Source organism: Marinobacter sp., assembly GCF_034669625.1.
Lineage (GTDB): Bacteria > Pseudomonadota > Gammaproteobacteria > Pseudomonadales > Oleiphilaceae > Marinobacter.
Window position 1 is genome coordinate 1 of sequence record NZ_JAXMOY010000014.1, and the last position, 57,671, is coordinate 57,671.

A 57,671-nucleotide genomic window follows, 5' to 3' on the forward strand; every position below is an offset into this window, starting at 1 on the left:
AATTTGCGGGAACGAAAGGGCGAGAGCGCTGGCGCGCCGCGAAGTTCAAGCATGATATCAACCTGTATCGCGCGAAGAATCGGGGGACGTCTTTCTGAAAGGCGGCAATGATACTTGAAACTGGCGCGCGGATACAGGGTAAGGTGATGCCTTTCGACGGTGTATAATCGAACCGGTTTAGTAGACTGAGTCTTTGCGCCAATTGACCGCGGAGACGCAAGAAGACATCATCACATATGTGCATGGATTGCATGGGGCATCAAACAACAGGCAAGTGACTTAAGTCACGCAGTTTCCTGAACATTGAGCTTTGCGGAGCGCATGGATTTGTCACAGATCATCACAAAGTTTCACGGTAGTAGCGCTGCATTAGCGTTGACTCTGGCAGCCATTTTGGCCGCCAGCGGGTGCACTCAACCCAGCACTCTGCAAGAAGTAAAGAACGAAGGTGTATTGCACGTAATTACCCGTACAGCGCCTTCTGTCTATTACGAAGAAGAGGATGGTGCTACCGGGTACGACTACGAACTTGCGCGCAGATTTGCCGATGAATTGGGCGTTGAACTGAGAGTTCGGGTGGCGAAAGATAACTCCGAAATCCTCTCCGTTCTTAAGCGCAACTACGCTCATATAGGATTGGCCGGCCTGGTCAATCGCCCGGATTTTGCAGCCGAATTCCACCCGGTTGCAACCGGCATCAACGCTCAATCCATTGTGGTGTATCACCGCGAACACCCGGCACCAGACTCGATCGAAGACCTGTCTGGCCAGACCTTGCACTTATTGGCCGATAGCAATCACGAGCACGTCATCGACGTCGCCGCTGGCGACCTGAAGCCTGACACACGCATCCACCCCGGCTTGGACGCGGAGGGGTTACTAGATAAGGTAAACTCCGGCGAGCTGCCCTATGCCGTCATTGCATCGAATGAGCTCGACCTAAATCACGTTTTTTTCCCCATGGTTAAGGAAGCCTTTGCTCTGAACGAGCCACAAGAACTCGTATGGCTTTTCCCGCCACAACAGGATGAAACCCTTGCCGATGCAGCCCGGCTGTTTATGGAGCGTGCCAATGAGGACGGTTCTAAGGCTCAGCTGGAGGAACGGTTTTACGGGCATCTGGACCAACTGAATTACGTGGGTGCACGCACCTTCATGCATCATCTCGAAAACCGGCTGCCACGATACCAAGCTTTGTTTGAAAGTTATGCCAGAGACATCGACATGGACTGGCGACTTCTGGCCGCCATCGGTTATCAGGAATCCCACTGGAGGCCAAACGCAGTTTCCCCTACCGGCGTACGCGGCCTGATGATGCTAACCCGCACCACCGCAAAGTACATCGGCATCAATAACCGCCTGGACGCCGAGGAAAGCATAAAGGGGGGCGCCCGCTATTTCCGTATGGTGCATAAGCGCATTCCCGACCGCATCCCCGAACCCGACCGAACCTGGTTCGCATTGGCTTCTTATAATGTAGGGTATGGTCATCTGGAGGATGCCCGAAGACTGACCGAATCAGCCGGCCGGGATCCAGACCGCTGGATGGACGTGAAAGAATTCCTGCCTTTACTGGCAAAGAAAGAATGGTATTCAAAAACCCGCTTTGGTTATGCCAGAGGGCATGAACCGGTCCTCTATGTTCAGAATATTCGACGCTACTACGATGTGCTGGCAAGGATACCAGCGCTCGACGAAAATAAGCCCACACAACCAGAGCAGCCGCCAGCTCTGGACAACCCGAGCAACATAGCGGGAGCCGGTGCGTCTGAGACAACATTACCTAACGAAGGGGAAAGTCTCAGTGCGGCCCTGCCAGCCGAACTCAGCGTGATACCGCCAACGCTTTAAAATTCCTCGCCCGTCCAAAGTTGCTCGGAGCTGTCGATCTGTAGCGCTTTTTCCACCTGTGCCGACGAAAAACCGCGGCGTGCCAGAAACCTCGCCTGTCGAAGCTTTTCGGTCAAATCATCGCGCAAAGAATCAAGCCCGAAACGCTTTTCCCGCAACTCTGCCGCCGCCCGAGACCAATCAGCATCGGTTCTATCCGCAAGGCATTCGGGGCGAAAATAAACCCCTCTTTGTTGAAGCTCCGCCATAATGCGCACCGGGCCATAACCCGCGTCCATCCGCTGACGACTATAGACATCCGCGAATCGATGATCATCCAGCCAGCCTTCGCTTTCGTACTCATCAAGTACAAGGTCGATCACAGTTTGCTCGAGCTGCCTTTGCCGCAATTTCAGCGAAAGCTCCTGCCGACTATGTTCCCGCCGCGCCAATAAGCGTAATGCTACTGAACGGGCTTTATACTCCGGATCATCCTGTTTTGAATCTTTTCCCATGAAGCCCCTTCCCGCATACGCCAGCTAAACGCTAGACTAGCGCCCGATGTTACAACTATCCGGCATGCATCAACATGCTGATGGCCGGTGGTGAGCACTCTGCCGCCACCGCTGACTGGTTTCAATCCCGAAGGATACCTTTTATGGCTGCATTTATTCAGAAACTGTTCAAGTCCCGCAAGACCAAAGCGACCTCCAGTTCCAAACCTCAGGTGAAACCTGAAGCGCAACAGCCTGCCGAGGTAGACCAACGCAATGAGCTTCGGGAAGCTCAGCTACAGCAGCTGGCAAACAATCCAGAGCAATCGGCCTTGGCAAGACTCTCAGTAGAGGGGGTTACGGCTTCGATCAGACTCGACGCCGCAAAAGGTTTGCGGGACGAAGTTCTGCTCCAACACGTGCAAAAGAACTCGAAAGGCCGGGACAAAAGCGTTTATCAGACCGTTCGGCAGTCACTTCAACATTTACGTGAGCAGCAAGCCAACGAAGCGGCCACGCGCCAACGCATCAGTGACTTGGTAACACAGGCAAAAGACCAGGCCAGCAGTGAAAACACCAAACTGTTCAAAGCACGTCTGGAAGCACTGCAAGAACAATGGCAAGCAGTAAAAGGCGACGCAAGCTCAGAGCAAGCTCAACAATTTCTGGAAGCAGTGCATCAATGCCAGAACCGCTTGCAACAGATCGAACAAATCCAACAAGAAGAAGCTCGCCAGCAAGAACAGGCCCGCCAGCGCACAGAAACTCTTGAATTGCTCAAGAACACACTTGCCGATCTCAAACAGCAGGACGCTAACGACCTACCCTCACCTTCAGCCATCGACGCTCTGCAGAAAACACAAGAGAACCGTTGGCTCGAAGCGACCAGAGACACCGTCGTCGATAAAAACGAGCAAAAAACCTACGAGCAGCAGATGCAGACCCTTCGTAGCTGCTTAAATGCCGTCCGCTGGCTGGCACAGGAAAAAGAGGCACTCAGTGCGCTTGCACAAGCCGTTGAATCTGGTGAGACCACGGAAGAACACCGGATACAAGCTACCGAATTACTTCAGCAGTTCAAATGGCCTTCTGACTTTGCCCAGCCTGCCAGCCTCATACAGGTCCGCAAATTAACCGGCAAAAAACCAGCACCTAAGCCCAACGAAGGCCAGCGCGAGAAGCAGCAAGAAATTGCGAGCAAACTGAAAAACACACTGCCTGAATTGGAAGGCGCCCTCGAAGCTCGTCAATTCAAAGAGTCCAAACAGCTGTTCAAGACGGTTCAAAACCTCTTTCAGCAGATGGACCACGCCAATCGAAAGGGCCTGCAAGCGCGCATGCAATTGTTGACCGGCCAGTTCCGCGAACTGAGCGACTGGCAAGGCTTTGCAACCGAGCCCAAACAGATCGCCCTATGCGAGCAGATGGAGCACCTTGCCGAGCAGCCAATCGATCCGGAAGCCAAAGCGGAGCGGATCAAAGAACTGCAAGGCGAGTGGCGCAATCTGGGCGGTTCTTCAGACCGAACCCTTTGGACTCGCTTCAAAGCGGCCTCAGATCAAGCTTACGAACCATGCAAAGCGTACTTTGAAGCCAAGTCTGATTTGAAGCAGGCGAACCTCGATAAGCGGAAAGCCATCTGCAATGAACTGTCCAATTTCCTGGAAAATGCCGATTGGGCATCCATTGACTGGAAGGCGATCGAACGCATTTACCAGACCGCAAGACAGGAATGGAAAGAGGCTTGGCCCGTTGACTTCCGAAATAATCGATCGGTACAAAAGCCGTTTGATGAACTGATGAAGCGACTGGAGCAGCCTCTTGATGAAGAGCGCAAAAAGAACGAAGCCTTGAAGCAGTCGATTGTCGAGCGAGCTCAGACGTTGATTGACCATGAACCACTGCAAGAAGCGATGGAGCAAGCAAAATCCTTGCAAGCGGAATGGACCAACGTTGGCATTACCCGACACCGTGAAGACCGCAAAATGTGGCAAGCGTTCCGCAAAGCTTGCGATCAGATTTTTGCTCGCCGCGACGCTCAGCGCACCGAGCAGAAACAAGCCAGCCAATTGGCCGATCAAGCGGCACAAGAGGTATTGAACAAGTACCAGACGATAGACTCAGAAACAGACGATACGATTTTGAGCGAAGCGCGGGAGGCCATAGGACCACTGACCAACGAGCCCTTGTCACCAGCCATCAAAGAACAAGTACAGCAGCTAAAGCAGCAACTTAACCGTGTGGCAGAGGTTAGAAAGTTTCAGCAAACCGTAACCGACTGGCAAGCCTTGGTCAGCGACAAGGTTGCGCAGAAGCTCTCTGACGAAGCCATGCCTAAACACTGGCTTACCCTGGCCAAAGCCTCTGGCCCGATCAACGGCCGTGATTTGGCGATCCGAGCGGAGATACTGACAGGCACGCCAACGCCGGAACAAGACCAATCCCGACGCATGGAAATTCAGGTACAACGCCTCAGCGATGGCATGGGAAACACCGATAACGCTTCCCCGACTCAGGAGCTCGAGAAGCTGGTTGCACTGTGGTGCCTGCACCCAGAGGTTGAAAATACTTCACACGAGAATGCAGAACGCCTGAATCAGGCATTGACCAGTTTGGCACAAGCCGACTGATCACAGCCCCGGCAATCCCTGACTGGTTAAACCGGTCAGGGATTTTTTGTTTCCGCTATAGAACTCTTCCTGAGCAAATCAGCCAATGGGTTTGGCAGCCCCTGCCATTACTACCTGCACTTAATAACCGCTATGGTTAGAACACTGACGTCCCCCCAAAACAACGAACAAAGGAACGAGCATGTCCACCGAGGCGTATATCTTTGATGCAGTCCGCACCCCACGCGGGCGCGGCAAGAAAGACGGTTCACTGCACAGCGTCAAGCCCATCACATTACTGGGCACCGTGCTTGACGCGCTACAAGAGCGCAATCAACTGGATACCGCACAGGTAGATGACATCGTCATGGGCTGTGTGACCGCTGTTGGGGATCAAGGTGCCGATATTGCCAAAACAGCAGCTCTGGCTTCCGGATGGGATGAGAAAGTGGCCGGCGTAACCCTCAACCGCTTCTGTGCTTCAGGCCTTGAAGCCGTGAACCTGGCGGCCATGAAAGTACGTTCCGGCTGGGAAGACCTGGTTGTTGCCGGTGGCGTTGAAGCCATGTCTCGCGTTCCCATGGGCTCTGACGGCGGTGCCTGGGCAACGGATCCCGCAACCAACCTCGAAACCGGTTTCATGCCTCAGGGTATTGGCGCCGACCTCATTGCCACCCTTGAAGGCTTTACTCGGGCAGACGTGGATAACTTTGCGGTTCGCTCCCAACAAAAGGCTGCCAACGCTTGGAAGAAGGGCTACTTCGCAAAATCCATCGTTCCAGTGACGGACCAGAACGGCATCATGATTTTAGACCATGACGAATTCATCCGGAGCAACACTACGGTGGACTCACTGGCCGGCCTCAAGCCCTCGTTCCAGATGATGGGTGAAATGGGATTCAACAGCGTAGCACGCGAGAAGTACCACTACGTCGAGAAAATCAACCACGTCCACCATGCCGGCAACTCCTCAGGCATCGTAGATGGTGCTACTGCCCTCCTGATCGGCAGCGAAGCCAAAGGCAAAGCATTAGGCCTGAAGCCCCGCGCCCGCATCGTCGCAACGGCGGTCACCAGTACAGACCCGACCATCATGCTCACCGGCCCGGCGCCGGCATCCCTCAAAGCGCTGGAAAAAGCCGGCCTGACCGTAGACCAGATCGACCTGTTTGAAGTGAACGAAGCCTTCGCCTCTGTGGTGATGCGTTTCCAGAAAGAACTGTCCGTTCCGGACGAGAAAGTGAACGTCAACGGCGGTGCCATTGCCATGGGCCACCCACTGGGCGCTACCGGTGCGATGATTCTGGGCACTCTGCTCGATGAACTCGAGCGCCGTGAATTGCGCTACGGCCTCGCCACTCTGTGTGTCGGTGGCGGTATGGGCATTGCCACCATCATCGAGCGCGTTTGAACCCCACTTTCACGAATAAGGAACAGATCATGACAGCCATCAAGTACGACCTGGGTTCAGACCAGATCCTGACCCTCACCATCGACATGCCCGGCCAGTCCGCCAACACCATGAACGGTGATTTCCGCAAGGCCTTGACGGATACCGTCAATAAGATCAATGACGATCTGAGCAACATCAAGGGCATCATCATCGCCTCCGCTAAGAAGACCTTTTTCGCGGGTGGAGATCTGAACGAGTTACACCAGGTAACCCGGGAGCAGGCAGCGGAATTTGAAACAATGGTGGACGGACTGAAAGCCAACATGCGCTTTCTGGAGACGTGCGGCAAACCGGTGGTTGCCGCGATCAATGGCGCGGCCTTGGGCGGTGGTTTGGAGCTTGCCCTAGCCTGTCATCACCGCATTGCACTGGATAACAATGGCACTCAACTGGGCCTGCCAGAAGTCACCTTAGGTCTTCTGCCTGGCGGTGGCGCCACTCAGCGCCTGCCGCGTATGATTGGACTGGAAGCCGCCTTTCCGCTGCTAATGGAAGGTAAGAATCTGAATCCGAAGTCTGCCTTAAAAGCAGGCGTTATCGATGCACTCGCCAACTCCCCGGAAGAGCTCATCAACAAAGCGCGGGAGTTCATCGAAGCCAACCCCAAGTGCGAACAACCGTGGGACAAAAAAGGCTTCAAGATGCCCGGCGGAGCCCCAAGCCACCCCGCGATGGCGCAAAAGCTTGCCATTGCACCCGCGATGCTGCGAGAGAAAACCAAAGGCTGCTACCCTGCGCCAGAGCGGATTATGTCGGCCGCTGTGGAAGGTGCTCAGGTAGACTTCGATAACGGCAGCCTGATCGAAACCCGGTATTTCGCAGAATTGGTCACCGGCCAAGTCGCGAAAAACATGACAAACACCTTCTGGTTCCAGTTGAATGCCATCAAGGCCGGCGGCAGCCGTCCCCAAGGGGTCGACAAGGCGTCCTTCACGAAAGTCGGCGTCCTGGGTGCAGGCATGATGGGCGCTGGCATTGCGTACTCCACAGCAACCCGCGGCATCGACGTGGTACTGAAAGACGTGTCCATCGAAAATGCTGAAAAAGGCAAAAGCTATTCCGAAAAGCTGCTGTCTAAGAAAGTCCGTCGCGGCCGGATGACCGAAGCCGAAAAAGAGGCTGTCTTGAGCCGCATCACGGCGACCGCTTCAGCAGACGACCTGGAAAGCTGCGATCTCATCATCGAAGCCGTCTTCGAAGACAGCCGCCTGAAAGCCAAAGTTACTCAGGAAGCTGAGCCGAAAATGGCAGCCGGCGGTATCTTCGCCTCTAACACATCAACCATCCCTATCACCCAGCTGGCAGAAGCCTCCGCCAAGCCTGACCACTTCATCGGCCTGCACTTCTTCTCGCCGGTGGACAAAATGCAGCTTGTGGAAATTATTGTTGGCGAGAAAACCTCGGACGAAACTCTGGCCCGGGCCTTCGACTATGTGCAGCAAATCGGCAAGATCCCGATTGTTGTCAATGACAGCCGAGGATTCTTCACTTCCCGGGTATTTGGCACCTTCGTCAATGAAGGCATCAGTATGCTGGCTGAGGGCATTCATCCCTCCAGCATCGAAAACGCCGGCCTGCTTTCCGGCATGCCAGTAGGCCCGCTGGCGATATCCGATGAGGTCAGCCTGACCCTGATGCAACATATCCGGGCGCAAAGCAGGAAAGATACCGAGGCCGCCGGTGGAACGTGGCAACCACACCCCGCGGAAGCCGTTATCGACACCATGGTGAACACCCATAACCGCAAAGGAAAGGCGGCCGGTGCCGGTTTCTACGAGTATCCGGAGAAGGGCAAAAAACACCTGTGGCCCGAATTGGAGACTCTGCTTGTTAACCAAGAGAGCGCGCGCAGCGTACAACTTCAGAATCTGAAAGACCGCCTGTTGTTCATCCAGGCAATTGAAACCATCCGCTGTTTGGAAGAAGGCGTCTTGCGCACCGTCGCCGACGCCAACATTGGCAGCATTTTTGGCATTGGATACGCGCCATGGACCGGCGGCGCCATTCAGTTCGTAAACCAGTACGGTGTTCGCGACTTCACGGCGCGCGCCCAAGAACTGGCCGCGCAATACGGCGAGCGGTTCACGCCGCCCGCTCTACTACTGGAAAAAGCGGAGAAAAACGATACCTTCGCCTAACCCCCCTTCCGACCGGAGGTCACCCCTCCGGTCGCTCTCTCCGCTTTTCGTTCCACTGCCCGCATTCAACGCACTGTACTGCAACCTATATGGACATATTGTCACTAAGCTCTGCGCCTAGCCTATAGCAACGGATGTAGCAGTTGCCTACAATAAATTGACTAGTCACGGGTAATAACACTGCCAGCAGACTCGGCAGGCATAAAACAATTCAGTATCGCCAGGTGTGTTTATATGACCATTGCGGAAAGAGCCGTTACGCGTAATCACCGGTCCTCCCTTCTCAAAGTTGCTGGACTGAGTGCGGCGTTAGGCCTTGCTTTGCTTGTTCCCGGTTTGTCCGGCCTACATGCAAAGATTGAGGAACCAGCAAGCTATCAACCGGTTTCCCCGACCATTGATCAGGCACGGGCTAACATTCTTATCGCCCGCCAGCTGCAATTCACTCACTTCCGCGACCTCGGCATCAGCGATGAACTCTCCGGCGATGTTTTCGATGCCTACCTCAACTACCTCGACGGCCAGCGTATTTACCTCACACAACAAGACATTGACGCATTAAGTCAGGTGAAAGGCCGCTTGGGCTCAGCGCTCAAGACCGGACAACTGCAACCCGGTTTCGATATCTACAACCTGGTTCAGCAGCGAATTATCGAGCGCCTGAAGTTTGCTAAAGAGATGATCAGTGCCGGTGTATCCGAGCTGAATTTCAGCACTGACGAAAAAATCCGCGTTGATCGCTCGGAGGCGCCCTGGGAGACCGACAAAGCGGCTCTGGACCAGCTCTGGATCAAACGTATCAAGAACGCCGTCTTAGCGCAGCGTCTCAATGGCGCCGATGACGAAGCCATTGAGGAAACCTTGTTGCGCCGATACGAAGGCCAGCTCAAGCGTGTCTATCAGGCCCGCAGCGAAGACGCTTTCCAAGCCTATATGAATGCCTTTGCCGGCATGTGGGACCCGCACACCTCCTATTTTTCTCCGCGTACCTCGGAGAATTTTAACATCAACATGAGCCTCTCTCTGGAAGGTATCGGTGCGGTTCTCCAGTCAGACAATGAGTACACCAAAATCGTTCGGCTGGTTCCGGGTGGACCAGCGTCCAAACAAGGCCAGCTTCAGCCTGCAGACCGGATTGTCTCCGTGGCTCAGGAAGAAGAGAAGCCCGTGAACGTAATTGGCTGGCGCCTTGATGAAGTGGTCGATCTTATCCGCGGCCCGCGCAATTCCATCGTAACCCTGGAAGTCATCCCTGCGAACGCGTCGGATGAAACCATCACTCGCAGCATTGCCATCAGCCGCGACGAGGTAAAACTGGAAGAGCAAAGTGCCAGCAAAGACATCATTCAGCTAGACCGCAGCGGTGCCGCCTATAACATTGGCGTGATCACCATCCCGACCTTTTACGCTGACTTCCAGGCTATGCAAGCTGGCGATCCAAACTATAAGAGCACCACTCGAGATGTTCGCAAGTTGATTGACGAACTCAAGCAAGACGGTGTCGACGGCATAGTGATGGACCTGCGCAACAACGGTGGTGGCGCGTTGCACGAAGCCAACGACCTGGTCGGTCTCTTTATCGATAAAGGACCAACCGTGCAAATCCGCAACGCCAGCAACGAAGTGCAGGTACTGGACGATCGAGACCCGACCGTTGCTTACGACGGCCCACTGGTAGTGCTGGTGAACCGTATGAGCGCCTCCGCTTCCGAAATTTTCGCGGGCGCTATACAAGACTATGGCCGCGGCCTGGTGGTTGGCTCACAAACCTTCGGCAAAGGCACGGTGCAGGCAGTACGCCCTCTTAACCATGGTCAACTGAAGATCACCCAGTCCAAGTTCTACCGGGTTTCAGGCGGATCAACCCAGCACAAGGGTGTGATTCCCGACATCGAAATACCTTCCCGTATCGATAAATCGAGAATCGGCGAAGATGCGCTGGACCACGCCCTACCTTGGGACCAGATTGAGGCGGTCCCCCACACCCGCTATTTCGACTTCAGCGGCATTATTGATGAACTCCGCACACGGCACGACGACCGATTCAATACCAACCCGGAATTCAGCTTGCTGCAAAAGGAAATCGATTTCCTGAACCAACAGCGCCAGATTGACTATGTCAGCCTCAATATTGACGAACGAACAGAGCACCACAATCAAATTGAAAGCACCCGCCTGACCATCGCCAACGCGCGCAGGGAACTTCGCGGCGAAACCCCTTTCGAGGAGCTGGAAGACTTGGAGAAATGGCAGGATGAACAGGTGGCCGATCCGGACAACACGGACGACGAACTGGACTTCGTCATTCGTGAGGGTGGCCACATCATGGCGGACTTGCTCGAACTGGATCAGCGTATGGCCTCCATACTTGCGCCCACACAGTTTGCCGTAAAAACTGAGGTGCCATAGAGCCATGTCCGAAAAGGCGCCCTCGGGAGGTCAACGAGAGAACCTCAAAAAAGCTCAGGTCTTCCAAAGCATGCTGCTGGATGCTTTGCACGCCATGCGCTCCATGGAAGAAGCAGAAAGCATGGCGCCGGCAGCCGATGCCCGGGCCAAATCATCCGATCGGATTCTGGACCGCATTGTTGGCTTTACCGGCTCGGCGCTTAAGCTCGGGGCCCGCGCTACGGACACCTCGCTCAAAGTCGGGCGGGTGCTCGTCAACTCACAGGATCAACTCAGGGCGATGCTGGCCGCGGGCCAATCTCTCAAAGACATTCGGGAAGTAGCCGGACTAACGCTTTCGGAGATGAGCGAGGCACTGAACCTCAAAGACAAGTCGCTGCTGGAAGCCATCGAGAACGGCACCGCCACCCTTTCCTTCGAGCTGATATTGCGGTTTGCAGCTCTGGTTGCTCGAAACGACCCCATCCCCTTCATCATGCGCACCACGCGGAACTACAATCCGGAGGTTTGGCAGATCCTGAACGATTGGGGGATTGGCCGTATTCCGCTGCAGTTCGAGCGGGAGCGGGAGTTCATCAATATCTTCCGTCGTCATGACAACGCTCGAAACCTTTCGGATGAAGGTTTCAAGAAGGTGTTGGAATTCACCCGCAACAGTTTTGAGATGTCGATGCATTTCATCGAGCAGCAGGAAATGGAAATGGCGGAACTGAAAGCCGACCTTCAGTCCCGCAATCCCGACGACTCGGAACCCTCTTCAGGCAAATAACGCTTTCATACCCGCAAGGTCCGGCTTCAGCACAGCCCCTTTTTCGGTCACGATCGCATCGATCAAACTGGCCGGCGTTACATCGAATACCGGATTGAACACTTCCACTCCGGGTGGCGCCAGAGGAATCCCGCGAATTTCCCGGACCTCTGTTCCTTCACGCTCTTCAATCGGAATCTGGGCCCCCTCAAGCAAAGCCATATCCACCGTGCTGGAAGGCGCGACGACCATAAAGCCGACACCGTGGTAGCGGGCCAAAACAGCCAAACTGTAGGTACCGATCTTGTTCGCCACATCGCCGTTGGCGGTGATCCTGTCGGCGCCCACGATTACCCAGCTTACCTGGCCACTGGCAAGAATCGCCGCCGCGGCACTGTCAGCATTCAAGGTCACAGGAATATCATCCCGTTTAAGCTCCCAAGCGGTAAGGCGGCTGCCTTGAAGCCAGGGCCGGGTTTCATCCGCATACACTTTATCGAGCAGGTTACGCTCGTGCAGTCGGCGAATCACACCAAGGGCTGTGCCGTATCCACCCGTAGCCAGCGCCCCCGTATTGCAGTGGGTCAACACTCCAATCGCTTGTTCCGGACTCATCACGTCAAGCGCATGATCCGCCATCGCCAAATTAGCAGCGATATCTTCTTGATGAATCAAAACCGCTTCTGAAGCCAACCGCTCTACCGCCTCATCCAATTCTGCACAGTTCAGGAAGACCTTTTCCATACGCTGCAGCGCCCAGAACAAATTCACCGCCGTGGGCCGCGATTTTGCCAACTGGTCAATCGCCTGCCCTACTTCGACTTGCCAATTGTCGCAGCCACCAGCATGGCGAGCAGCCAAAGCGACGCCATAAGCCGCACTGATTCCGATAGCCGGTGCGCCACGAACCACCATATCGGTAATGCATTGGGCAACCGCGGACGCGCCATCTGCCGTAATCCAGTGCTCTTCGGTAGGCAACAGCCGCTGATCCAAAAGCTCCAAACTGTCGCCGTGCCAACGCACTGGTTGTGTACCCAAAATTCGTTGGTCTGTGGAATTTGCCATGGTCAGCTCCGCTTGCGGCCAAAAAATCGCAGTATAGCGTGTTACTTGCCTCTTTATACCTCTATTGGCACGACTGCCGGGGTAGTTCTGCCGGTGGTGGCTCGCTATACTTCTCCGTTGAATTCCCCGGCATACAGACTCTGTGCCCCCGACCCAACAAGGCAGGTTAATGACGGCAAACACTATCACCGCAGCCGACACCCGGATTAACGCCCGTTGGCTTATTCCCGTTGAACCATTTGGCGTTGTACTGGAACATCAGGCCGTTATCCTCCAAGGCAGCCGAATAGCGGCCGTATTGCCTCAGGCGGATGCAGACCAACGCTTCCGCACACGTGAAACCATTGATCTTACCAATCACGTGGTACTTCCCGGTCTGATCAATCTGCATGGTCACACAGCCATGTCCCTGTTTCGCGGCATGGCAGACGACCTGCCTCTGATGACCTGGTTAAACGACCACATCTGGCCGGCCGAAGGACAATTTGTTTGTGAGCAATTTGTCGTGGATGGCAGCCGACTTGCCATGGCCGAGATGCTGCGTACCGGTACCACCACCTTTTCCGATATGTACTTCTTCCCGGAAGCCACCGCTCAAGCTGCGCACGACATAGGCATGCGCGCGCAGGTGTGCTTCCCACTGATGGACATGCCCACCATGTGGGGTTCCGGCCCGGATGAGTACTTGGCAAAAGGTGCCAATCTGATTGCTCAATGGCGCAACGATGAATTCATCATGCCGGCTATAGGCCCCCATGCGCCCTACACGGTTTCAGACCAACCTTTAGCCGCTGCTGTAGAACTGTCCGAAAAAACCGGCGCGGCCATACAAATGCACCTGCATGAAACCGCGTTTGAGGTCGACGAAGCGTTAAAGGTATCCGGTAAACGGCCGATTGCCCGCATGGCCGACCTGGGCGTGCTGGGCAACAACAGCCAATATGTCCACATGACCCAGCTTAATGAAGCCGATCTGGCAACTCTGAACAAGATGGGTGGGCACATCGTTCATTGCCCTGAATCGAATTTAAAACTCGCCAGCGGACTGTGTCCGGTTCAAACACTGATCAACGCCGGCCTGAACGTCTCCATTGGCACTGATGGTGCAGCCAGCAACAACGACCTAGACTTATTTGGCGAATTGAAAACGGCTGCCATGCTAGCCAAAGTTGTAGCAGACGATGCCACTGCCCTCTCGGCTCATAAGGCTTTGGAAATGGCGACCCTGAACGGTGCCCGCGCCCTGGGCAGGGAACAGGAGTTGGGCTCTTTGGTGGCCGGCAAGCTGGCGGATCTGATCGCCGTCGACCTCAGTGACCCGTTTATCCAGCCCGTCTATGACCCGGCTTCGCATCTGGTTTACAGCAACCACGGCCGAGCCGTCAGCCACAGCTGGATTCACGGTGTGCCTCAACTGCAGGATGGCCGGTTAACCCGAATTGACGTCCCGGACCTGATGCTTCGCGTTCGTGATTGGCAAAAACATATTCTCAGTTAATTTTTCTCAGGGGCAAGCATGAGCAACCAAAACGTAGACCAGAACGAGATTGCCAAGTTTGAGGCGCTCGCCAGCCGCTGGTGGGACCCCACCAGTGAGTTCAAACCACTTCACGACATCAACCCCTTGCGCCTGAATTTCATTGACGAGCGGGTTTCTCTGGCCGGAAAACGAGTACTGGACGTCGGCTGCGGTGGCGGCTTGTTGTCCGAAGGCATGGCTCTTCGCGGCGCTCACGTCACCGGGATCGATATGGGTGAAGCGCCCCTGCAGGTCGCGAAATTGCACGGGCTGGAATCCGGCGTCAAAGTGGACTATCGCCAGACGACCATCGAAAATCTGGCCCAAGACCCGGAGCATGCGGGCCAATACGATGCCGTCACCTGCCTAGAAATGCTCGAGCATGTGCCAGATCCAGCTTCGGTCATTAGATCGTGCGCCGCTATGTTGCGCCCGGGTGGCCACTTATTTGTGTCAACCATCAACCGGAACCCGAAGTCGTTCCTGTTCGCCATTGTCGGCGCAGAATACATCATGAACATGCTCCCTAAGGGCACCCATGAGTGGAACAAATTCATCCGCCCTTCAGAAATGTCCGACTATCTGCGCCAAGCCGGTCTGGACATTCAGGAACTCACTGGCATGACCTACAACCCCATCACTAAGAGCTACAAGCTCGGTCGCGATGTGGATGTCAATTATCTGATGCATGCCAAGGATATCCGTGAAGACTGAAAACACCCCATCAGCGGTCCTGTTTGATCTGGATGGCACACTGATCGATACAGCGCCAGACTTCATCCGCTGCTTGAATCTGTTGCGCCAACAAAACCATCTGGAGCCGCTCCCGGCGGAATATATTCGTCGCTCGGTTTCCAACGGCGCCCGCGCCATGGTTCGGCTGGGGTTTAACCTGGAGCCTGAACACGACGGCTATCTTGATAAGCACACAGCCTTCCTCGACCTCTACGAAGCCGGAGTGGCAGATGAAACCACTCTGTTTAACGGCATGGACGAATTGCTGTTGGCTCTCGAGACCAAAGGTATTCCTTGGGGTATCGTCACCAATAAACCCGTGCGATTCGCTGCTCCGCTGATCAAAGCACTCGATTTGCAGGATCGCTGCGCGACACTGATCTGCCCCGATCACGTGACTGACCGCAAACCCCACCCCGAACCGATGTTTCTGGCCTGTAAAGAAATCAACGCTGCGCCAGAACGGGCCATTTACGTGGGAGACCACGTGCGTGACATCGAAGCCGGTCGCAACGCGGGCATGTACACCATTGCCGTAAGATACGGCTATATTGAAGAACCGGAAACAGTTGATCTGTGGCAAGCCGACGCCATCGCCGACACCGTCAGCGACCTGGCAAAGCTGTTACAATAACGCTCAAAATTTTTCACTTACCGGCCGCAACCTAGCCGGCATTTGCCAGATAACGGAGACAGGTTATGCATGATTACCAAGCACCCGCCGATCTTCTAAAAGACCGCATTATCATGGTAACCGGAGCCGGTAGCGGTATTGGCCGGGCGGCAGCAAAAGCCTACGCGGCCCACGGTGCCACCGTCATTCTGGTAGGGCGCACTCTGTCCAGACTGGAAGAAGTTTACGATGAAATCGAAGGCGCCGGGCACCCACAGCCTGCGCTGGTGCCGATGAACTTCGAAGGCGCCACCATGAAAGACTATGAAGAGCTGGCCATGACCATCGAAGAAAACTTCGGTCGGCTCGACGGTTTGCTGCACAACGCAGGCATTCTGGGCGCACGCAGCCCCGTGGAACTGTATGACCCCGAAACCTGGAACAAGGTCATGCAAGTCAACGCCACGGCACCTTTCATGCTTAGCCGAGCCATGATCCCCCTGCTGAGGCAATCGGATGCAGCATCCATGATCTTTACCTCCTCCGGTGTGGGCCGCCAAGCACGGGCCTACTGGGGAGCCTATGCAGTGTCCAAGTTCGCCATTGAAGGGCTTTCACAATTGTTGGCCGATGAGCTGGACGATGAGCGCAATAACGTTCGCGTAAACAGCCTGAACCCCGGTGCGACCCGCACAGGCATGCGAGTGCTCGCCTACCCGGCAGAAGATCCTCAGAAGAACCCGGCTCCAGAGCAGTTGATGCCGATCTACCTCTACCTGATGGGTAAAGACAGTCAAGGTGTGACTGGTCAACAAATCGATGCGCAGCCGAAGACATAATGGAACTGATTTTCTACACCACATCCAACTGTCATCTGTGCGAACTGGCGGAAGCGTTGCTGGTCAACACCCCGATGCCGGAACCCATTCCTGTGGATGTGGTCGATATCGCACAGTCCGAAGCCTTGGTTGAACGCTACGGCACTCGCATTCCGGTCCTGCGCAGACAAGACACTGGCGAAGAACTCGGCTGGCCGTTTACTCAGGCCCAGTTACTCACGTTTTTGCAATAAAGGATCCGCTAACATGTTGTTGATCATCTCCCCCGCCAAAACTCTGGACTACGAAAGCCCACTGGCCACGGAAACCTATTCCCAGCCGGAGTATCTGGACGATGCGTGCGAGCTGATCGATCAACTGAAGGAGCTGGAACCCCATCAGGTCAGCAATCTGATGGGCATTAGCGACAAGCTCGGCCAATTGAACGCTGACCGCTTCCGCAACTGGCACACCCCCTTCTCGCCCGAAAACGCACGCCAGGCTATTCTGGCTTTCAAGGGCGACGTGTACACAGGGTTGGATGCCGAAAGCTTCAACGAAGACGACTTCAGCTTCGCCCAAAAGCACTTGCGCATGCTGTCAGGCCTCTACGGATTGCTCAAACCTCTCGACCTAATGCAGCCGTACCGGCTTGAAATGGGGACCAAGTTCGAGAACCAGCGCGGCAAGGATCTCTATGCGTTCTGGGGTAACAAGCTGACCGAAGACCTGAACACCCTATTGGCGGAAGACGATCAGGTTTTGATCAATCTGGCCTCCAATGAATACTTCAAAAGCATTCAGAAGAAAAACCTCGAAGGCCGGCTGATCACCCCTCAGTTTAAAGACTTCAAAAATGGCAAATACAAGATCATCAGTTTTTATGCCAAAAAAGCACGCGGCCTGATGTGCCGTTACACCATTCAAAACCGCATCACCCAAGCGGAAGAGCTCAAAAGCTTTGATCTGGATGGCTACTACTTCAGTGAAGAACAATCCGATAAGAACAACTGGGTCTTCCTGCGGGATGAACAACGTTAATCACACACCCACTCGCACATTTCTGTTGATATCGGAGCAACCATGAACGAAGCAGTCTTTTCCCAGATCGCCATGGCGGTGCTGCTCACGGGCCTTATTGGCTGGATGGGTTTCATTGTTTGGGATCTCGCCAAAAAGTCACAGGCTGGAAAATTTGGCACCATCGCACTCTTTACGGTGTTGGGCGCCGGCGTTGTTGGTTTTATCGTCAAAACCGTACTGGTCGAGATCTTGCAGATCTGAACATGCCCTACCGGTAACTTTACGGCTGCCTCTCCGTAGCCGTATCATCGCATCCCTTTCTCGAATCGCCCCGAACAATACAGCAAGGACATAAAACCCATGTGGTTTCGCAACGCCCGAGTATTTCGTTTTACCAAACCGTTCGACATTACCGCCGAAGCCCTTGAAGAAAAGCTGCAAGCCGATGCGTTCAAGCCCTGCGGCCCGCAAGAGACGATGCGTCAGGGTTGGGTTCCACCACTTGGCAAGCACGGCGAACTGCTGGTGCACAGCGCCAACGGCTACCATCTGATTGCCCTGCGTAAAGAAGAAAAAATCCTACCCGGGCCTGTGGTTAAAGAAGCCGTAGAAGAACGCGCTGAAGCGATTGAGCTGGAGCAAAGCCGGAAGGTTCGCCGGAAAGAAAAAGACGAAATCAAAGAACAGGTGATGCTGGAAATGCTGCCCCAGGCGTTCTCCCGCAACCGCCGCTGCTACGCCTATCTGGCACCGCAAGACGGTGTTCTTGTGGTAGACGCCGGCTCAGCCAAGCAAGCCGAAGATTTCGCCTCAACCCTTCGAAAAACATTGGGGTCACTACCCGTGCGGCCACCAGTGGTTGAGCAGGCACCGGCCTTTACCTTTACCGGCTGGCTAAACGAAACCATCGATCTCCCAGCGACCATTGAACTGGGCAATGAGTGCGAGCTCAAAGACCCGTCCGAAGACGGCGGTGTTGTTCGTTGCAAAGGCCTGGACCTTAAAGCTGACGAGATCCGCAATCATCTCGAAACCGGCATGCAAGTCACCAAGCTTGCGGTAACTTGGGACAACAACGTGCATCTGGTTCTTGATGAAGAGCTGGGCATTCGCCGTTTGAAATTTGGTGAGACCCTGCAGGACCAACTGGACGATGTGGACGTTGACGATGCCGTGGCCAAGTTCGATGCAGCCTTTACCATCATGACGCTGGAACTGTCTCGCATGATTCCCGGTCTGCTGGAAGCCCTTGGTGGCGAAGATCGCTCCGCCATTGTCGAAGAATAAGCCGCAAGCCTCTGGAACTGGCGGGAGTTAGTGCTCCCGCTTTTTCAGCCGCTCTTTCTGCCAGTCTTTCTCTGGCTCATTCAGCACCAGCCTCAGATCCATAACCTCTTCCATGGGGTTGAACTTGATCTCAAACCCGAGATGTTCGGCGAGCTGGAGCATCGGTCGGTTTTCTGGCAACACGTTGCCAACCATTTCCATCGTGCCGCGGCCTCGGCAGTATTCAATCATCTTTTGCATAAGCGCGACCCCCAGCCCTTCGCCTTTCATTCGGTCATCGACCATGACGGCGAACTCGCTGCGGAGGTTATCGGCGTCGGTCCATATTCGCACTGTCCCGAGCGTTTCCTCATGCTTACTATTTTCTTTTTTGGCATTGGCAATAAAGACCATCTCCCGGTCGTAGTCGATCTGCACCATCTGAGCAACGTCTTCCCGGGAGAAGTGCTTACGATATTGGAAGAATCGGTATCGTATGGATTCCGGGGACTGGTATTCATGGAAGGTTCGATGTGCAGGCTCGTCCTGGGCCAGAACAGGGCGAAGAATTACCCGCCGACCAGACTTGGGTAACACAATCCACTCTTCAAGTTCCCGTGGATAAGCCTGAATAATCGGCCGACTCGGCTTGTCATCCAGATCAACCGCGATACTGACCGCCACAGCGCCCTGTTCATTGAACAACAGAGGCGAAATCTCCAAGCCCCGAATTTCGGGGATATCAATCACGATCTGCGACAGTTTCACCAATGTTTCCGATACCGCGCGTATGTCTTCTTGCGGCCGAAGACTGTGCTCCTTCAACAGTTTGTACATATAGGTCCGGCGCAATAACTCGCGGGCCAGCACCATGTTCAACGGAGGCAAAGCAATCTGGCGGTCGGTAGTAATATTGATCTGGGCACCGGCTGCACCGCACACCACCAAAGGACCAAACAGCTCGTCCCGAGTGATGCCCACACTGAATTCAATGCCGCCTACATGCTGGTAGGAGTGCTGCATACCAAAGCCCAAAAAGCCACTATTGGGAAAATGCTCTCTATACTCTTCAATCAAAAACCGGCAGCCATCAATAATGGCCTGCTCGCTGTTCAGGTTTTTAATGGTGCCTTTATACCGGCGCTGTGTCGGGGTCAGATCAAGGAAGGGGTAACAGACCTGCTCATGAACGATGGTCAGGTCAATTGGGCGGCGCTCGACCGCAAACATTTCCAGCACTTCCTCTACATCATCGCAGTAAACGGTTTCGATGGCATTCACGCCATAATCCCGAATTACCTGGCGCGCTTCGCGACTGGAAAGATGTTTACGGCCATCCCGAAGGGCTTTGGCGACTAGCGAACGCGTGTTAGCCCTGTCCGCGAAATGGTCCGTGAACGACTCCGGCGTTTCTTTCAAAAGTCGTTGTACCCGCTGATGCTTCACGTGCTGCATGAATGCAGTTACAGCTTTTTCCGGGTTGAAAAACGACGGCAAGCCTGCCCGATAAAACTCCTCGCGGGAATCCATCACCGTACTCTGACCCAACCAGCAGGTGAAAATATTCAGGCGCGTGCCTTTGGAGGCCTGCACCACTGCGTCGGCGATCTGGAGACTGTCCTGCACGAGTGTAGGCGCATACATCACCAACACGTTTGCTATGTTCGGGTCTTTAGCGAGGATCTTGACCGCTTTGCCATAGAGTTCAGGCGACGCATCGTAGTTCAAATCGATGGGGTTTTTCCGGGTCCAATAAGGCGGCAATAATTCCCCGAGCTCCTTAATCGTGGTATCCGACAACTCGGCTAATTCCCCGCCCAAATGTGATAGCCGGTCAACCGCCAACACCCCTGGGCCAACACCGTTCGCGATAATAGCCAGGGATTCGCGCCTTAAAGGGCGCATACGAGTCAGCGTTTCCAGCGCGTCGAACATCTGGCCCAAACCGTCGACCCGCAGCACGCCACCCCGCTGAAGCATCGCATCGTAGATGGGGTCGCTGTGAGTGACCCCGGCCGAAAGCTCGTGGGGAATCCATTCCGATTCCGGGACCCGTCCAGACTTGACCGCAATCACCGGTTTCGTGCGAGAAGCCACCCGAACCGCCGACATGAAGCGGCGAGGGTTCGGAATACTCTCAATATGCAACAAAATGGCTCGGGTTTGGCTGTCCTGGGCTAGATAATCGATCAGATCGTCATGATCGATATCCATGCCATCGCCTAGAGTCAGGAAGTAGGAAAAGCCTACACCTCGAGCAAACGCCCAATCCAGAACGGAACTGGCGATTGTGCCGGACTGTCCGATAAACGCCACTCGGCCCGGAATTGCCCCCATGTGCGCGTACGTCGCGTTCAAATGTCGAGCCGGAACCATCAAGCCAATCGTGTTTGGGCCCAACACCCGTATCCCGGTTTCTCTTGCCGCATCGCGCACCGAATACATTAGAGGCTGGCCGGTTTTACTGTGAGTACGAGACATACCACCGGTCATCACGATGGCGGTTCGTACGCCACTTTCGCCAAGCTTACGGATCATTTTTGGCACGGTATCAGGCGGGGTACACACGATGGCAAGATCGGGCGTAAAATCCAATTGCGACACTTTCGCGACACAAGGGACACCATGAACGTTGTCATAATCGTTCTGGTTAACGACCACCATACGGCTCGGGAAACCGCCACCCAGCAAGTTACGCAAAACCATGCCACCCAGATTGTCTGACCGCTCGGAAGCACCGATCACAGCAATGGATTCAGGATTGAACAAACTTTCCAAATAACGGGTACTCAAGAGAACTCTCCCTGATCCAGACGGTGGCAATGTAGATAAGAATCTCAATAAAACAGGTTACTTATCAATGTATACCTTATATTAGATCGGTATTTCCTGATGTAAATCGACTATCCTGCAGACTAACTGCCAATGATTTAGACGAAAGTAGCCCACATCTACCCAATATCCTTGTTAACATGCGAATAATAACAACCGGACTCAGGCTTAGACTCTCAGCATGACCACAGCATTCTTTTCCCACAATGATTGCCTGAAACACAATATGGGCCCGGATCATCCGGAGAGCCCAGAACGTATTGCAAGCATTCTGGCACATATTGCTGACACCGAGCTTCAGCAGACACTCGACTGGGTGCGGCCTGAAGAAATTACCCGGGATCAGTTACTCATGGTCCACCCCGAGTCTTATCTGAAGCAACTCGACTTGATGTCGCCCACTCGGGGCCGGGTGTTTACAGATCCGGATACCTCTCTCATGCCTGACACCCTCAGGGCCGCCAGATTGGCCGCTGGAGGAAATGTGCAAGCCGTTGATATGGTCATGAGCAGTCAGGTAACTAACGCTTTTATTTGCGCTAGGCCCCCGGGACATCATGCCGAACGCACCAAATCCATGGGCTTTTGTTTCTACAACAACATTGCTCTGGCGGCGTTAAGGGCTCTCAATTTCCATCAGCTAGAACGGGTTGCCATCATCGATTTTGATGTTCACCAAGGTAACGGAACCGTCGATATCGTTGGTGGTGACGAGCGCATTCTGATGTGTTCAAGCTTCCAGCACCCGCTGTATCCTCACAGTCATGTGCACCGTCAGCCTGACAACATCATCAATGCGCCGATTGAAGCAGACTGCTCATCGGCGGAATATCGCAAACGCGTGGAAGGAACTTGGCTGAAAAAGCTTCAAAACTTTCGTCCGCAATTGGTGCTGGTGTCCGCCGGCTTTGACGCACACAGACTGGACCCGATGGCGGAAATGAATCTGGAAACAGAGGATTATCGCTGGCTGACCGAAATGATCGTGAGTGTGGCCCATGACCATGCCAACGACCGAGTAATCTCAACGCTGGAAGGGGGATATCATCTGAGGGCGTTAGGTGAAAGCGTGACCACTCACCTCGAGGTATTGAACGCCGTTTATTAAGCTGACTCCAGGTCAGCCAGAAAACGTGCCTCCGCTTCCGTTTGCCTGCTGAAACTCAGGGCGCTCACCCTGCCGTTGCAAACGAATCGTAACCCTGCGGTTATCCCGATGGCGACGCGATACCGGGAACTGATCTCCATGACTGCGGACAATCAGCAAATCTTCATCAAGGCCTCCGGCCTTCAAATACTCCGCAACGACTGTCGCGCGTTCTTCTGACAGTGCCCGGTTATCGATCCGACTACCAATACTGTCCGAATGGCCATCCACCAGAATACGTTCTATCGTGGAATCCGCCAGCACATAGGTCACGATGTTATCCAACAGCGCCCTATCGTCCTCAGAAAGCGCCGCACCACCGCTGGAAAAAGGGACGCGAGAGCGGCGAATTTGATCATAGTTCACCGGCAACAGACCCGAAACACACTGCAGGTACCCGGAATATGGGGCCGAAAAATTCACATTCGAAAGCGAGACTCTCACCGCGCCCTGACCATATCGGGATACACGTGTCAGGGTTGGTTGCATGCCCTGCAGCAAGCCCTGAGCCATGATGCTCGCCTCTTTGCTACCAACGCTTACGGAGCGCTGGCCGTCAGATACACTCACGGCACCAACCGGCCTCGGTGCTACGCCTGGACGCCAGACAGGCGCCTCGACCACCAATTGCCCACGACCAGGTTTCATCCGTGCGACCGTGGATTCAAGATAGAACGCAAGGTCCTCTCCTGCTCGATGACTAAAAACCGCTCGCCCAAACCCGGGCACTTCATGCACCAATGAGCATTCGAACACCGACTCCGAAAGATACCAACGGCTATTTTCGATGCCGGCTCCATAACTGGATGCCGCAGCCGGGGAGGCAAACGTCCACACCAGAAGCACGCCAGCAAAGGTAGCGACTCCTTTTTTCGTAGACCTGCGCTTTAACATCACCATAGAGACGCCCCAACACCCGTTAACTCATTTACTTACTGAGTATCGGCAAGCTTGGACAATACTTGAGCCATAGAAACACATTCAGATCGAAAAACATTCGTGACGGCCTTCTGATATAATTCGCAAAACTTTTAGAGCTGCCTGGCGAATCTCTCATGACCAAACAACTGACCATCACCCGCCCGGACGACTGGCATTTGCACGTCCGCGATGGCGATGTATTGAACAGTGTTGTACCGGCGACGGCCGCTTGTTTCGGCCGCGCCATCATCATGCCGAACTTAGTGCCACCGGTGACCGATGCGGCCGCCGCAACGGCCTATCGGGAACGGATTCTAGCCGCCGCAAAGGGCACAAACTTTGAGCCATTGATGGTGCTCTACCTCACAGAGAGCATCACACCGGAAACGATCCACGAAGCGAAAGCGGCGGGGGTTGTAGCAGCAAAACTCTACCCTGCTGGCGCCACCACGAACTCAGCTTCGGGTGTCAGCGATATCCGCAACATCTATCCCGTGCTAGAAGCCATGGCCGAATGCGGCATGCTGTTATTGGTACACGGCGAAGTCACCGACGCTGACATTGATATTTTCGATCGGGAAAAGGTGTTTCTGGAGCGCGTACTGGCTCCGACATTAGAGGCCTTCCCGACACTGAAAGTGGTTCTGGAGCACATTACCACTGCAGACTCCGCCGAGTTTGTGCGTCGTCATACCGGTGACAATCTTGCCGCAACGCTGACGCCGCAACATTTGATGTATAACCGCAATCACATGCTGGTTGGCGGCATTCGCCCGCACTTATACTGTTTGCCCATCCTTAAGCGCAACAAACATCAGGAAGCCCTGCGTGAAGCTGTTGCCAGCGGTGATCCCCGGTTCTTCCTGGGCACCGATTCAGCCCCACACGCCCGGGACAAAAAAGAGGCTGCCTGCGGCTGCGCCGGCTGCTATTCCGCCTACGGCGCCATCGGACTGTATGCCGAAATTTTTGAAGAGCTGGGCATTCTGGACAAGCTGGAAGCCTTCACCAGCTTCAATGGTGCGGACTTCTACGGCTTACCAAGGAACACCGACACCATTACTCTGGTGCGCGAACCTTGGACCATGCCCGAAAAGCTGCCCCTGGCAGACGGAACCATCGTGCCATTAAAATCTGGTGAAACCGTTCACTGGCGTATGGCCTGATCACCTTTTAACTTACAACACGAACATTGGAGTTCGCGTGTCTGACGAAAACAAACCGCTTCACCCTATGTCTCAGCGTTTCCGCGGCTTTCTACCCGTCGTGGTCGATGTCGAAACCGCAGGCTTCAACCCCGAAAGAGACGCTCTGCTGGAAATCGCAGCCGTAATGCTGACCATGGATGAAGACGGCAAGCTACACCGTGGCGAGACCCACCTGCAGCAAATCGACCCATTCGAAGGCGCCAATCTCGAGCAGTCCGCATTGGATTTCACCGGCATAGACCCTTGGGACCCCGAGCGAGAAGCGGTTCCTGAGCGCGAAGGCATGAGTGAGATTTTCTCCCCGATCCGCAAAGCGGTCAAAGCCTTCGACTGCAAGCGAGCCGTACTGGTTGGCCATAACGCGACCTTCGACCACAACTTTGTCTTCGCCGCCGCCATGCGCGCCGACATCAAGCGTAACCCCTTCCACCCGTTCTCAACGTTTGATACCGCTACCCTTGCGGGACTGGCCTACGGCCATACCGTACTGGCGCAAGCGTGCAAACTGGCCGGGATTCCGTTTGATAACAAAGAAGCTCACTCCGCCGCTTACGACGCCGAGAAAACCGCGGATCTGTTCTGTGGCATCGTGAATCGTTGGCAAGAATTGGGAGGCTTCCCGCCACCCCCGGTAGCAAGTACCGACGAGTAAGCGCGAAAGAACTTCTCTAAAGCCAACAAAAAACCCGCACAAGGCGGGTTTTTTGTTGCACAGCGATTCACCTTACCAGTGAATGCCGCGCATGATGGCTGCGAACGCAACCTGCTCGGAAGACACCTTAGGCTTCTCGGTCGTCTTGCTACCGGCAGCGGAAGGTGAATCCGGGAACATCCGGTAACCGGTGTTCATAATGATTTCACCCATCTTCGGTGTCAGAGAATGCAGTACCGAAGCAAACACACCCAAACGAGTAGCAATACGCTTTGGCCGATACACAATGGCATCGGCCACCATTTGTGCTGCTTCTTCCGGCGTCAGCGTAGGCACGGAATCGTAGATCTTGGTCGGCGCAATCATCGGCGTCTTCACCAACGGCATGTTGATGGTAGTGAACGTCACGTTACGATCCGACCACTCCGCCGCCGCACAGCGGCTGAACGCATCCAGCGCCGACTTGGACGCTACGTAGGCCGAGAACCGAGGTGCGTTAGTCAGCACACCGATAGAAGAAATGTTCACCACGTGGCCACCGCGACGCTCCAACATAGCAGGCGCAAAGCCCATGATCAGACGCACAGAACCGAAATAGTTCAGCTGCATAGTGCGTTCGAAATCGTGGAAACGGTCAAACGCCAATGACAACGAGCGGCGAATGGAGCGACCGGCGTTGTTCACCAGCACATCCACATGCCCATGATTGTCCAAGACCGTTTTAACGAAACGGTCGCAGTCTTCCATATCGGAGAAGTCACACTGGTACGCGTGGATGTTGCCACCTTTGGCCTCAAGCTGGGCCGCCACTTCGTCCAACGTCTCTTTGGTTCGTGCACCAATAACCAGGATAGCGCCAGCTTCGGCAAGCTTCTCGGCCGTCGCCAGACCAATACCGGAGGTTGCGCCGGTCACCACACAAACCTTGCCTTCAACTGTACCTTTCAGGGTACGGTCTTTGAACAGGTCTGGATCGAGGTTACGCTCCCAGAAATCCCATATCACGGCCGCATAGCTTGGTAGGCGCGGAACTTCGATGCCAGAGCCTTTCAGCACCCGATCCAGTTCACGGGTATCAAAGCGGGTCGGATAATTAATGAAAGACATAACAGACGACGGGATGCCCAAATCATCCAGAAGCGCACCGGTAATCCGTTTTACCGGTGGCAGGTTTTTCACACTCTGACGAATGAACGGAGGAATAAACCCAAACATCCGCGAATCGATGCGCATACCCATGCGCGGTGCATGGCCTGCTTCTGAGAAGATGTTAAGAATCTCGCCCACTTTATAAGGATCTGAATCCACCAAGTGGAAGCAGTTACCGTCTTCACCGTCCAAATGCGCGATGTGATCCATGGCGTTCACCACGAAATCCACCGGAACGATGTTCAGTCGGCCACCTTCCAAACCAATAGTTGGAACCCACTGTGGCAGCGCATGACGAATCTTCTGGATCATTTTAAAGAAGTAGTAAGGCCCGTCGATCTTATCTATTTCGCCGGTTTTCGAATGGCCAATCACCATGCCCGGGCGGTAGATACGGAACGGTACTTTGCACTCTTCCCGCACCACCTTCTCGGATTCATGCTTGGTGCGCAGATACGGGTGATCGAGCTTTTCAGCTTCCTCGAACATATCCTCCCGGAAGATGCCTTTGAATAGGCCAGCAGCTGCAATAGACGATACGTGATGGAAATGTTTAGCGCCCATCGCTTCAGCGGCCTGGACCGCGGCACGGGTGCCTTCAATATTGGTTGCGGCCTGAGCTTCTTCGTCTGCCCCCATGTCGTATACAGCGGCAAGGTGGAAGAAATGATCAATGTTTCCTTCCAAAGCTTCCATGGCGGCGCCATCGATACCTAAACTGTTTTTGGTCAGATCGCCAACAACGGCTTTGATACGGCTATCGTCCACACCCAATCGCTCGCGAAGCTCCACCAGCTTGCCCTGGGACTGCGCCCTTACCAGGACATGCACCGTACCACCACGGGCCAATAGCTTTTCCACCAAAAAACGACCGATAAAACCGGTGCCACCTGTAAGGAAATAATTCATAGAAGATCCGTCCTACGTGTTACTTATTTGTTGTCATATCGCCACACCATAAAACTACGACTTTAGTCGTAGCTTTATGGTGTGCACGCATTCTACTTAATTGCTACTTGCATGTATCGAACTTTATTAGAGCTTTTGCTCTTTAAGCCATTGTTTTTATTAGAGCCTTTACTCTAAGTCGAGAACAAAAACCGACTGAATCACGCCTAATAATCCGACACACTGCACTTGAGGTTAGCACATGAATTCGAAGCTGACTGACAGGAAACCGCAAATTACTGCATAGCAATGCAACCATCCTCTGGCAATGCCATAATCGGGAACTTCCGACGCCTTTTGGCGTCTCAGACAGTCACTCATTCACACCAGGGTTTACCAGACCAACCATGCCGAAAGACAATCCAAACACCGAACGCTATATCGCCATTGCCCGTGCCTGTTTGAAAGCGATTAACGACACCGCCGCCGACAAAGGCTCAAGAGAAGAGAAAATCGAGGCCGTCTATAAAGCCATCGACAAAGCGTTTCAGAAAGAATTTTCCGACTACCGCCAGTCTGTTGCCATTATGGCCACTGTGCTCGAGCGCATCGCTTCTGGCGAACTGGATGCAGACCAAGCGGCCAATCTAGCCAAGAAGACCTTGTCCCAGCAGCCAGACAATACCGGCTCCGGACAGATGCACTAAATCTCTTTACAAGCGAATCCCGATTAGATGAGGCCCCATGACCGTTAAACGCCCCTTGTTCCGACGTTTGTATCGATTGCCACCAATGTTGCTTTTACTGGCCAGCTTGTTGCCTAGCGCGTACATTCATGCAGAAACCGAGCCCAGCAAAAGCCCCAATGACCCGAATAGCTATCGATACCTGGAACTGAATAACGGTCTGCGCGTTATCTTGGTCTCGGATGCAACGGCGGATAAAGCCGCTGCTTCTCTCAACGTAGCGGTAGGCAGTGGAAACGATCCAAGTGATCGTGAAGGCATGGCTCATTTTCTTGAGCACATGCTGTTTTTGGGCACCGAAAAATACCCCGATGGTGGTGAGTATCAACAGTTCATTCGCAGCCACGGCGGTAGCCACAATGCTTTCACCGCGTTCGAAAACACCAACTATTTCTTCGACGTAGAAAGTGAATTCCTGGAAGCCGCACTGGATCGTTTTGCCCAGCAGTTTTCGCACCCGCTCTTTACACCCGAGCTGGTGGATCGTGAACGTAACGCCGTTCATTCCGAATTCAGCGCCAAGCTTAAAGAAGATGGGCGGCGTTTGCTGTCAGTCAGAAAAGCAACAGGCAATCCGAATCACGCCTTCAGCAAATTCGCTGTTGGTAATCTGACCACGCTTGAGAATACCGAAGAGAATCCTCTGCGACCGGATCTGATCCAATTCTGGGAACAAAATTATTCAGCCAACGTCATGTCGTTAGCCGTGTATGGGCCACAGTCTCTGGATGAACTTGAGCGAATCGTTCAACACCGTTTCAACGCCATAGCGAACCGCAATCTGGACGTAGTTAAACACCCCGAGCCCCTGTACAGCCCAGAACAGCTGCCCGAACGCATTACCGCTGAAACGTTGAAAGACAGCAGGAGCCTCTCGCTTTCGTTCCCTATTCCGTCGCAACGGGCCAACTACGCCACAAAACCGGCCTCCTACGTAGCCAACCTGCTGGGCCATGAAGGCCAGGGCAGCCTGTTCGATGTACTCAAACGCGCGGGCCTGGTGGAAACCCTGTCAGCCGGACTGGGCATGGACACGGGCACGCACGCAACGCTTAACATCAGCATGTCCCTCACCCGCGAGGGGTTGAAGCAGCAAGATGAGATCATCGCTCTGGTGTTCCGTTATATTGACGTCATCAAAGCCGACGGTATCAAGGAAGAGCGTTTTGAAGAAATGGAGCGGCTCGCCGTTATCGACTTCCGCTTTCATGAACGTGGCGAACCGATGCGCGAAGCCATGCGTTTGTCCAGCTTGCTGCGGGATTACCCGGCAGAAGACATTTTAAGCGCCCCCTATCTCATCGAACGATATGCCCCCGAGCAATATCGGGCGATTCTGGAACGGCTGACACCCGATAATCTGGTCGCTCTGGTTTCCGCGCCAGACCTCAATCTGCAAGATCCGCAAGTGACCGAGTGGTACGAAACACCTTGGCAGCGAGCGCCCTTCGAACTTACACCATCGATGAATCGGGAGCTGACTGAACAGCTGTCTTTGCCTCCAGCCAACCCCTTTGTCCCGGAGAACCTGGACTTGGTTACCGGCGATAGCATGTCCCACCCCGTTTTGCTGAGTGGATCTGACGAGATGCGCGTCTGGTACGCCCGCGACACCCAGTTCAACACCCCAAAAGCCAACGTCTTTATTAGTTTGCGCAGCCCTATTGCCCGAGCTTCCGCTCGCAATACCGTGCTGACGCAATTACTGGTGGATGCCATCAAAACCAATCTCAACGCCTGGGCCTACTCCGCGAGGCTCGCGGGCCTCAATTACAGTGTCTACCCTCACCTTCGCGGCATTACCATTCGAGTGGGCGGGTACGACGACAAGCTCCACGAATTGCTCAACCGCATTTTGCTGGAATTTTCCGACCCAATGATCACTGAACGACGATTCAAGATTGCGCGCCAGCGCCTGATTGACGGTCTGGAAAACAAATCGAAAAACCGTCCGGTTCAGCAAACGTCCGAATTTATACAAACCGCATTGCTGAACGGTACTTTCCCCGTGAGCGAGAAACTTGCTGCGGCCAAAGACATAACCCTCGACGAACTGACCCGCTTTGGCGCCAACTTCACGGAGGCCTTGGACCCAGTGATGCTGGCCCACGGCAACCTGACCGAAGCCACGGCCTTAAATCTGGCCAAGCAGGTTCAGGCAATTGTGCTCAAAAACAGTGAGCGAGTAGACGTAGAACGGTCCAAAATCAGGCAGTTACCCGACGGACAAACAGATGCGATTCTCAACGTCGAGCATCCAGACACCGGATACACGCTCTACCTTCAGGGCAAAGACCGTTCTTTTGCAGAGCGTGCCCGCTATCGGCTACTCGCACAGATCATCAGCAGCCCTTTCTATGAAGAACTGAGAACCACGAAACAGCTTGGCTACATCGTCTACGCCACCGCTTTCGAAATTCTGGAGACCCCTGCGCTCGGTTTGGTTGTGCAGTCCCCCGAAGCCAGCGGCAAAGCAATAGACGAAGCCGTCGCCCAGTTTGCAGACAGCTTCAAAACCCAACTGGCTGAGCTCACACCCGAACAACTTATCCGTGAAAAACAGGCCGTGATCAGCAAAATGATGGCCCGAGACCGGCAACTCGGTGATGTGTCTGGCCGCTACTGGCAGGAGATCGACCGGGAGAACGACGAGTTCAACAGCCGTGAAGCACTGGCGGCAGCAATTCGTGAGGTCTCGCTAGAAGCGCTTAAGCAATCCTTTGAAGAGGCAATGATCGAACGGCAGCGGGCATTTAAGGTGCTGACGGGCCAAGGAGAAAGCAATCAACAACAGATTCTGAACGACCTACGTCAGCGTCAGCCCGTGGCCCCTTGAGCCACGGGCTCATGCCCGTTATTATACCGGCTCTTCTGAAATGCCTCCGTAGCTCATCTGGATAGAGCGTCCCCCTCCTAAGGGGAAGGTAACAGGTTCGAGTCCTGTCGGGGGTACCAATTACCCATCCGCATCAATCTACAATCAACGGCCCTCTGTCCGGATTTCGTTCCGCTCAATGTAGCCTATCAGGTTCTCGAACACCCGCTTAGACTGCCAGGTAGACCCGAAGAAATTCAGGTCTTTCAGGTAAAGGTGTGCGTATATCCAGTTCAACGATGAGCCCGGCGATGGCGCCCAACGCCACATAACGCCCTCCCTCGAACTTACCCTCTAAGACCTATGTCGGCATCCATGCGCCCCGATATCCCAAGAAACCCCTTGTTTGACATTAGTGGTTCTACTACTATCGATCTGGTCTGACCGGTTTTACCGGTTTGACCAGATACGTAAGACGTAATAAATCAGTATCTCAATCGGTGCCGGTAACACTTCGGCAACCCTTCTTTTTAAAGAATAAGTCAGTGGCATCCCTTGGCCTAACATCCAAAGGGTTGCAACAGATGACAAGATAATTTTTCAGGAGCTCACAATGAGGCACGTCTTCACCCCGATCATTTCTACCCTTGCGGTTTCCATGGCCCTAACATCAAACATGGCGTTTGCAGCGGACTACACGCTTCGTCTTAGCCACACAGGGGCGCCCGGCCACCACTACCAAACCATTACCGAGCAGTTCGCTGACGAAATCGCAAAGAAAACCGATGGTGCGGTTGAGATTCAGATCTTCCCTTCCGATCAGTTGGGCAACCAGTTGGAATCGGTCGAAGGCACCATGATTGGTACGCTGGAAATGACTCTGGCCTCAGATACCGTGTTATCGAATTGGGTACCAGACATGGGTGCACTGAACCTGCCGTTCCTGTTTGAGAACATGGATGAGTACCTTGAAGCAGTCGAAGGGCCGGTTGGCGAAAAACTTAGCAAAAAGGTTGAGCAACAAGGCGCCGTCATCATTGGCTGGTGGGGCAACGGCATGCGCCATGTCACTAACTCTGTTCGCCCGATCAACCATCCTGAAGATCTCGAAGGTCTGAAAATTCGGGTTCCTGAAGGCAAAGTATTTGTCGACACTTTCAAAACCTTGGGTGCTGGCGCGACAGTCATGTCCTTCGGAGAACTCTATTCTGCCCTTCAACTGGGCGTTGTGGACGGTCAGGAAAACCCGCCTGCGCACATCCTGACTCAGAACTTCAATGAAGTTCAGGACTATGTATCGCGCACCGGCCACATCCACATGGGCTCGCCTCTGATCATAAACGCGCATCTCTTCAACAGCATGCCAGAAGACATCCAGAAAACCCTGTTGGAAGTGGGCAACGAGTACAACCGCAAGCACATTGACCTGATTGCCAACCTCGAAGCCGAACAATGGCAGGTGGTTGCAGAGCGCGGCATGAAAATCAACGACGTGGACAAGTCTGAATTCCGCAAAGCGGTCCAGCCGGTTTACGACGATGCCACAAGCCGGTTCAGCCCAGAGATTCTTAACCCACTCACTCTGTAATTCATCCAGCACCCAGACATCGATGATTCCCCGGTTATGGGGTTTCATCGGCTGTCAAAGGACCGGTTATCATGAACACAAAAGATCACCCTGCCCCATCAAGTCTTCGACGATCACTCATCTCCTTTTGTGACCGAGTCGCAGCAATCTGCCATGTAATCGCTGCCATTGCCATCGGCGTAATGTTGTCGTTGGTCGTCATTCAAGTGGTGTTTCGGTACGTGCTCAACACACCAATCGGGTGGACTCAGGAGATTTCCGTCTTTTCGCTAATGCTCGCGGTCATGGCGGGTATGGCTGTGGCGGTTTGGCGCGCTGAACATTTCAAAGTATCGGTGATCGCAGACTGCCTGCCTTCAGTCATTGGCAGGGTGCTTGGCTTCATATCGCACCTGATCACCATCACCTTTCTCTCAGTCGTGGTTTGGTTCAGCTACCAACTGGCCCTGCGTGCCATGTGGCAGGTCTCGCCTACCACCGGCATTCCAGTTGGCTATGTCCAATTCTTCCTGACGGGAGGCTGCCTTGTTGCCGCATTCCTCCTCACAGTAAAAACAGTACTGCGCCACGACACCATCAGTGACCAAAATGCTGTCATCGCGGAACAAGTATCATGATTGAAATACTCATATTCACGTTTATCGTTTTTTTGTTGATTGGCGTCCCGGTGGCCTTCGCGTTGGGCGCCGCCAGTACCCTTGCCATATACTTCGGAAGCCACATCCCCCTGCTGGTGGTGGCCCAAAAGATGTTCCAGGGACTGAACAACTTCTCATATCTGGCCATCCCCCTGTTCCTACTGGCCGGGGCCCTGATGTATGAAGCCAAGCTGTCTGAACGGCTAGTCTCCATGGCCGGCCGGTTAATCGGACGCCGTCCGGGCGGTCTCGCCAACGTGGCGACAACGTCTTCTGCTTTCTTTGGTGCCATTTCTGGTTCCGCCCCGGCAACCACTGCTGCGGTAGGTACGGTGCTGATCCCGTCCATGAAGAAATCCAGCTATACCGCTGCGGGTTCCGGTGCGGTCGTGGCCGCCTCAGGAGCGCTTGGGCTGATCATCCCGCCCAGCATCACTATGGTGATTTATGGCGTTATTTCCGGCGTTTCTATTGGCGCACTGTTCATTAACGGTATTGTTCCCGGAATCCTGCTGACCCTCGCGATTTGCATGTTGAACTGGTGGCGTGGCAGAAAGAGTGTCGATGACGTCAACCTTGAGGCCTCTACGCCATCGCCCGCCGAGCGCTTGAAAAATCTGGCAGCACTGCTGATGCCGATTATTATCATTGTCGGGATTTACTCGGGGGTCTTTACGCCGACCGAATCCGCCGCTGTGGCTTGTGTGTACGGTCTGTTGATTGGCGTTTTCTTATACAAAAGCCTGGGGCTAACCGAAATCAAGCGGGCTTTCATGAGCACTGCTGCGACAACAGCCGTCATCATGTTCTTGATGGTCTGTGCCAACGTCTTCGCGTTCGTGATTACCACCGAGCGTGTACCTCAGATTTTCTCAGCATGGGTGATGAGCATCACCAGCGACCCCACTATGGTCATGCTAATGATGTTAGGCTTGCTGATTGTGGTTGGCACCTTTCTGGATAACGTATCCGCGCTGGTTTTGCTGGTGCCCACTCTGGTCGCAATCACCTCTGCCGTTGGCATTGACCCGATGTACTTTGGCGTATTCACGATCATTGCGCTGGCGGTCGGCCAATTTACACCGCCAGTTGGTCTGAACCTGTACATCGCCGCAAACATTGCGAATGAAACGGTAGAAAAAATCAGCGTCGCGGTACTGCCCTTCGTGGCTTTGTACATTACCGCACTGCTGATTTTCGTCGCGTTCCCGAACCTTTTAACCCTGTTCTCTTAACGATATGACTATGAAAAATACCGTTGTACTTATTTCACTGGGCGGCACCATTGCCAGCCTGCCGGATAGTTCCGGGCGGGCCATTGCCGGCGCTCTTTCCGGCAAAGAGCTCATGGATACTTTGAAAATTGAGAGTGATGGCCCGGTTGAAGTCATTACGCTCGTCAAGAAACCGAGCAACGCCATTACCACGGCCAACCTGTTGCAGCTCAGAGCCCTGTGTTTGGAGCTATCGGAACGCCCGGAGGTCGCCGGCCTGGTGGTATCACAAGGTACAGACACCCTGGAAGATACAGCGTATTTTCTGGACACAACCCTTGCCTTGGCCGACACCGCTCTGGTGGTAACGGGCGCTCAGCGCGTTCCTTACGCGCCCGGCTCTGATGCCGGCCCCAACCTCCGCGATGCCATAAAAGTGGCGAACGCCGCTGAAGCACGGGGCGCGGGTACCGTCGTTGTATTCAATGAAGAAATTCATGCGGCGTCCTGCGTACGCAAAGTCAGTAGCTATCAGCTTAACGGCTTCGGCTCGCCAGGTGTTGGCCCTCTAGGTTTCGTCGACGGCGATGAGGTTCGTTTGAACCACCGGTTAAAGCGGCCTTCCACGATAACGCCGGGCGAGCAACTGCCCCGTGTGGATATTCTGCCCGTTGCGATCGACGCTTCGCCGGCACTGCTTGAAGCCTCAGTCGCCAGTGGCGCTCAAGGCCTGGTTATTGACGCGATTGGCCGGGGGCATATTCCTCCAAGTTGGGTTGAACCGCTTCGAGCTGCAATCAATGCCGGAGTGCCGGTTGCGGTTACATCGTCAACCCATTGGGGGCGTGTGGCAGAGGTTTATGAATATCAGGGCTCACTGGCTGAACAAGTATCACTGGGCGCGCTCAAAGCAACTCACCTGAACGCCCGTAAAGCCCGACTAAGGCTGATGTGTGCCTTGTCCGGCAATCAGCCTATCGACCAATCCCTTTTCGCCTGACAAATCGGCAGGAGACATCATGAATTCGTATAACATTGCTGTTATCCCCGGTGATGGCGTCGGCGTCGAAGTCACAGAAGCCACCATGAGGGTACTCGAAGCCGCAGCCCGTAAATTTGAGTTTGGCCTGGCACCGACCCAATACGAATGGGGCTGCGAATACTACCTTGAACACGGCCAAATGATGCCGGCCGATGGTTTGGCACAACTGCAAAAAAGCGATGCCATTTATTTGGGTGCCGTAGGTTGGCCTGAGAAGGTCTGCGACAGCGTATCACTGCACGGCCTGTTGCTGCCGATTCGCAAGCAATTTGATCAGTTCGTGAACATGCGCCCCCATCGCTTACTCAATGGCTCCGAAAGTCCACTTAAGAAAACCGACTTCGACATCCTGTGCATCCGCGAAAATACCGAAGGTGAATACTCGGGAGCTGGCGGGCGCGTGCACGTGGGGAACCCTCAGGAAGTTGCGGTGGAAACCTCAGTATTCACCCGTCATGGGGTAGAACGTCTGCTCCGATTTGGATTCGAGCAAGCCAGGCAGCGCTCCGGCAAGCTGGCCTCTATCACCAAATCCAATGCGCAAAAATATTCGATGGTGTTCTGGGATGAAATCACCGAAGAGCTGGCTGCCGAGTATCCAGACGTCACCGTGAGCCGCTACCACGTTGATGCTGCCGCGGCACGAATGATCACCCATCCCGAGAGCTTTGATGTCATCGTTGCCTCCAACTTGTTTGGCGACATACTAAGCGACATCGGTGCGGCCATTCAGGGCGGCCTGGGGTTCGCGGCATCAGCTAACATCAACCCTAGCCGCGAGCTGCCCTCAATGTTCGAACCTGTCCATGGCTCAGCGCCGGATATTGCCGGACAGGGCAAAGCCAATCCGGTCGCGGCCGTTTGGTCAGGTGCAATGATGCTTGAACACCTTGGCGAAGCGGCGGCAGCGAAAGCCATCATGACCGCCCTGAACGACGTTCTGAGCACCTCCGAGAACTGCACACCTGACATGGGTGGCAAGGCGACAACCTCGGAGTTAGCCGACGCGATTGTGGAAGCGATTTAGTCCATCGCGTCCCGGAAAGATACTTTGATAAACTAACGCTAAATACAGTCATCTTTAAAGTACCTTCGAGAGGCCTAAAGTCAAAAATATGCTCAACAACGCTATAGCAAAAACTCTTCAGACCAGAATACTGAACGGCGAGTACGCACCTGGGGAAGCTCTCCCCGGGCAGCGTGCATTAGCCGCAGAACTGGGCGTCAGCCGCCCGGCTCTGAGAGAAGCTTTGAGTATGTTGGAGACTCTAGGCTTGATCGACATTCGCCAGGCTCGGGGGGTGTATGTTCCGGACCCAAAGCTTGGCGACACCAACAGCGACAACCGCGCCAATCGTCGCAGCAAGGAGGTGTTTCAGTTTCGTTTAGCCGCCGAGCCCTATGCCGCGGCAATGGCCAGCCGACTGAGAACGAAAGACGATCTGGAGCGACTGAAGGCCGCCCACTTCCGAATGCGCTATGCGCTCGATGAAGGCCAGCTCATTGATGCTGCCCAGGAAGACTTTAACTTTCACCACATCATTTTTTCGATACTTCAAAACTCCATTTTCACCGACACCCGTCAACGACTGGCCTCGGACATTCACAGGGCTCAATGCCAACCTTTGCGCAACAAAGACGAATTGCGGAAGCCACTGGAAGAACACCAGGAAATCATCAATGCGATTGAGGCCCAATCTCCCGAACGTGCAGCCGCAGCTATGGCATACCACATACGGTCCGCCGCTCTAAGGGGTGGGTTGCGGGATCGAGACCTCTAACTCGCGTGGGCGAGCCCAAACCCTATTTTCAGACACTGGCCTCCCAACAAAAACACTAACCTGCGACCACAAAGCGGAGAATGCTAATGACCGAACCGACCCTCCAGCTGGCAGCCGAGCCCTTAACGACTGACGCTTTCGCTGACTTTGGCGAGGTGATTGATCACCGCAGCACGGACTACTTCATGATTAATGGAGGGATAACCCGCCGCCATCATGACCTGGCTAAAGTGGAGACGCTCGGCGAGGGAGCAAGAACTCTGATCAGTATTTTCGTGAGCCAACCCGTGCAACTACCACTGGAACTCAGCTTCCTTGAGCGTCACCCGCTGGGCAGCCAAGCCTTCATGCCACTGCAAGGCGAGCGCTTTGTGATTGTGGTCGCCCCTGCAGGTGACATTATTGACCCTACGCAAGTTCGCGCCTTCGTAACGGATGGCCAGCAGGGCATTAATTACCATGCGGGTACTTGGCACGCGATTCAATCAGTACTCGACGCTGAAGGCAGGTTTCTGGTGGTAGATCGCGGTGGTGCCGGCAATAACTGCGATGAATACCCGATCGCATTGCGGGTAACGCTGGAATAAACGTTCATTAGAAAACCGATAGAACGGCATTTAACGTCGAGGGGGAAGAACCCAACCGGCAAATCCCAGCAACCAACGCAGTACAATCAGCAGTGGCAGAAATATCAGGAACCAACCGAGTAACTGCACCATCCAAGTGGACACACCCAAGACCTTTGCGGCTCCGGCGAACAGGTCATTGAGTATGGCCGGGTGCTTCACTGTTACATAGGCCAGTGCGACTAGTGCTGGCCATTTCGCGTTGCCGACCATCGCCGATGCCACTTGCCCAGCTCGCGCCAATCTAGCTGAGTAGCTGGCCGACCGAGTCGATATCGTGGCCGCTCGTGCCGTGTTGGCCGCTACCCTACCCGCCTTAAGAAACTTCACCGTGCTACCGATGATGACGGCATCTACTGCCGCCCAGCCTATATCGCTGGCACGAATTTCTTGATCAGTTCGGTATCGGGTTTCCAGCGTGCGAATACCACTGGTGAAGAATTGAGTAATCCCTTCGGTAATTCGCTCGGTCCAGATCCATTCGATGGCGCCGCTCGGCGCTACTTTAAATTGACCGGTAAAGTCATCACCTTCCTGATTGACGAAGTTCACGGCATACCAGGCTCGTTGGTCAGGACTCAACGCTTCCCGGCCACCGGTTATCCGGTTCAGCACCTCAATGCTGGTCACGGGATTTTGATAGAAATGGATGACCGGTGGAATGAGATTCTCACCGTGGGCTCTCAATGCCTGTCTGAACTCTGGTTCATCACCAAACAGCTCAAGCAGCACGGGCGTATGTTCGGGGTACACATGAAGTGCGGATAGCGTCTTTAGCCAGAGCAAGGAATCTTGTTGATAATCCAGCATCCGTGCCTGAATGGGTAACGGCTGGACCAGCAATTCGGGATAGTGCGCAAACTGATTCTGGGCAGAAATAGAGACCAGGCGTTCCTCAACCATCATTGGCTTTGCCAAGGTGACAATGACGGCGGCTACCAACAAAGCCAGTGCCGCCGGCCAAAGGAGCCTATGCCTGCTCATATTCCCTGACCAGCTCTTCCAGGAAGTGCATACCGGCTGAACTCAAAAAGTATCGGTTCGCTCCGCTACGGAACATCAAATTGCGCTTACCCAGATAGTCCAGCGCTTCCGCGAGTCCTTTCTCAAATCGGGCCGTTCGGAGGATTTCCAGATATTCCTCATCAGCGCCCATCGCCGCCAGATCCTGCTCTCCGAGACCGGCATCAGGCCGCCCCAGATACTCCAGATCACGACCGCTACGCGCGAAATAACGTCCGATCAACAGCAGAACGACCTGCACCCGGAAAGCATTTTCATCGTGCTCTTCGGCTTCATCATCGCTGCTTTCTTTCAGGAAAAAGAAGGCCCCCTCATCGTTAAACACCAACTCACAGCCCAAGTGTTCATAGAAGGTCCGGAAATGGGCCAGGTGATTGTAGAGCAGATTATACAAAGGATTGGCCACCAGTTCGGAGCGGTTGCTGTCCCATAGCTCCCGAACAATGACACGGCCCGCCTGAAACTCCCGGTACAAAGCGGTGCTGTGCGCCGGCAAAACTTCATCGAAGCTGCTGGTGGGTTGATCCGGTTGCGGGCTGTTCAAGTCAGTCATGATTGCTCTCTACTTGTGGTTCCAATCGGCGCTTTCGATACACGAACTGTTCAGCGGCAGGCTCACTCGTTTTCTCTGTTTCCGGCGAGGTTTCCAATGTGCGAAAACGATTGGTAGTCACTACCTGATAACCGTCTGGCGGCGTGTTCACCATACGATTGAGAGCAGCCAACAAATCCGGGAACCGATACCCGGGAATAAACCCTTCCAAACGGCCATGAAGCTCCCGCACCAGATCACTGGTTGGCCGAAGCTTCAGAGTTTCCAGCCATTGGTAGAGCTGATTGATGCGCTGCACATCCACGAGGGCCGCACGGCCACCCCCGGCCACTTCCTGCAACACGGGCACTTCCGCCTTGCGGCGCAGGTCCGCCAGGCGCAAATCCAGTTCGCTGAACAGTAACTGGTAATAGCTGGACGAATTGCCGAAAGCATAATGCTTCGGGCGCTGCTGTGCCCGCAGCCCCACCAAAAAGCCTGTGCTTCGGGCGAAGTCGCCGCCTTCCAGCCACTTCCGGCGCAAGCTCAGGGTTTCGGTCTCTCCCTTGAGTTCCCGCAGTTTGCTGTAGAAGTGCTCCATAGCGTTGTACTGCACCATGCCCTTGCGGGTTTTGCGCAGAAAATGCTCCACCTCGTGCGCAACGCTTTGAATCGGTTTGTAGAGCGCATTGAGACTGAGGGACGAACGAAACAGCTGGTCCGCCAGACCGTGATCGCTATGGGTTTCCAAAAGGCGAACCATGGCTTCCAGAGTTTCAAACAAATTGCTGCCATCGGGCAGGCGAGTATCCGGATTCAGGAACACCAGCGTGGGCTTGATGTGACGTTCGTAGAGGGTAACGATCTGCTCCAGCAGGTTCTGCCGGAATTCCAGAAACTTCTCCGGGGCCCGGCTGGCGTCACCGGACAACTCCGCAAACTGGGCGCTGATGGTCTGCATGCGCAGCACATTCTGGCGTAGCAGACCGATCAGCTGGCTGACACGCTCGTTCAGGTCATCCCTAAGTTCGGTGAAATCCGGGTCGGATTCACTAAAACTGCTGATTTCCAGCCGGTTTCGAACATCCCGTAAGGTCACCAAATGTCCTCGCAGGCGGGCATCGGTCAACTCTTGATACAGCGAAGCATTACAGGCTCGCATCAGATTGATCAGCGCATTCTGAAACACCAGTCGCCGTTCGCCGTCTGCTTTGATGATGTCGATTACCAGTCCGGAGCGAAACAGGTTTTCCGTGTTCATGGCCAACCGCACACGGTCACCATCGGCGCCAGAAAGACTGCGGGTGTAGTCCATCAGCTCAGCTAACAGATCACTTTCACGCACGTAACGGGCTTCGTGCCGATCCATTCGTTCGATCAATCGAAACAGAATTTTCGGGTGATCGAACAACAGCCGCGTAGTATCCAGCGTGCTGAAACGTTTACTCATCCGCCAGCTCCAACAAACTGTTCTGAGTATGGTCCGCCCAATGACTCACCGGCTCGCCACCGGTGAAGCCTTCGGCACCGCCCCAGAACACCAAAGTCCGTTGCGGGCTGTAGGGCCGCGATGTACGCATCTGGCCAACTTCTAGGTGCCGTCCAATCAGATAAATCACTTCAGCACTGGCACTGTGGGTGGCCGCGGAAAACAGGTTAAAACCCTGCCGGCTTAACCGATCAAGCAGCCCAGGCATCTGACTGACGTCCACACTGGCCAGTTCGTCCAGAACCAGCGGGAACGACAGTTTCACACCCGGGTACAGCACCCGCTTGAGCAAACGGTACACCAGCTCCAAATTAATCAGCGCAGTCGTAGAAGTCGACTGGCCTTTTTTATCCAGGCTGGTAGCATTTTCTTTACGAGTTCGATAGGAGATCCCGGTGATCACCTTATCCATGGTCAGGCGTTTGCTACCGTGCTCTCCAAAGAAGTCCGCCACAAACACCCGTAGACGATCATAGAAAGCTTCGGACTGAAGCTGATTGCCATAGGGATCGATGTTGTTGGCTTCTTCCACCAGATTGCGGAATTTCGGGTCAGTGTGAATATCCACCCGAATTTCCACCAGATCGTTGATCTGCACCCCTTCCAGCTCTCGGTTGAGCTGAGCTTCAAAGCGGCTGATAAATTCGTGATTGGAGGTCAGCGCCTGCACGTAGCTGGCCACAGTTTCGTTGTGGACCGAGATCTGTTCGTTCAGCACTCGCCAACGCTCAGTCAACGCAGCAAACAGATCTGAGAGGCCTTTGAATGTGTCACGGATAACCGCCGAGGACGGGCTGTCTTTTTGCAGCTCACCGGCCGTGTCTTCGTAAACGCCCACATACACAAACTGGCGCAAGTGATCGAGAATATTCCGGCGCAGGGTGTCCAGCTCATCCAGCCGGTTTTGCAGGTCATCAAAGGCAGCCACGGAAACCTTTTCCACCGCCAATGCCTGTTCAGCCTGCACCGTTTTCAGGTGCTGGAATCGATGTTCTGCCGTGCCGACACTCCGGCTCAATTGCGCCAGCTCCCGCTCCCGCTCTTCGATGCGCTCTTTGTCAGCCCGGGCCTTGGCAACCTTTTGCTGAACTGCTTCCATCTTTTCCTGCTCCAGCCGGGCTTGTTCGCCCAGCTTGGCCAACGCTTCTTCTGCAGCTTTGCGCTCCTCGGTCGCATCTCGCAGAGTGGTTTCCGCGGCAGGGTAACGGGCCAGAGTGTCCAGATCTTTATCGATGGCGCGAATTTCTTTTTCCGTGCGTTCAATCAACCTGGGCCGGTCTTGCTCGTTATCGGTGGTGTCGGCCAATTCCGAGCGTTCTTTCTCCAGTCCGTTACGCTCGCCTTCCAACCGTCGGCGCTGCTCCGCATAGTCTTCATGCCGGGCCGGCTGCCCGGGGTATTCCGTATCAAACCAGTCATATCCTTTGCCGTTTGGCGCAAACAAGTTGGCAAAGGCTTCAATCGTGGATTTGCTGGCGGCATCCAGCGTTTGCCCGGGGCTGGCCATCATCAGTTTCGGGTCCACGGCACGCAGAGGTGCAGCCACCGACTCATCGAGCTGGTTTTGCAGTTGCCACTGCTGTTTGCTTTCTCGTTCCGCCAGCATGGCCATTTTGCTTTCCAGATCACGTTTCTGGGCGTCAATCTGGGCAACGCGAATTTCCGCTTGGGCAGCACTTTTCAGAGCATTCAGGTGGCTCTGTTTGTTTTCGCGATCTTCTTTAAGTACCTCATCGATTTCCTGCAGCGTCATGGTGCCGTATTGAGCCACCAGCAACTCGCCATTTTTCTTGTCCTGCTCGGCGCGGTTCAGGTTGCGCTCGGCCGCACGCGCTTCCCCTTTGAGACTATTGGTTTCCTGTTCCAGCTTTTTCAGGGTTTGCACGACGTGCTTCAGGATTTCATTCTGCTCGTTATAGGCTTCAACCGAGGTTCGCCGCTGAGCCCCCACCTGTTCCAATGCCGTGTTCAGACCATCTCGGAAAGCGGCAAAGTCGTGCTGACTTCGCAGCAGAGTCTGATACCGCTGGTACTCACCATTCAGCTTTTCAAAACGAGACCGCTCTTTCTCAATACGGTTGAGCTGATTTTGTTGCTGTTTCAAATGCTCGTGATGATTCAGGAATTCATCGATATCGAAATCAAAAGCATCGTCTGAGAATTTCTTGTCGGCTTCCACAATGCTAGCCACCGCGTTGGCCATGGCCCGATCATCCGCTTTCATTTCAAATAACAGCAGAATCAAGGTGCGAAGCGACTGCACTTTGCGTTCATCCGATTCCCCCAAGGGCAAAACCGAATAGCGCACGGCGTCTGCATTCATCAATTCGCTGCTGTACAACAGAGATTTCAGCCGGGCCGGATCATTTACAAAGCGGGTATCTTTGGAGCGTTTCTTTAACGATTCAGACAGCCGACTGAAGGATAACTCCGGAACCGCCTGACCAATACCATCCGAGTCGTCGCCATTCCAGAATAACGGTCGAAGTTGCTCGTAAGGCACGGGCACAAAGGCACGGCCATAACTCAGCTGACTACTGTTATCCCGGTAAAGAATTTGGCAGTGGGTGCCGGCGGGGTTTTCGGCTTCCATAATCAGGAAACTGTATTTGCCAGGAAAGTAATGCTGATAGCTTTCTTCGTTACTGTAGAAACTCCCTGCGCTGGCGTTACGGAAAGCGAATTTCTTTCGGCTGTTTTTGAAGTTGTTTTCTGGCAGCAGGAACAAACGCAGAGAGTTCAACAAACTGGATTTACCCAAGTTCCCGGGCCCCAGTATCAACCCGTGATGAGTAACCGGAATCTCCACGTAACAGAAGCCGGCTGAATCCACCAACACCAAACGGCGAATGCCAAAGGTGAACGCGCTTGGGCTCGCCTGTGAATCAGTCATCCAGAATCATCTCCTGCTCCATAAATTTACCCGTGCTACGGAACGCCCGAGCCAAACCAACAAACCCTAGATCTTCCGCCAGCGAGACCGCTTTTGTAAACCGTTCCGTGGTTTTGGGGGGCATTCGGAAACGACTCAACCACGGCGTCCAGTAAACGAGCCATCGTGGCGAACATCTGCAATCCGCCTATGTCGTAATCAAAGGCGCAGAACACCTTTTGATATCCTGCCAACCACTTCAAAGTTGCAGCTTGGGTAATCCGATTGCCACCACCCAGCACAACATCACAGCCTTCCAGCTCTAATGATGCTCCCATTACGTCGCAAACAAAGCTGAGCATTTGCTGGTAGCTGTAAAAATTTTGCTCATTCTCAATCACCAGCACATTAGTCGCCCGCTCGAAACCGATGTCCACATCATCGCCAACAATCACCACCGCATCGGGCCTTGGACCGGGCTGTTTCTGATGATATGCCAACACAAAACTCACGCCGGTTGCATGACGGTGGGAGTCTCCTTGTTTGGCTGCTTCTACACGACTAGCAGGAACAGTAGCCATCTCGCTTAAATTCTCAAAGGCAGCCGCATCGTTCACCGTCACTAACCAGCGGTTTACCGAGACTTTCTGAGTAGTAAAAATATCCCTATGCAGCCGTTGGGCATGTTCCGGCAGTTTCTTGAGAAACGCGGGATAATTAACCGGCTGACCTTTGCGTATTTTTTCCAGATAACTCTTCAAGCGTTCACCTGATTTAAAAACGTTTCTCAATCACTTTCCCAGCTTGAAAACTCGAGCCGGCGGCCAAATACCATTACCATAACGCCAAAATACAAGTTGAGGCTGATTATGTCCTTAAAGTACCGAATTGTGCCGGTAACGCCGTTCGAACAAAACTGCACACTGATCTGGTGTGAAGACACCATGAAAGCGGCCGTGGTTGACCCCGGTGGGGATCTTGACCGTATTCAGGCAGCCATTGAAGCCGAAGGCGTCACGGTTGAGAAAATTTTACTGACCCACGCTCACATTGATCATGCCGGCGGCACAGCCGAGTTGGCCAGAACCGCAGACATTCCCATTGTTGGGCCACAGAAAGAAGACAACTTCTGGATTCAGGGGCTACCCATGCAAGCCCAGATGTTCGGGTTTGCAACGCCAGAGGTATTCACTCCCGACCGCTGGCTGGAAGATGGTGACACGGCAACCGTAGGTAACCAGTCCTTGGAAGTCCTGCACTGCCCCGGCCATACGCCTGGCCACGTGGTGTTTTACCACCGGGATTCTGACCTGGCGTTAGTGGGCGATGTCTTGTTTAACGGTTCCATCGGCCGCACCGACTTCCCGAAAGGCGATCACGGTACACTGATCCGGTCTATCCGCGAAAAGCTGTTCCCGCTCGGCGACAGTGTCACGTTCATTTCAGGGCACGGGCCCATGTCCACCTTCGGGCACGAGAAGGCGACCAACCCGTTTGTTTCCGATCACCGGGGTTAATACCCCGACCAGATCCTTATTGAGACAAACGGAATTGTTCTACGGTTTTACGCAAGGTTTCAGCCATTTCCAGAAGATCGCCTGCAATGCGGGCGGTTTCTTGTGCGTCGCTGGAAGTTTGTTCAGCTGAGCGACTGATCTCGATCACGTTCTGATTGATCGACTCAGATACAGAGCTTTGCTCGTAAGAGGCATTTTCCATCTGTTCGTTCAAGCCGGTCATTTCCCGCACGGCAGCCGCAATGGCCTGCAGCTCGCTTTCCACCGTAAGAATGGCGTCCACCTGATTCTGCGCCATTTCAGATGCATGGCGCATCGTACCCACGCAGTCCACCACTTCCTGCTTCAACCCATCAATGGCTTTGCGGATATACTCTGTCGAATCCTGGGTGCGGGAAGCCAGCGCCCGAACCTCGTCAGCAACCACCGAAAAACCTCGTCCCTGCTCACCCGCTCGAGCGGCCTCAATCGCCGCGTTCAGAGCCAGAAGATTGGTCTGATCTGCAATTTCAGAGATTAATTCCAGACGGGAAGCCATTTCCGTGGTGCGCTGATCAAGCCGCTCGATACGGCCTGCGCCGTTCTGCACTTCCGCATTCAGTAACTCAATTCCCTGAACGGCGTCATGAGCCAATTGCTCACCAGCCTCCGCAGCGCGGGTAGTATCGGCAGACTTCCGAGCCGTATCGACTGCGTTCTCGCGGACCTGAACGGCAGAAGCTGCCATCTCAGTGGTCGCACTGGCCACTTGATCCGTGTTGTCTTTCTGAGCAAGCACTTCATGTTCGGTCGTTTCTGCTTTAGCGGAAATGGAGCGTGCCGCTGCTTCCACTTGGGCAGCGTTTGCCATTACCGTGTGCATGCTTTCGCGAATCTGGGACATCATGCGATTAAAGGCACGTGAGACGGAGCCGATTTCGTCATTCCGAGATACGTCCAGCTCGATAGACAAATCGGAGTTGCGGGAAATCTCATCCATGCTGTCGTGCAAACGGCGTAAACGGGAAAACACCAACCGCCCCAAAACCACAGCAGTCAGAATGAAGATCGCCACCAGAATAACAATCTGAACACCGCCGCCGAAGATGAGCTGTTTCTGAAGCTTGGCATCACTTTTGGCGAGAGAGTAATCAACCCGAATAGCGCCCAGGACGTCCCCTTCCTGACTTTGGTGGCAACTATGACAGTTCACGCCTTGGTAATCTGCCCGAGCGACGACAGGTTCAATTAGCGTATACACCCGGCCCTCCTCGTTGCTGGAGTACTGTTCCACACGCTCACCCGACAAGGCTTTCTTATCCAGTGTTTCGCGTCTGCGTTCCGCGGCACTGCCAGCACCGAACATCGCATTCAACTGATCACTTCGAATAACCCGAACATCCAGCACTTCCTCGGAGGCCAGCGCCTTATCCCTCAACATGTCCCGATTACTAATGGTACCCGTGAGCATCATGGTATTGAGGCCATCGAAATAAGATTTTGCCAAACCATCAACGTATTTTTGACTGTATTCTTCCAAATGCGCCCTCTGGGATTGAGCGCTGAAAACCACAGTAAAAACCAGTATCACGGAAAACGCTGTTGCCAGTGCTGCCAGTAAAAGAAAACGGATGGAATAGTGTTTTTTCATGATACTCCGGCGGCGGATGCTCAATAAACGAGCTAAGAGAAATGACGGCAGAACGATCAATAACTTTATAGATATAGTTCGGCTTTTTAGTGACCTAGATCATTCATACCGATAATTCAGTAGCCTCCTTGCAAAGTTTTACATTCCGCAGAGCATCGTCGCCATCAAACTGGCACGAAAACTGCTCAACCTCTTTAGTAGATCGTTTTAGTAACAGAATTCCGGCAGATTAGTGCCACCCAGGAGGAAATACACCATGTCGTTGCTGACATCATTAATTCAGGCAAGCACTCGCTTTCAGCAAGCCCTGGACACCCGTCAGGCTCCGGCAGACAGCTCAAATGCAGGGGCTGCAACCGAACCCAAAAAACTGGAAGCGGCTGGCAGCCCCGGCGGGGATCGTTTCACTCCATCGGAACAGGCACTACAAGACCCAGCAGACGTGAAGGTACAAAAACTCCCACTGAATCAGTATAAGCAAACGGTGGCGCAGGACCTCTCGTATATTAGAGACACGCTGCGGCACAAACTTGCCGAGTACAATTTGCACCCTGCTACGGCGCTGAATGTCAGCAAAGGCGAGGAAGGCAAGACCGTTGTTGAAGGTAAGATATCTGATGAAATTCGGGGGGAAATAGAGCAGGACCTGAACAACAATCGCGACTTTACAGATGCATTCAGTCGCCTAAGCATTAGCGAGCCGACACTCGACTTTATGGATAATGCTCTGAAGCTCAATCAGGCTTATGGAGTTCGCAATTCATTGTTAAGCTCATTGGTGAGTGAAAATCAGCAATTTAACGGTTTTCAGGATGTGCTCCACCGCTATGACAGCCTTCGCCGCAATACCAGTGCGAATGAACCACTGGCCGTGGGCGACTCACAACGCTATGCCTTCAACTTGAACGCCCGGGCCTGATTCCAGACCGGGCATTCTAATAAGCTAAATAGAGCTACCCTTCGAAAGGCGTCGGATCGCCTTTACCTACCCGGGTCACCTCCGGGACATCCCCGGTAAAGTTAACGACTGTCGTGGCTTCCATGCCGCAGAAGCCGCCATCGATGATCAAATCCAGCTCTTTTTCCAATGCATCACGGATATCCTCGGGATCCGTCATGGGCTCGGTTTCATCTGGCAAGATCAGCGTACTGCTCATAATAGGCTCGCCCAATTCACCCAACAGATCTCTAACAATAGCGTTGTCCGGCACCCGAACGCCGATAGTACGACGCTTGGGATGCAACAAACGGCGGGGCACTTCACTGGTGGCATCCAAAATGAAGGTATAAGCCCCTGGAGTGAACGTTTTCAGTAGCCGGTATTGGGTGTTATCGACTTTGGCGTACACGCCGATGTCAGAGAGGTCACGACACACCAAGGTAAAGTTGTGCTTGTCGTCCAGCCTGCGAATACGTTTGATTCTGTCGGCGGCTTGCTTGTCACCCAAATGACACCCCAGCGCATAGCCGGAATCCGTCGGGTACACAATCACGCCACCGCTGCGAATGATATCCACTGCCTGCTTGATCAAACGCTTTTGTGGGTTCTCAGGATGAATTTGAAAAAACTGGCTCATGAATTAACTCCCTGTTTTAACTTGGCGGCCATTGAGGCGTCCCCCTTGGAACCACCCATACAATTCGGCGAATCGGGTGCTGTCTGTCCGGTTTTCGCCCACTCCTCCGGCGTATACAAGTGTAAAGCCAGGGCGTGCACAGGCCCGGCCAGCTCTTCGGCCAGCACCTTATAAATCATCTGGTGTCGCTTCACTTTCATCACGCCGCTGAAGGCTTCTGAAACCAAAGTCACCTTAAAGTGGGTTTCGGAATTCGGGGGTACCGAGTGCATATGGCTCTCGTTTTCGACCTGTAATTGCCCTGCTTCAAATGCGCTGGCTAGTTTGGTTTCAATGGTATTCTGAACTTGCATGGTCACTTACCCTCCAATCTATATAGCCCCAGTCTACTACACAAAGCGCAGTAGCCCAGAACCTTGACACCAACGCACGAAAGCGCCACATTCCGGTGCCATTTATAGAACCCAAGTACCATGCACCTGTATATAGCTGAAAAACCAAGTTTGGCACGCGCCATTGCCGCCGCCCTGCCCGGCCCCTACCAAAAAGGTCAGGGCTGGATTCGCTGTGGGGATGGTCATAATGCGGTCACGGTCAGCTGGTGTATTGGCCATCTACTGGAACCTGCGGAACCTGCCAGCTACAACCCGGCCTGGAAGCGCTGGCGTCTTGAAGATTTGCCGCTGTTTCCCGATCAATGGCAGTTGACTCCGAAGGACAGTGTCAAACAGCAGTTCAAGGTTCTCGAATCACTCATTCGAAAGGCCGCACTGATCACCCATGCCGGCGACCCTGACCGAGAAGGTCAGCTGCTGGTGGACGAAGTCATTCGATTTGTCGGCTCGAAAGCGCCGATCAAACGCGTATTGATTAACGACCTCACCCCCAACGCCGTTGCCCGGGCCATCGCCAGCCCAAAAGAAAACAGTGAGTTCCGAAGACTGTCCCACTCCGCCCTCGCCCGACAAAGAGCGGACTGGCTTTACGGCATCAACCTCACCCGGTTTTATACGCTCACGTATGAGCAACAAGGTGAGCAAGGTGTGTATTCCGTTGGTCGCGTGCAGACACCGGTTCTGGGCCTGGTGGTAGAGCGGGACAATACCATTGAGCACTTCGAGCCAAAACCCTGGTTTCGCATTGAAGGAGTGTTTCAAGCCTCGGAGGAGGAATCAGACCAACGCCCGTTTACCGCGCGCTGGCTACCCGACGATCAACTCCAGGAGCACCTGGATGAAGAAGGCCGCCTGCTCAGTCGCGACATCGCGAATGAGATCGCTAGCGCCGTGCATGGTCGGCCCGGGCGAATCATTGAATCCCGTTTCCGGGACCGGCCAGAGCCACCCCCGCTCCCGCTGTCACTCTCGGCACTGCAAATTGAAGCCGGCCGGCTGTTCGGGATGGGCGCAAAAGACGTGTTGGATACCGCCCAGAATCTCTACGAACGCCACCAGCTCATCACCTACCCGCGTTCAGACTCCCGTTACTTACCGGAAGAGCATTTCAATCAACGCGAGCAAGTGATCCGGGCCATCGGCCGAGCGGCGCCTGATCTGGCACCCCATACGGAACACCTCGACAGCAGCCGCCGATCCGCCGCTTGGAACGACAAAAAAGTCGATGCTCACCACGCGATCATTCCCACGGTGCGGCCATCGGGAAACGGCAAGCTGACGGCGGCAGAGCAAAAAATCTATGGCTTGATCAGCCGCTACTATTTGATGCAGTTCTGTCAAGACGCGATACATCGGGAAGGCAAGCTCACCGTTCAGGTGCAAGATCACAAATTCCGCGCCACGGAAACCGCACTCCTCAGCTCCGGCTGGAAAGCGCTAGAGCTGAAGCTTAAAGATAAGAACAACGAACCCCAGAAGCCCCCGCTGCCCCGCCTAGAGCGTGACGAACCGACCATCTGCCGTCAGTCCGAAGTGAAAGAGCGGACAACTCAGCCCCCTCAGCACTTCACAGACGCCACGTTGCTCTCCGCAATGACCAACATTGCCCGTTTTGTGGCGGACGCAGAACTCCGTAAAACACTGAGAGAAACCGATGGCCTCGGTACAGAAGCAACCCGAGCCGCGATCATTGATACATTATTCAAGCGCGATTACCTGGTGCGGGAAAAACGTTTTATCCGTGCCACAGACAAAGGCAAGGCGCTGATAGCCGCATTACCAGACTCGGCGCGAACCCCCGACCGCACCGCGGTATGGGAAGCCACGCTGGAAGGTATTCGCCGGGGCGAAGACGACCCCAAAGCCTTCCTTGAAACCCTGAAAAACGAAATACGGGGTTTCATAGCCCGACTGGAAGCGCCCCAAACTTCCAAGCAGACCGATGCCAACATCCACTGCCCAAAGTGCCGGACGCCAATGGTGCAAAGAGAAGGCAAGTTCGGGCCCTTCTATGCCTGTACCCGCTACCCTAAGTGCACTGGCACACGCCCTTTGGAAGACTGCCAACCACAGGATGGTACCAGTCAAAAACCGGTACCTTGCCCGCACTGCTTTTCACCCTTGGTTCGTCGTCAAAGCAAAAAAGGTTGGTTCTGGGGCTGCAGTAATTTTCCAACTTGCCGACAAACAGTTAATGACGACAACGGGAAACCCGCATTAGTGTTACGGAATAGTACATATCGACACTGAAACACCTTACACTTCCTGGGATAATCGACATTGCTGCAGAGCGCATCATCTTCTTCATTCTGCACAACGTGACCCCGCACCAAGTATCACCATAGAGGCCAAGCTCAATGCGCATTGCTCTGCTTGAAGACGAATTTGAACAAGCGCAAAACATTCAAGCAATCCTGTCCGATAAAGGATACGAATGTGACAGCTTTGCCACTGGGCAATCCTTTCTCAGTGCCGTTCTGCACCGCAGTTACGACCTGATCATTCTGGATTGGCAGATACCTGACATGACGGGCATCGATGTGCTGAAAAGTGTTCGCACCCATCTGGACTGGGCCATTCCCGCGATTTTCTTGACCCAGCACGATAGCGAGAGCGATATCGTATGCGCGCTGGATGCAGGTGCAGATGATTTTCTGGCAAAGCCAGCCCGTGCCGCAGAACTGGTTGCTCGGCTCAATGCACTTGCACGCCGAAGCAGCCCGGAAAGCGACAAAGAGCAGCTGATTTTTGGCCCCTTCGAAGTCAATATGAATCACCGGAGCATAAAGTTGCACGGCGAACCCCTGACACTCACGGATAAAGACTTCGACCTAACTCTGTTCCTGTTCCGGAATCAGGGCCGCCTGCTCACTCGAGACGTGCTGCTCGAACGAGTATGGGGTGTCGCGAGAGACATCAACACTCGCACCGTTGACACTCACGTGAGCCGACTTCGTCGCAGATTGGGGCTCAATCCGGAAAATGGGTTCCGGATCAGAACCATCTATCAGCGCGGATATCGTCTGGAAACTGTACAGGCGAACGAGGCAAACGCATCTGTGAGTGATCAAACGACCTATGCCTGAACCGATTCACGCCACTTTGCGTAAGATCGCGGCGCAACTGTTCGCGCTAGTGATCCCGCTAATACCAGGCCTCGCCTTCGCGGAACTCTCTGTCGCTCAAGGCTCTGCGCCGACATCCTCTTACCCGGCCAAAGCAACGCCGGAGTGGATTTATACACTCCAGCAAAACGACTCGCTGACCAACATTTCAGCCACCCTGCTGCAAAATACTGCCGATGGCCACCGGCTTCTTGCTCACAATGGCTTACCCAGCAACGCCTCCCTCAAAGCGGGAGAAACACTGCGCATCCCGGTTGCCTGGTTAAAACGCCAACCTGAGCCCGCCCGAGTCTCGTCGGTCAGCGGTAACGTTCAGCACATCTCCGGATTTGATGGTCGCAAAACACCACTGACCGAACAGTCTGTGATTCGGGTAGGAGACGAGCTTCTGCTGGGGGCTGGTTCCGCCACGTTAACGCTGGCCGATGGCTCCGAAATACGCGTATCACCCAACTCTCGGCTCATGTTCAACCGGCTGACCCAGTACGGCAAAACCGGCATGGTCGACACTCGCCTGCGGTTGCAAAAAGGTGAGGTGCACTCCCGCGTAAAACCCCTTCAGGAAAACGGGGCTCTATTCGAGATCACCACGCCATCCGCAGTAGCGGCCGTGCGTGGCACCGCATTCACCATACAGGCTGGTGTAGGAGGCAGCAGCATACAGGTACAAAAAGGTGTGGTGGATTTTGGTCGCCCCGGCAAGGCTCAACGAATTCCGGCGGGCTATGGCGCGAGTGTGACCACAACAAGCACTGAACGCCTTAACATCAGGCAACTGCCACCTGCGCCAACGGTTAACCCCGTGGAACCCGTGGTAAGTCGTCTACCGGCTGAGCTGTCCTGGCAACCAACGTCAGCACCCGCCCATAGAATTGATATCTTTGAAACGTCATCCGGAGGCTGGGTACAAAGCCGAAGTGTGACCGACAACCAGTTCCCCATTGATCAACTCGACAACGGTCAATATGAACTCCATGTTGCGGCTCTTGATCAACGAGGCATTGCGGGGCTGCCTTCGGTTATCCCGATCAAAGTTGAGCTTCTGGCCAAGACGCCCACCCTCATCAGCCCGGAAAACGACACCAGTATCGACGATGACATGCCAGAATTTCGCTGGCAGCTGAATGGCTCAAACGAATTAGCGCGCATCGAGATTTCGCAAGACGAAACCTTCGAAAACTTGGTCAGCACCAGTGAATGGGCGCCGGAAAGTCTTGCTCTGCCCTCACGAGCCTTGAACCCCGGCACCTATTTCTGGCGCGTCACAACCGAAGCTGGTGGCACGTCATTCGCGGCCTCCGACGCTCGAAAATTGACGATCAATGGGACCATCCCACCCGTTCGAATCATCAACATCAATTATCTGGACAGTCAGGTTCGAGTGTTCTGGGAACGGGCCGATACGGCGAAAAAGTATCGCTTGCAGCTCTCTGAAGAGCCGGGATTTCAGAACATCATCAAAGAAGCCGATGTGCCCGACACCACAGCATCCTTGCGCCTGATTCCCGGTAGACGTTATTTTGTGCGCGTAAAAGCACTTGCAGAAGGTCCGATAGCCAGCCGCTGGGGCCCGGGACGCGAACTGTATCTCGATTAAACTTCTACTGAACAACCAATAGCACAAGGCCCATGACCAAGGACTGGCTTACCCTAAAAAACGCGCCGTGGGCTTTAGGCCTTCTACTCTTCGTCAGCTTATTTCTTTTCAAAGCCAGCGGGCTGCCCGAGCGAATCGAACATTGGCTTTACGACAAAGCCATCACCACTTCGCCAGCTCCGGTCAGCGACCAGGTAGCGGTGGTCGCCATCGACGAATACAGTCTCAGCCAACTTGGCCGCTGGCCTTGGCCTAGAGGTCTCCATGCTCAGTTGATTAACCAGCTGTATGAAGACGGTGCACAAACCGTCGTTTTTAACCTACTGTTTCCTGAACCACACACTGACGACACCATACTAGCAGCGGCTATGAACCGGCATGGCGAGGTCGTCCTCCCCGCTTTCTTAGCGGCCAGACCTCCGCACCAGCTCATTCAGGAGCAGTTACCAAGCCCTGAATTAGCCGATGCCGCCAGCGCGCTTGGCCATGTTCACGTTGAACTGGACAACGACGGCGTTGCCCGAGGCATCTATTTGCGAAACGGCATGGCAAACCGCTTGTGGCCGACCCTGCCGTTGGCGCAACAGAGCCATCACCTACCACTGGCAGCACCCGACTTACCGGCTTACCTGAACGTTCGCACCGACTACCGCAAAGTGCCTCTCGCGGGGGCTGCCGGAACGATACCCAGCACCTCTTATGCAACGGTCCTAGACGGTACATACTCGGACGACTTATTTGCGGGAAAAACAGTCTTCGTCGGGGTAACAGCCGCCGGCTTCCGAGACATGCTCCCAACGCCCTTCTCCGGCCTTGGGCTTCCCATGCCCGGCGTAGAGTTTCATGCCAACGTCTATTCAGCCCATCAACAAGGTCTGCTTATTTCCGAGGCGCCCGAATGGGCCAGCCTTACTCTGAGCATTCTGGTGCTGATCATTCTGGCCGTGCTGCTACCGCGACTGACACCCACCTGCACCCTTCTCACCTGTATTGCCATGTCTACGGTGGTCGTTGCCGGCTATCTATTACTGCTTTTTTCACTGCGCATTCAGCTACCCGTTATCAATACTTTGATGCTGTCCTTGTTTGCGATACCGGTTGCTATCGGTTTCCGACTGGCCGTGACCAACCGCTTTCTTAACCGGCAGCTGGACGATATGGCCAGCACTCCGAGCCTGTCTCTGCCGCAACCGGCAAAGCGACAACCCGCTCAATTACTGGAACACTTTCAAGCTTTGCTGGAACCGGAAGGCTGGCTGCTCTCCGAAAATGGAGAACTCTTACAAATTCACGGAATGACGGTGGCACAATCACCGCATCTACCCGAAGTCGGACAATGGGTTCATCAACTGAATCAAAGTTGGATAAAGCTCGAACGGGGTAACTCGACCTACGTGCTGGGGCTAACCCTGAACAATGACCTGAGCCGGGAGGTCACACAACAATATCTGCGCCACCTTGTATTAGAGCCCAGCTCGCCCAACGGTCTTAGCCACTACTCACCTCAGGCGTTCTCACCCCGTCTGGAGAAAGTGCAGCTGGCAAGCAAGCGGTTAAACCAGATGCAATCGTTCATTCAACACAGCTTCGAGCACATGCCTGACGGCATCATCGTAACCGATGAACTGGCCGTTGTGCGGTTTGCCAACCGCCACATTGAAGATTGGTTTCGCGAGCCAATGCCTAGCCTCAGCGGTACACCTCTGACCAAGCTACTGCAGGGCCATGACCCGCGAAACAATCCGCCTTGGAATGAAATCGTGTCAGAGACACTGACTCTGAACGAAAGTCGCACCGTGAATCTGAAAGTACACGGTAGGGACTTCCTCATTCACCTTGCCCCAGTCACCCTGCCCGGCGGCGGGCAATCGGGCATTATTGCCAACCTCTCAGACATATCTGAGCTGCGAGAACAGCAACGCCAGCACAGACAAGTCGTCGACTTTATCTCCCACGATGTGCGCTCACCGCTTGTGTCGCAATTGGCCTTGATTGAACAACTTAAACGGGACCCTTCCAATATCAACGTGCGACAAATCGAACAGTTGGGCAAACTGGCACGGCGCAGCTATTCGCTGGCGGAAGAATTTGTGAACCTTGCTCGAGCAGAACAGCTGTCCGAAACCCGGTTCTATGAATGCGAACTCCTGGCTATTGTCGAAAATGCTCGAGACAGCGTGTGTGAGCAGGCCTATGAAAAACACATACGACTGGAACTGAACGACACCGAAGACCTTTGGCTGAAGGGAAATGCGGAGTTGCTGGAGCGTGCCGTCATCAATCTGCTCACCAACGCCATCCAATACAGCCCACCGCACACCACCATTAACATCCAGGTGTACCAGGCCGGACACCTCGCCGGACTTGCGATTGCCGATGAAGGCTCCGGAATTGATGAACAAGAACTGCCGTATTTGTTCGACCGCTACCATCGGCAGCGCCACAACGAACTTGCAGGAAATCGCGGCACAGGGTTGGGCTTAGCGTTCGTAAAAACCGTCGTGGAAAAACATAAAGGGAAGATTAACGTGGACTCAATGCTGGGTGAAGGTACCACATTCACCCTTAAACTACCGATCGCCGACCCGATGGGATAACGGGCCGGCAAGGGCATCAAGACTGGATGGTTTTACTCACCGGCTCTGATGGCTCACTGATGAGCCCTTGTTTATCCTGAGCCTGAATAGTGAAGTACCAAGTGCCGACATCAAGATCCTCTACGGTGTGAGACATCTCGGGGTACGACTCGGCCTCCCCCACCACAATTTCCTCATTGAGATCTTCAACATTTTGGCCGTAGCGGATCACGTATTTATCCAGCTCGCCCATGGCAATGCCATCGCCATTGACTCGGGTAGCCGGGGCGGACCAGCTCAATACCGCTGAACGTGGTTCTTCTGAAGATTCCGATTCGGTTGTACCCGTCGAGTTCACAGGCGAGTCTTTACTCGTATCCTCAGAGACCGAACTGTTCGTAGATGCTGAATTTGAAGCAGGAGAGTCAGATTCTCCTGAGCCACCACCTCCACAACCCGTTAACACCAATCCCAAAGCAAACGCGGCAATCCATGCCTTTGACATTTTAATGACGCGTTTCTTAATCATTTCGTACCAGCTTTCCGTCGAATTTGTGAAATTCTATAAAATCGACGGTACGACTAATACAGATAAACGTCTGTCTTTTTGTTGTTAATTCGTCAACTTTCTGCCGTTCTGGTTACATAAACCGGCAAAAACCTCAACTCAGTTTCAAACCCGGAGCCAGTGTTTCTGGCATCACAAGACTAGCCGACTCCATACCGGCGACCGGATAAGAACAATAATCTGCCGCATACCAGGCGCTTGCACGATGATTACCACTGGCACCCACACCACCAAAAGGAGCCGCACTTGAAGCACCGGTGAGCTGCTTATTCCAGTTCACAATGCCCGCACGGATTCGTTGGTAGAAATACTCAAAGCGCTCTTCGCTATCGCTGAACAGACCCGCCGACAACCCATAACGCGTGTCGTTAGCCCGCTGTATAGCCTCATCGAAATCACGGTAACGGATGACCTGCAGCAATGGGCCGAAGACTTCTTCGTCTTCAATATCAGCAACCGGAGTTACATCAATCAGAGCTGGGCTTAGCAACCCCGTCCCCACTTGCAGCTTTCCACCTTGAACCAAGGCTCCAGCGCCTCGTTTCAAAAGCTGCTCTTGGGCCGCCAAAACGCCCTCCGCGGCCGCCTCAGAAATCACACTTCCCATAAACGGAGCCGGGTCGTCAAAGGCACCGCCCACTTCGATGGCTTTCACTGCCTTCGTCAGGGCGGCTAAAAAACCATCGCCCCAAGCACCTTCAGGCACCAGCAAGCGCCTCGCACAGGTACAACGCTGGCCCGAGGTGATGTAAGCCGACTGAATGGTTTCATGAACCGCGGCGTGAACATCGGCTGGCTCA

General features: G+C 54.1%; 48 protein-coding genes and 1 tRNA gene (1 of these 49 running past the window's edge). 33 read left to right on the plus strand and 16 right to left on the minus strand.

What is annotated here, in order from left to right; genetic code table 11:
* The first annotated feature begins 321 nt into the window (after positions 1-321).
* Complete coding sequence (gene mltF / locus VOI14_RS12125) at positions 322-1,851, plus strand: membrane-bound lytic murein transglycosylase MltF (protein WP_323752309.1); 1,530 nt, start codon at positions 322-324, stop codon at positions 1,849-1,851.
* Here the strand turns inward: mltF and VOI14_RS12130 are convergent.
* Positions 1,848-2,345: a regulatory protein RecX gene (locus VOI14_RS12130; protein ID WP_323752310.1), complete on the minus strand. Its 498-nt coding sequence runs from the start codon at positions 2,343-2,345 to the stop codon at positions 1,848-1,850. The two genes, mltF and VOI14_RS12130, sit on opposite strands and share 4 nt — an antisense overlap.
* Before the next feature lie 143 nt (positions 2,346-2,488).
* Here VOI14_RS12130 and VOI14_RS12135 point away from each other — a divergent pair, with 143 nt between their 5' ends.
* The 5 genes from VOI14_RS12135 (at position 2,489) to VOI14_RS12155 (ending at position 11,702) form a co-directional block, all read left to right on the plus strand.
* Entirely contained in the window at positions 2,489-4,954 is a 2,466-nt protein-coding gene (locus VOI14_RS12135; RefSeq protein WP_323752311.1) for a DUF349 domain-containing protein, read from the plus strand.
* Between the two features lie 181 nt (positions 4,955-5,135).
* The gene (locus VOI14_RS12140) at positions 5,136-6,344 is read left to right on the plus strand and encodes an acetyl-CoA C-acetyltransferase (RefSeq protein WP_323752312.1); all 1,209 of its coding nucleotides are present in this window, start codon (positions 5,136-5,138) and stop codon (positions 6,342-6,344) included.
* A 29-nt stretch (positions 6,345-6,373) separates the two neighbouring features.
* Positions 6,374-8,524, plus strand: a complete 2,151-nt coding sequence (locus tag VOI14_RS12145; protein WP_323752313.1) for a 3-hydroxyacyl-CoA dehydrogenase NAD-binding domain-containing protein — start codon at positions 6,374-6,376, stop codon at positions 8,522-8,524.
* A gap of 234 nt (positions 8,525-8,758) precedes the next feature.
* Positions 8,759-10,933 carry a carboxy terminal-processing peptidase gene (locus VOI14_RS12150; RefSeq protein WP_323752314.1) on the plus strand — a complete coding sequence of 725 codons (2,175 nt, stop codon included), beginning with the start codon at positions 8,759-8,761 and terminating at the stop codon, positions 10,931-10,933.
* Between the two features lie 4 nt (positions 10,934-10,937).
* Entirely contained in the window at positions 10,938-11,702 is a 765-nt protein-coding gene (locus VOI14_RS12155; RefSeq protein ID WP_323752315.1) for a helix-turn-helix transcriptional regulator, read from the plus strand.
* Here VOI14_RS12155 and mtnA read toward each other — a convergent pair.
* Positions 11,691-12,749 carry an S-methyl-5-thioribose-1-phosphate isomerase gene (gene mtnA / locus VOI14_RS12160; RefSeq protein WP_323752316.1) on the minus strand — a complete coding sequence of 353 codons (1,059 nt, stop codon included), beginning with the start codon at positions 12,747-12,749 and terminating at the stop codon, positions 11,691-11,693. The two genes, VOI14_RS12155 and mtnA, sit on opposite strands and share 12 nt — an antisense overlap.
* A 169-nt stretch (positions 12,750-12,918) precedes the next feature.
* On the opposite strand from mtnA, the gene VOI14_RS12165 reads away from it, so the two are divergent.
* The 8 genes from VOI14_RS12165 to rdgC all read left to right on the plus strand — a co-directional run bounded on the left by VOI14_RS12165 (position 12,919) and on the right by rdgC (position 18,744).
* The gene (locus tag VOI14_RS12165; RefSeq protein ID WP_323752317.1) at positions 12,919-14,247 is read left to right on the plus strand and encodes a TRZ/ATZ family hydrolase; all 1,329 of its coding nucleotides are present in this window, start codon (positions 12,919-12,921) and stop codon (positions 14,245-14,247) included.
* 18 nt (positions 14,248-14,265) lie between these two features.
* The gene (gene ubiG / locus VOI14_RS12170) at positions 14,266-14,982 is read left to right on the plus strand and encodes a bifunctional 2-polyprenyl-6-hydroxyphenol methylase/3-demethylubiquinol 3-O-methyltransferase UbiG (RefSeq protein WP_323752318.1); all 717 of its coding nucleotides are present in this window, start codon (positions 14,266-14,268) and stop codon (positions 14,980-14,982) included.
* Positions 14,957-15,637, plus strand: a complete 681-nt coding sequence (locus tag VOI14_RS12175; protein WP_416361423.1) for an HAD-IA family hydrolase — start codon at positions 14,957-14,959, stop codon at positions 15,635-15,637. Before ubiG ends, VOI14_RS12175 begins: the two co-directional genes overlap by 26 nt.
* Positions 15,638-15,702: 65 nt before the next feature.
* Entirely contained in the window at positions 15,703-16,455 is a 753-nt protein-coding gene (locus VOI14_RS12180) for a YciK family oxidoreductase (protein WP_323752320.1), read from the plus strand.
* A complete protein-coding gene (locus tag VOI14_RS12185; protein WP_133005139.1) occupies positions 16,455-16,688 on the plus strand; it encodes a glutaredoxin family protein in 234 nt (77 codons plus the stop codon). The genes VOI14_RS12180 and VOI14_RS12185 overlap by 1 nt, the downstream gene beginning before the upstream one ends.
* A 13-nt stretch (positions 16,689-16,701) precedes the next feature.
* Positions 16,702-17,475 (plus strand): peroxide stress protein YaaA, encoded by a 774-nt coding sequence (gene yaaA / locus VOI14_RS12190; RefSeq protein WP_323752321.1) that lies wholly within the window; start codon positions 16,702-16,704, stop codon positions 17,473-17,475.
* Between the two features lie 42 nt (positions 17,476-17,517).
* Positions 17,518-17,718, plus strand: a complete 201-nt coding sequence (locus tag VOI14_RS12195; protein ID WP_199008091.1) for a DUF2788 domain-containing protein — start codon at positions 17,518-17,520, stop codon at positions 17,716-17,718.
* 99 nt (positions 17,719-17,817) lie between these two features.
* On the plus strand, positions 17,818-18,744 hold the full coding sequence (gene rdgC, locus VOI14_RS12200; RefSeq protein ID WP_323752322.1) for a recombination-associated protein RdgC: 927 nt from the start codon (positions 17,818-17,820) through the stop codon (positions 18,742-18,744).
* 27 nt (positions 18,745-18,771) lie between these two features.
* On the opposite strand, the gene VOI14_RS12205 is transcribed toward rdgC, so the two are convergent.
* On the minus strand, positions 18,772-21,516 hold the full coding sequence (locus VOI14_RS12205; RefSeq protein ID WP_323752323.1) for a bifunctional acetate--CoA ligase family protein/GNAT family N-acetyltransferase: 2,745 nt from the start codon (positions 21,514-21,516) through the stop codon (positions 18,772-18,774).
* A 220-nt stretch (positions 21,517-21,736) separates the two neighbouring features.
* Between VOI14_RS12205 and VOI14_RS12210 the strand changes: the two genes are divergently transcribed.
* A complete protein-coding gene (locus tag VOI14_RS12210) occupies positions 21,737-22,663 on the plus strand; it encodes a histone deacetylase family protein (protein WP_323752324.1) in 927 nt (308 codons plus the stop codon).
* Between the two features lie 12 nt (positions 22,664-22,675).
* Here the strand turns inward: VOI14_RS12210 and VOI14_RS12215 are convergent, their stop codons facing one another.
* Complete coding sequence (locus tag VOI14_RS12215; RefSeq protein ID WP_323752325.1) at positions 22,676-23,602, minus strand: flagellar protein MotY; 927 nt, start codon at positions 23,600-23,602, stop codon at positions 22,676-22,678.
* Positions 23,603-23,757: 155 nt separating this feature from the next.
* On the opposite strand from VOI14_RS12215, the gene pyrC reads away from it, so the two are divergent.
* On the plus strand, positions 23,758-24,789 hold the full coding sequence (gene pyrC / locus VOI14_RS12220) for a dihydroorotase (RefSeq protein WP_323752326.1): 1,032 nt from the start codon (positions 23,758-23,760) through the stop codon (positions 24,787-24,789).
* A gap of 37 nt (positions 24,790-24,826) precedes the next feature.
* On the plus strand, positions 24,827-25,483 hold the full coding sequence (rnt, locus tag VOI14_RS12225; protein ID WP_323752327.1) for a ribonuclease T: 657 nt from the start codon (positions 24,827-24,829) through the stop codon (positions 25,481-25,483).
* Between the two features lie 72 nt (positions 25,484-25,555).
* Here the strand turns inward: rnt and VOI14_RS12230 are convergent, their stop codons facing one another.
* Entirely contained in the window at positions 25,556-27,541 is a 1,986-nt protein-coding gene (locus VOI14_RS12230; protein ID WP_323752328.1) for an SDR family oxidoreductase, read from the minus strand.
* Between the two features lie 386 nt (positions 27,542-27,927).
* Here VOI14_RS12230 and VOI14_RS12235 point away from each other — a divergent pair, with 386 nt between their 5' ends.
* From VOI14_RS12235 to VOI14_RS12245, 3 genes are all read left to right on the plus strand, one after another.
* Positions 27,928-28,227, plus strand: a complete 300-nt coding sequence (locus VOI14_RS12235) for a hypothetical protein (protein WP_323752329.1) — start codon at positions 27,928-27,930, stop codon at positions 28,225-28,227.
* Between the two features lie 37 nt (positions 28,228-28,264).
* Positions 28,265-31,102, plus strand: a complete 2,838-nt coding sequence (locus VOI14_RS12240) for an insulinase family protein (RefSeq protein ID WP_323752330.1) — start codon at positions 28,265-28,267, stop codon at positions 31,100-31,102.
* A 42-nt stretch (positions 31,103-31,144) separates the two neighbouring features.
* A tRNA-Arg gene (locus VOI14_RS12245) sits at positions 31,145-31,221 on the plus strand.
* 25 nt (positions 31,222-31,246) lie between these two features.
* On the opposite strand, the gene VOI14_RS12250 is transcribed toward VOI14_RS12245, so the two are convergent.
* Positions 31,247-31,411: a hypothetical protein gene (locus VOI14_RS12250; protein ID WP_323752331.1), complete on the minus strand. Its 165-nt coding sequence runs from the start codon at positions 31,409-31,411 to the stop codon at positions 31,247-31,249.
* A 283-nt stretch (positions 31,412-31,694) separates the two neighbouring features.
* On the opposite strand from VOI14_RS12250, the gene VOI14_RS12255 reads away from it, so the two are divergent.
* The 7 genes from VOI14_RS12255 (at position 31,695) to VOI14_RS12285 (ending at position 37,931) form a co-directional block, all read left to right on the plus strand.
* Positions 31,695-32,669, plus strand: coding sequence for a TRAP transporter substrate-binding protein (locus tag VOI14_RS12255; protein ID WP_323752332.1), 975 nt, complete (start codon positions 31,695-31,697; stop codon positions 32,667-32,669).
* A gap of 71 nt (positions 32,670-32,740) precedes the next feature.
* Positions 32,741-33,286: a TRAP transporter small permease gene (locus VOI14_RS12260; RefSeq protein WP_323752333.1), complete on the plus strand. Its 546-nt coding sequence runs from the start codon at positions 32,741-32,743 to the stop codon at positions 33,284-33,286.
* Positions 33,283-34,542: a TRAP transporter large permease gene (locus VOI14_RS12265; RefSeq protein ID WP_323752334.1), complete on the plus strand. Its 1,260-nt coding sequence runs from the start codon at positions 33,283-33,285 to the stop codon at positions 34,540-34,542. Before VOI14_RS12260 ends, VOI14_RS12265 begins: the two co-directional genes overlap by 4 nt.
* A 10-nt stretch (positions 34,543-34,552) precedes the next feature.
* Positions 34,553-35,521 (plus strand): asparaginase, encoded by a 969-nt coding sequence (locus tag VOI14_RS12270; protein WP_323752335.1) that lies wholly within the window; start codon positions 34,553-34,555, stop codon positions 35,519-35,521.
* A 19-nt stretch (positions 35,522-35,540) separates the two neighbouring features.
* Entirely contained in the window at positions 35,541-36,590 is a 1,050-nt protein-coding gene (locus VOI14_RS12275; protein WP_323752336.1) for a tartrate dehydrogenase, read from the plus strand.
* Positions 36,591-36,678: 88 nt separating this feature from the next.
* A complete protein-coding gene (locus VOI14_RS12280; protein ID WP_323752337.1) occupies positions 36,679-37,344 on the plus strand; it encodes a FadR/GntR family transcriptional regulator in 666 nt (221 codons plus the stop codon).
* Between the two features lie 86 nt (positions 37,345-37,430).
* Complete coding sequence (locus tag VOI14_RS12285; RefSeq protein ID WP_323752338.1) at positions 37,431-37,931, plus strand: ureidoglycolate lyase; 501 nt, start codon at positions 37,431-37,433, stop codon at positions 37,929-37,931.
* 30 nt (positions 37,932-37,961) lie between these two features.
* Here the strand turns inward: VOI14_RS12285 and VOI14_RS12290 are convergent, their stop codons facing one another.
* The 5 genes from VOI14_RS12290 to VOI14_RS12310 are packed head-to-tail and all read right to left on the minus strand — an operon-like array spanning position 37,962 to position 44,647.
* Positions 37,962-38,954, minus strand: a complete 993-nt coding sequence (locus VOI14_RS12290) for a hypothetical protein (RefSeq protein ID WP_323752339.1) — start codon at positions 38,952-38,954, stop codon at positions 37,962-37,964.
* Positions 38,941-39,546, minus strand: a complete 606-nt coding sequence (locus tag VOI14_RS12295; protein WP_323752340.1) for a condensin complex protein MksE — start codon at positions 39,544-39,546, stop codon at positions 38,941-38,943. Before VOI14_RS12295 ends, VOI14_RS12290 begins: the two co-directional genes overlap by 14 nt.
* On the minus strand, positions 39,539-40,975 hold the full coding sequence (locus tag VOI14_RS12300) for a hypothetical protein (RefSeq protein WP_323752341.1): 1,437 nt from the start codon (positions 40,973-40,975) through the stop codon (positions 39,539-39,541). Before VOI14_RS12300 ends, VOI14_RS12295 begins: the two co-directional genes overlap by 8 nt.
* Entirely contained in the window at positions 40,968-43,907 is a 2,940-nt protein-coding gene (locus tag VOI14_RS12305) for a hypothetical protein (protein WP_323752342.1), read from the minus strand. The genes VOI14_RS12300 and VOI14_RS12305 overlap by 8 nt, the downstream gene beginning before the upstream one ends.
* A 35-nt stretch (positions 43,908-43,942) precedes the next feature.
* Entirely contained in the window at positions 43,943-44,647 is a 705-nt protein-coding gene (locus VOI14_RS12310; RefSeq protein ID WP_323752343.1) for a hypothetical protein, read from the minus strand.
* A gap of 108 nt (positions 44,648-44,755) precedes the next feature.
* On the opposite strand from VOI14_RS12310, the gene VOI14_RS12315 reads away from it, so the two are divergent.
* Positions 44,756-45,403: an MBL fold metallo-hydrolase gene (locus VOI14_RS12315; RefSeq protein WP_323752344.1), complete on the plus strand. Its 648-nt coding sequence runs from the start codon at positions 44,756-44,758 to the stop codon at positions 45,401-45,403.
* Between the two features lie 16 nt (positions 45,404-45,419).
* On the opposite strand, the gene VOI14_RS12320 is transcribed toward VOI14_RS12315, so the two are convergent.
* Positions 45,420-47,033, minus strand: coding sequence for a methyl-accepting chemotaxis protein (locus tag VOI14_RS12320; protein WP_323752345.1), 1,614 nt, complete (start codon positions 47,031-47,033; stop codon positions 45,420-45,422).
* Positions 47,034-47,289: 256 nt separating this feature from the next.
* On the opposite strand from VOI14_RS12320, the gene VOI14_RS12325 reads away from it, so the two are divergent.
* Entirely contained in the window at positions 47,290-47,952 is a 663-nt protein-coding gene (locus VOI14_RS12325; protein ID WP_323752346.1) for a hypothetical protein, read from the plus strand.
* 34 nt (positions 47,953-47,986) lie between these two features.
* On the opposite strand, the gene VOI14_RS12330 is transcribed toward VOI14_RS12325, so the two are convergent.
* The gene (locus tag VOI14_RS12330; protein ID WP_323752347.1) at positions 47,987-48,610 is read right to left on the minus strand and encodes an L-threonylcarbamoyladenylate synthase; all 624 of its coding nucleotides are present in this window, start codon (positions 48,608-48,610) and stop codon (positions 47,987-47,989) included.
* On the minus strand, positions 48,607-48,963 hold the full coding sequence (locus VOI14_RS12335; protein ID WP_323752348.1) for a BolA family protein: 357 nt from the start codon (positions 48,961-48,963) through the stop codon (positions 48,607-48,609). Before VOI14_RS12335 ends, VOI14_RS12330 begins: the two co-directional genes overlap by 4 nt.
* A gap of 120 nt (positions 48,964-49,083) precedes the next feature.
* Between VOI14_RS12335 and VOI14_RS12340 the strand changes: the two genes are divergently transcribed.
* From VOI14_RS12340 to VOI14_RS12355, 4 genes are all read left to right on the plus strand, one after another.
* Positions 49,084-51,255 (plus strand): DNA topoisomerase III, encoded by a 2,172-nt coding sequence (locus VOI14_RS12340; RefSeq protein WP_323752349.1) that lies wholly within the window; start codon positions 49,084-49,086, stop codon positions 51,253-51,255.
* A 107-nt stretch (positions 51,256-51,362) separates the two neighbouring features.
* Positions 51,363-52,091 (plus strand): response regulator transcription factor, encoded by a 729-nt coding sequence (locus VOI14_RS12345; RefSeq protein ID WP_323752350.1) that lies wholly within the window; start codon positions 51,363-51,365, stop codon positions 52,089-52,091.
* Entirely contained in the window at positions 52,084-53,727 is a 1,644-nt protein-coding gene (locus tag VOI14_RS12350) for a FecR family protein (protein WP_323752351.1), read from the plus strand. Before VOI14_RS12345 ends, VOI14_RS12350 begins: the two co-directional genes overlap by 8 nt.
* A gap of 32 nt (positions 53,728-53,759) precedes the next feature.
* Positions 53,760-56,324: a CHASE2 domain-containing protein gene (locus VOI14_RS12355; RefSeq protein ID WP_323752352.1), complete on the plus strand. Its 2,565-nt coding sequence runs from the start codon at positions 53,760-53,762 to the stop codon at positions 56,322-56,324.
* Positions 56,325-56,340: 16 nt separating this feature from the next.
* Here the strand turns inward: VOI14_RS12355 and VOI14_RS12360 are convergent, their stop codons facing one another.
* The gene (locus tag VOI14_RS12360; RefSeq protein ID WP_323752353.1) at positions 56,341-56,661 is read right to left on the minus strand and encodes a fibronectin type III domain-containing protein; all 321 of its coding nucleotides are present in this window, start codon (positions 56,659-56,661) and stop codon (positions 56,341-56,343) included.
* A gap of 304 nt (positions 56,662-56,965) precedes the next feature.
* Positions 56,966-57,671, minus strand: partial view of a succinylglutamate-semialdehyde dehydrogenase gene (gene astD / locus VOI14_RS12365; RefSeq protein WP_416361424.1) — the 3' end only. Its footprint extends 764 nt past the window's final position; the window shows 706 of its 1,470 coding nt (coding positions 765-1,470); the start codon falls outside the window, past its right edge; it ends in the stop codon at positions 56,966-56,968.

Bases quoted from the DNA above. Each gene is read 5' to 3' on its own strand.
- VOI14_RS12215 (WP_323752325.1), bottom strand. From the start codon at position 23,602: ATGGTGATGTTAAAGCGCAGGTCTACGAAAAAAGGAGTCGCTACCTTT.
- VOI14_RS12135 (WP_323752311.1), top strand. From the start codon at position 2,489: ATGGCTGCATTTATTCAGAAACTGTTCAAGTCCCGCAAGACCAAAGCG.
- VOI14_RS12305 (WP_323752342.1), bottom strand. From the start codon at position 43,907: ATGACTGATTCACAGGCGAGCCCAAGCGCGTTCACCTTTGGCATTCGC.
- VOI14_RS12330 (WP_323752347.1), bottom strand. From the start codon at position 48,610: ATGAGCCAGTTTTTTCAAATTCATCCTGAGAACCCACAAAAGCGTTTG.
- VOI14_RS12275 (WP_323752336.1), top strand. From the start codon at position 35,541: ATGAATTCGTATAACATTGCTGTTATCCCCGGTGATGGCGTCGGCGTC.
- ubiG (WP_323752318.1), top strand. From the start codon at position 14,266: ATGAGCAACCAAAACGTAGACCAGAACGAGATTGCCAAGTTTGAGGCG.
- VOI14_RS12350 (WP_323752351.1), top strand. From the start codon at position 52,084: ATGCCTGAACCGATTCACGCCACTTTGCGTAAGATCGCGGCGCAACTG.
- VOI14_RS12145 (WP_323752313.1), top strand. From the start codon at position 6,374: ATGACAGCCATCAAGTACGACCTGGGTTCAGACCAGATCCTGACCCTC.
- VOI14_RS12290 (WP_323752339.1), bottom strand. From the start codon at position 38,954: ATGAGCAGGCATAGGCTCCTTTGGCCGGCGGCACTGGCTTTGTTGGTA.
- VOI14_RS12355 (WP_323752352.1), top strand. From the start codon at position 53,760: ATGACCAAGGACTGGCTTACCCTAAAAAACGCGCCGTGGGCTTTAGGC.
- VOI14_RS12345 (WP_323752350.1), top strand. From the start codon at position 51,363: ATGCGCATTGCTCTGCTTGAAGACGAATTTGAACAAGCGCAAAACATT.
- VOI14_RS12230 (WP_323752328.1), bottom strand. From the start codon at position 27,541: ATGAATTATTTCCTTACAGGTGGCACCGGTTTTATCGGTCGTTTTTTG.
- VOI14_RS12180 (WP_323752320.1), top strand. From the start codon at position 15,703: ATGCATGATTACCAAGCACCCGCCGATCTTCTAAAAGACCGCATTATC.
- VOI14_RS12195 (WP_199008091.1), top strand. From the start codon at position 17,518: ATGAACGAAGCAGTCTTTTCCCAGATCGCCATGGCGGTGCTGCTCACG.
- yaaA (WP_323752321.1), top strand. From the start codon at position 16,702: ATGTTGTTGATCATCTCCCCCGCCAAAACTCTGGACTACGAAAGCCCA.
- VOI14_RS12265 (WP_323752334.1), top strand. From the start codon at position 33,283: ATGATTGAAATACTCATATTCACGTTTATCGTTTTTTTGTTGATTGGC.
- VOI14_RS12130 (WP_323752310.1), bottom strand. From the start codon at position 2,345: ATGGGAAAAGATTCAAAACAGGATGATCCGGAGTATAAAGCCCGTTCA.
- VOI14_RS12155 (WP_323752315.1), top strand. From the start codon at position 10,938: ATGTCCGAAAAGGCGCCCTCGGGAGGTCAACGAGAGAACCTCAAAAAA.
- VOI14_RS12320 (WP_323752345.1), bottom strand. From the start codon at position 47,033: ATGAAAAAACACTATTCCATCCGTTTTCTTTTACTGGCAGCACTGGCA.
- VOI14_RS12175 (WP_416361423.1), top strand. From the start codon at position 14,957: ATGCCAAGGATATCCGTGAAGACTGAAAACACCCCATCAGCGGTCCTG.
- VOI14_RS12140 (WP_323752312.1), top strand. From the start codon at position 5,136: ATGTCCACCGAGGCGTATATCTTTGATGCAGTCCGCACCCCACGCGGG.
- VOI14_RS12300 (WP_323752341.1), bottom strand. From the start codon at position 40,975: ATGAGTAAACGTTTCAGCACGCTGGATACTACGCGGCTGTTGTTCGAT.
- VOI14_RS12255 (WP_323752332.1), top strand. From the start codon at position 31,695: ATGAGGCACGTCTTCACCCCGATCATTTCTACCCTTGCGGTTTCCATG.
- VOI14_RS12285 (WP_323752338.1), top strand. From the start codon at position 37,431: ATGACCGAACCGACCCTCCAGCTGGCAGCCGAGCCCTTAACGACTGAC.
- VOI14_RS12250 (WP_323752331.1), bottom strand. From the start codon at position 31,411: ATGTGGCGTTGGGCGCCATCGCCGGGCTCATCGTTGAACTGGATATAC.
- mltF (WP_323752309.1), top strand. From the start codon at position 322: ATGGATTTGTCACAGATCATCACAAAGTTTCACGGTAGTAGCGCTGCA.
- VOI14_RS12340 (WP_323752349.1), top strand. From the start codon at position 49,084: ATGCACCTGTATATAGCTGAAAAACCAAGTTTGGCACGCGCCATTGCC.
- VOI14_RS12315 (WP_323752344.1), top strand. From the start codon at position 44,756: ATGTCCTTAAAGTACCGAATTGTGCCGGTAACGCCGTTCGAACAAAAC.
- VOI14_RS12150 (WP_323752314.1), top strand. From the start codon at position 8,759: ATGACCATTGCGGAAAGAGCCGTTACGCGTAATCACCGGTCCTCCCTT.
- VOI14_RS12165 (WP_323752317.1), top strand. From the start codon at position 12,919: ATGACGGCAAACACTATCACCGCAGCCGACACCCGGATTAACGCCCGT.
- VOI14_RS12235 (WP_323752329.1), top strand. From the start codon at position 27,928: ATGCCGAAAGACAATCCAAACACCGAACGCTATATCGCCATTGCCCGT.
- VOI14_RS12280 (WP_323752337.1), top strand. From the start codon at position 36,679: ATGCTCAACAACGCTATAGCAAAAACTCTTCAGACCAGAATACTGAAC.
- VOI14_RS12185 (WP_133005139.1), top strand. From the start codon at position 16,455: ATGGAACTGATTTTCTACACCACATCCAACTGTCATCTGTGCGAACTG.
- VOI14_RS12295 (WP_323752340.1), bottom strand. From the start codon at position 39,546: ATGACTGACTTGAACAGCCCGCAACCGGATCAACCCACCAGCAGCTTC.
- VOI14_RS12240 (WP_323752330.1), top strand. From the start codon at position 28,265: ATGACCGTTAAACGCCCCTTGTTCCGACGTTTGTATCGATTGCCACCA.
- VOI14_RS12210 (WP_323752324.1), top strand. From the start codon at position 21,737: ATGACCACAGCATTCTTTTCCCACAATGATTGCCTGAAACACAATATG.
- VOI14_RS12260 (WP_323752333.1), top strand. From the start codon at position 32,741: ATGAACACAAAAGATCACCCTGCCCCATCAAGTCTTCGACGATCACTC.
- rdgC (WP_323752322.1), top strand. From the start codon at position 17,818: ATGTGGTTTCGCAACGCCCGAGTATTTCGTTTTACCAAACCGTTCGAC.
- pyrC (WP_323752326.1), top strand. From the start codon at position 23,758: ATGACCAAACAACTGACCATCACCCGCCCGGACGACTGGCATTTGCAC.
- VOI14_RS12335 (WP_323752348.1), bottom strand. From the start codon at position 48,963: ATGCAAGTTCAGAATACCATTGAAACCAAACTAGCCAGCGCATTTGAA.
- VOI14_RS12270 (WP_323752335.1), top strand. From the start codon at position 34,553: ATGAAAAATACCGTTGTACTTATTTCACTGGGCGGCACCATTGCCAGC.
- mtnA (WP_323752316.1), bottom strand. From the start codon at position 12,749: ATGGCAAATTCCACAGACCAACGAATTTTGGGTACACAACCAGTGCGT.
- VOI14_RS12325 (WP_323752346.1), top strand. From the start codon at position 47,290: ATGTCGTTGCTGACATCATTAATTCAGGCAAGCACTCGCTTTCAGCAA.